The organism is Lysinibacillus sp. NPDC095746 (assembly GCF_044763535.1).
Taxonomy (GTDB): Bacteria; Bacillota; Bacilli; order Bacillales_A; family Planococcaceae; genus Lysinibacillus.
This window is the reverse complement of record NZ_JBIWGL010000009.1, coordinates 1-57671: the sequence shown is the minus strand read 5'-3', so window position 1 is coordinate 57671 and position 57671 is coordinate 1. Positions and strand designations below refer to the sequence as shown.

Sequence of the window (57671 nt, the reverse complement as noted above, 5' to 3'; positions counted from 1 at the left end):
GTAATCAAGATAATAATCCAAAGGATTATATTTTTGTGCGGTATCGTGGCAAACGAAAAGGACAACCATATGGGCAAAATTGGGTTAATACCGCACTAAATATATTGGCAAAAAAAGTGAATATCACTGACGAAAACGGCAATCTCTTTCATTTCGCGATGCATCAGTTTCGACATACTTATGGAGTGAAAATGATAAATAGTGGTGCAGATATTCTAACTGTTCAAGAGCTTTTAGCTCATGCTTCTCCAGAAATGACAATGCGATACGCTAAACTATTAGATGAAACCAAAAGAGAAGCCTTTAAATCCGCTGTGAAGCAAGGAGTATTCAGCTTCGATTTAAATGGTGAAATTCAAGAAATTAAGGAAGGAGAAGATATACCAATAGATATTTTGGATGCTTTATGGCAAGATCATAAACTAAATGCGATGGATAACCCCTATGGAACGTGCCACGCTCGTTTAAACGGTAATTGTCCTTATATGGAAGAACCTCCTTGTCTAACTTGTGGTGACAACAAAACGCCATGTAAAGACTTAGCGGTAGGTTTTTCAGAATACGATATGCAAAAATATGAGCTGCACATTAATACAACGACAAAAGCAATTGAAATAGCAAAACAAAGAGGAAGAGAAGATATAGCCGAGAAGAACCAAAAGAACTTACGACGATACCAAAATATTTTAACTACCCTTCAAGAAGGAAACGTTATATTCGGTAGACATGAACGGATGAAAAGAAAGTTAGGTGTTAAGAATGACTGAATATGACCGTTCTGCTCATTTAAAAGCAGTTCATGCCCTACGCAAGGCAAACACCTATCAAAAAGTAGATGAAGCCATTAAAAGGCTCATACGCACTAACGAGAATATTAATTTTAATAGTGTTTCTAGTGAAGCTGGTGTATCGAAAGCAACACTTTACAACAATAAGGATATTCGTGAACGAATCGAAACATTAAGACAGCAACAAGCACAAGTACCTTCACCAAAACAAGTGAAGCGAGAAATGAATGAAAATAATAAAGACGCCCTTATTGCATCTCTAAAAAGAAAAAATCAAAAGTTAGAAGAAGAAAACAAGCAATTAAGGGAACAACTGAAAGTTGCTTACGCAGAAGTTTATAAGAAGTTATGAGGGAGGATTCTCCCCTTCTTATTCAACTAACGATGCAGTTTAGTGATATAAGGACTTTGATGATAAAATATACTTATCTTAATGTAGAGAGGTATAAGGGAAATGAATATTATGAAATTTGAGGAAACTGATATTGAAGAAATCGTTTCTTTGTTCTACGAAACAGTTCATTCAGTTAATTTAAAAGATTATTCACAAACAGAATTAGACGCTTGGGCACCAAAGGAAGAAAAAAAATCAAAGATAGATGCTTGGAAGATTTCATTAGGTCAGAACATATCTTTTGTCGCAAAAATTAATGATAAAGTAGTAGGCTTTAGTGATATGACTCATAGCGGGTACCTAGATCGACTGTATATTCATAAAGATTATCAAGGTCAAGGTATAGCTAAGGCTTTAGTTGATAAGCTAGAAGACGAAGCGAAAAAATTAAATCTATTTAAAATCGATACAGATGCAAGTATTACAGCTAAACATTTTTTTGAACATAGAGGTTACAATACTATTTGTTCACAAACTGTTGAACGAGAGGGCGTTAAATTGACTAACTTTAAAATGATAAAAAAAATAGAATCTTAATTTTGGGTGCTTCTTTAACTAACGGGTGCTTTAGTAAAAAAAGGAAAGGGTTCTACATATTAGTCATATCTAATATGTAGAACCCTTTAAATTTCCTATCTTTTTTTTAATTAGGTCTTGATAATGAGGATAATGTGCCTCATTTTTTGCATTACTTTTTATTAGACATTAATAAACTAATCTATTTTACAGCAAATGCTCATTCCTTTTGTGATTTCTTATTGAACAAACCTTCCTCGTTAATTTAATATTCTTCACAATACCACCTAAATATTAAAATAAATATCCAATTTTATTTAAAACTTTTATTCCGTTAAATGGCCTTCAACGAAAACGAGCACTGATTCTTGTTACAGAATCGCGCCCTTTTCTTGAATAATTATAATGACTTAGTAAACAATCTTTTCACATTACATATGGTGACCTGAGAATGCAGCTATTCTACTTTGTGGATAATAGGTTCGCCGGTCCTCCTTTATAGAAAAAATTTTTTTTGACTGATTTAACACTTACCTTTATGTAAGTACCTGTAATAAAAGTGCGTACTTATATATTTTTAGCTTGGACTTTACAATAAAAATGAAATCAGCTTAAGGAGGAAAAAACATTGAAAACTCTTGTTATCATAACGCACCCAAGCTTAGAAACATCTGTTGTTAATAAGCGATGGGTAGAAGAATTAAAAAAATATCCAGATAAATATACTGTGCACGAATTGTATAAGGTATATCCTGATGAGAACATAGATGTGGAAAAAGAACAAAAATTGATTGAAACTCACGGGAACCTTGTTTTCCAATTCCCTGTATATTGGTTCAACTGTCCTCCTCTCTTAAAAAAGTGGATGGATGATGTTTTCCTTTATGGATGGGCTTATGGTTCAAAAGGAGATAAATTAAAGAATCGTAAAGTTGCTTTAGGGGTATCTGCCGGGATCAAAAACGTGGATTATAGTGAAGCTGGAAGATACCATTATACACTTGAACAAGTGTTGCGTCCGTTTGAGACTACAACCATCTATTGTGAAGCAGATTATCGTTCGTTCTTTGCGTTTTATGGAGCAGAATTTGAGCCATCTGTAAGTGAAATAGAAAAAAGCACTCAAGATTATTTAAATTTCATTGATAATATGTAATGGGTAACTTTTATAAAAGTTAAAATAAGAAGTACCTCCTAAACAAGAAGGTACTTCCTTTTTACACTATGTGCTTATTTTGTTACATTCTAGTGCTTGAAAATTATTTTTCTCTCCCCAGTCGCACATCATATCTAACAATGGAATAAGTGAACAACCACGTTCAGATAATGAATATTCAACTTTTGGAGGTATTTGGGGAAATTCTTTGCGTATAATAAGACCATCTTCCTCAAGTTCTTTTAACATAACACTTAGTGTTTTAAAGGGAATAGTCTCAATACATCGCTTCAGCTCATTGAACCTCATAACCTTATTTTCAGACAACCAATACAAAATAATCATTTTATACTTACCACCTATTAAGGATAACGTATATCCAAAACCAGTATTTTTTAGTTCTACGCCAGTCGGAACACAGGTTTCTCTCACAATCCTACTCTCCTTTTAATAAGAATATCCTATCAATATGAATACTTTATAGTAAATTACTATGCAATCTTATCACAAGAATATAAAGTAAGATCACTATAAAATTTTGTTATATCTTTAATTCGAATAAAAATTTTAACAAAACACCCCTGTTAAAAAACTTCTTCTTTCTTCCACAATCTGGCCCGATTGTTGAACACAAGTTAAACATCATTGTTTAACTAACCTGCTTCGTTCGTTGAAGAGATTTTTGAGAGAGTAAATAAAATATCTCATTAAAAAATCGTGTGATTCAAATAACTTATATAATAAAAACCTTCTAAATCTGGTCTAAATCCTTTGGTTTTTATCATTTTCACAGCAAACTCTTCTTTGAGGAGTAGTCGTTTAAAACTTTCTATAATAACTACGGCAAACGCGACTTTTTAATTTAATCTATAGCTACAGGGCTTTGAAGCATTTCTCTCATAGTGAAAACTATGGGAGATTTTTGTTTTGGGGAAAAATGAGGAAGCTGTTGGGAGAATTGATATTCTACCGTTTTTCTTTCATAGAAAAAGCTTTATTAGAATTCATCATTAAGTAATCCTTGCATTGTCATTATACTTGCAGCTTTAGCTAACATTTCACCGATTGCTTCGTAGTTCCTAACCCATCCTCTTTTTTTTCATTTGATCCTTCTATCCATTATTACACTTACCCCCCCTATAATAGGAATATTTTCTATGATAAAAAAGGTTATAAAACCTACCTAATAAACAGCAATGAATAACGCTCTGGTTAACTATGGTTGGCACTTATTTCAAGTGGAGAAAAACCTAAAAGAATGATAGAATCTTCAATGGAAATGTAGTTAATTATTACTACATAAAAGAAAGGTGATTGATAAAAATGCAACAACAAACTTCTGAAAAAAACTATATAGTAATGATTTTACTATGTTTCTTTTTAGGTGGCCTAGGAATACATCGCTTCTACGTAGGTAAAATTGGTACTGGTATTTTAATGATTATAACTTTTGGTGGACTAGGTATTTGGGCATTGATCGATTTAATTATGATTATTGTCGGCAAATTCAAAGATAAAGAAGGAAAAGAAATAAAACCTTCTTAACAATAGAAAGGCGTTAGTTAACTTCGGTTAGCTGGCGCTTTTTTGAATAAAGCAATATTGTCAGGGAGGGTTGATATGCACTCTATGATCTATTTCACCTTGCAACTTCAGTTCTAAATAGCGTTTTCTTAATTAAATTTGTTTAGTGAACCCCTCTTATCCTTATATTAGCGTCTTTTTCCCCTAAGACTTCCACGTTTTTATTAATGTCGATATTACGTTATTACTCCCAAAAGTCTAATGAAATGGATAATACCGGTTGTGTACTGTTTTGTTCATTTAATCCGTCTTAAGGCTGAGAAGTGACACCGCCAAAAGTTTGTTTCCAGCAAAGAGGAAAAGTGTTACCATTAAAATACATTAATAGGGGTATTAATATTCATCACCAGAAGTCGGGAATTGCTTTTAGAATGCTTTTAACCGCTCTCGTTCCAACTATGTGATTCCTTCGTGACCACATTCTGTTTCTCCAAAGTGGCACATTGGACATTCGCCCAAAGAGATGTTAAACAAGTTATGGTAGTGAACCATAAACAATTACAAATAGAAGAAGGTGTTTATATTTGAGTATGAAAATATGGTGGGCTTTAAATATTGTATGGCTATTCATTTTTGCTGCTGGGGCTATATTTATTGGCTTACGAGAAGTTGATTTTGCAGGGGTAGTTCAAACTCCGGAAGTTAGAATGGTCTCATTTATTATTTTGGGTATTTTATTTTTATTTGTTGTACTATTTCAACTAATGCTACTCATCTTTATTCATTTTGTTCGAAAAGGTACAACCAATACTTCCACAAAAACAAAAAGGCTATCTTAATCAAGGTCGGCTTGTCGTTTTCTAAGTCACTTTAATAAAGTGGCTTTTTTAATTTGTACAAATGTAAAAGTGCCTGTGTAACTCCCCTTCTACTCTTTAATTAGACTGTACCCTTAGCCATCTATGAAGTGCAAAAATCACGTATTTTGATCATAAAAAAACTGCACTCCAGTAGTTAGAGTGCAGTCAGCTGCTTCTTTTTTCTAAATTAAATAACGAAACCAACAATTGTAGCCGTTAAAATACTAACAAGTGTAGCTCCATACAACAACTTTAAGCCAAAACGAGCAACTACATTCCCTTGCTTTTCATTCAAACCTTTTACTGCTCCGGCAATAATACCGATAGATGAAAAGTTTGCAAAGGATACAAGAAAGACTGAAATAATAGCCAATGTATGAGCACTCATAGACTTAGCTACTTCTCCAAGGCTAATCATTGCAACAAATTCATTCGTTACTAATTTTGTTGCCATAATTCCTCCAGCAGTAATAGCATCTGCCCAAGGGATACCCATTAGGAAAGCAATTGGTGCAAAGATATAACCTAAAATATCTTGGAAGGATATACCGAAAATCATATCAAATAGTGAATTGATTAAATCCATTAATGCTACGAAACCGATCAGCATAGCGCCAACAATGATAGCTACTTTAAATCCATCCATAATATATTCTCCAAGCATTTGGAAGAACGATTGTTTTTGTTCATCTATCTTTAAAATATCTTCGCTTGCTTCTACTGTATACGGATTAATGATTGAAACAATTATAAAACCGCCAAACAAGTTCAAGACAATCGCCGTTACAACATATTTTGGTTCAATCATCGTCATATATGCTCCAACAACTGACATAGAAACAGTCGACATTGCTGATGCGCATAATGTATACATTCGCTGTGGACTGATCTTATCTAATTGTTTTTTAACAGTAATGAATACTTCAGATTGACCTACCATTGCAGAAGCAACAGCATTATAAGATTCCAATTTCCCCATACCACTTACTTTACTTAAAAGGAAACCTATCCCTTTCATGATGAGAGGAAGAATTTTGAAATGCTGTAAGATCCCTATCAATACAGATATAAAAACAATAGGTAATAACACATTTAGGAAGAAGGAATACTCTCCTTCATTCGCTAAACCACCAAAAACAAAAGTTATGCCCGTACTTGCGTAAGCCAATAAATGATCAAATACTTTTGTAAATCCTTTGATTAGAACATAACCAACCTTTGTATTTAGCAGTATAGCTGCAAATACAAATTGGATGATTAGCATAATAATTATGTTTTTATATTTTATTTCTTTTTTGTTTTTACTCATTAACAGAGCTAAACCAAAAACAAGTAACAATCCACAAAAGGATATTAAGTATCTCATGCGTTCCTCCATAAATATATTGAAATTTTTTTTGCGATCGATATCCGAAACTACAAATCCTTCTTTCACTCATTATGTTCCATTATTGAAACTTGAATAACAGCTATAGATCTTATAACTGAAAATATGTAGTTAGTCAGACGTCAGACAAATCACTTCACTATACATTGTTTTCACTAGCAATTCAATAGTTAAAAGAAAAAAACTCGCGAAAAGTGTATACGCTTACATAAAAAAAGACCATCATATATATGATAGTCTCTGGATGCTACAAATTTTTGTAATCTTTATTCAAATTTTACTGATTTTAATGTACTTATAAGAATCTATAGCTGTCCTTAAACACGAAAATACTAATATTCAATAACCTAAGCGACCATTAAACTACCCATCACCTATAGAAATTTTTGATAATTATTCATTAGCATTTCAATTTCTTTATAAATGTTAATGCTTGTTGAGTAGATTCAATAAGCGATACATCACCTTTATTTCCTCTTAACTTTAATGCTTCTTTAAAGCATTTTTCTGCCTCAGCAATTTCCCCTAATTCTAACAAACACTTACCTTTATGCTGTATGGCGAAGTCCAAATATAACAAATTATTTTTTGCCTTACATTTATCTAAAACTTCTTGAAGATCCCTAATGCTTTCATTGGATTACCGTTATATTTTATTGCCTCTCCAAGACGTATTAATGACACGGTTTCTCGATTGCTGTTATGCTGATTGCTAGCAATAGTAACGCATTCAGTTAAAATGTTAACAGCTTTTTGTGGTTCCCCGTAAATTCTATATAAGTTCCCCAGCGTCCCCATTAAAAAATATTTCTCATCTTTATTCGAAATATTCGCTAGTAAATTTTCAGCAATATCTATTATTTCTTTTAATCTACAAGGGTTAGAAGTTTTTTCGCGAAGATACTCGTTGCTATCAAAATAAATTATTTCATTTATTGTCAAAAGACAGTTTTTAAACTCTGGAAACTTCATTTTATCAATACCTCCAATTTATTAAAAAATTAAAGCAGTGACGTAGGGCGAATTTTGATTTTATAACGGCGAAATAAATATCAATTTTTTTATCATATACTTTTACCAGAATCAAACTTAAAATGTAAATATAAGGTTCATCACCAAAAGTTATGGATGACTTTTGTTTAAACGTTTACTATGTAAAAAGTTGATTGGAGTGGAGACTGGGCGACTCCTCGGGGATCAGCGTCACAGATGAGACCCTGCAGCGCAGCGAAGCGGCTCATCGGACGCCCCCAGGAAAGCGCCCAGTCGGAACGGAAATCAACCACACGTTTTGGTGATGATCCAAATATAAAGTTTCGTTACCAAAAGTTATAGAATAGGCACTTTTTGGGGTTTGTGTCACAGACGAGACTCTGCAGCGCAGCGAGGCGGCAACGTTATAGTTTAATTCATTTTTATAGGAATACTTTTAAGCTTTAACAGAACAATTTCAGTTTTAGATTAGCCAAACTGAAATTAGCGTAACTTTCGAAACGCGATTACATAAGAATCAGTAAGGAGTATTTTAAATGACAATAAAGAAGAGTATGTTGTTTTTTATATCACCACTACTTCTTTTAGCTTCTTGTAGTGATGATGATCCAGTTGGTAAAAAGGATGAGAAAATGTATGTATCCTCAATACAACAAAAGGAAATATATGAAATTAAACAACCCGCAAAATCTAATGTTTCAAGAGGGTTGATACTTAGTAATATGAACAATTCATTAAATGTCAGTGAAATTGAAATAGGATTAATGGATTTATCAGTCAATTACTTTCCTACAAAGAAGTTTTATATGCAGGAAGGTCAATATTTAGATAGTAAAATTATAAATAAATGGTTAGATAGAAAATCAAAAGAAGGTTTTGGATTAAACCCACCTATTAAAAAAAGTACTGGAGATGTTTTAGAGGATGAGAAAAGTAATCCTAAAATATTATCTCATGTCTTAGAACAAAATTTCGTTAACAAAGAAAGTGGAAAAGTAGAAGGAATGTCATTAGCCATATCCTTAAATGAATTTTATGACATTAGAGTACATGATGATAAAGGCTTAACTTATACAGATCAAGTTAAAGTCGATACGAACGAAGATAAGGTTAATGACGTAGAAAAATACGGTAAGGAAATAGCCGGAACTATAATAAAAAATATAAGAAATAATAATAAAATACCCAACGTACCTATTTATTTAACCTTATATCAAGAATCCAATAAAAACGATATAATTCCAGGAAGATTTTTAGCTCAAACATTTATTCCTGAAGGCGAGGATAAAATAGATAAATGGGCTGGGATAGATATAAAAAATTATACATTCCCTTCAGATGCACTTTATAGTTTAGACAAAGATACTTATAGTAAATTATTAAGTTTCAAAGAAGATATCCAAGAAGGCTTTAAACATATAAATCCTAAAATAGTTGGTAAACTTCGATATGAAAACGGGAATTTAACCGAGTTAAATATAGAAGTTAATGCGCCTTTAATAAATGATACTGAATTGATAGGTCTTCTACAGTTAATTAGTACCAAATTGAATACTACTTTGTTCGATTACATTCCTATTTCTATTCGTATTATAGATCAAAATCAAGATATCGGGATTGTCCTCTGGGATCCAATTGAAAAACAGATTTATGCAGCTCCATTATAATTTAATCTCTTTCAACGGGTGTACAAAAATCCGCTGAAATAGAGAACTCAGTCTAAAAATGCCACATCCTGTGGCAATTTTTCTGTGCGAAAGCGAAGCGACAGCCACAATGACTGGGTGAACTTCTTGTTGCTACAATATTAGCACTACGCTTTTGCGCAAAAACTTCTGCAAGCCTGAGCCAAAGCCGATTCCCGAAGCTATTTTGTAGGAACATAATTTGGTTTTTTTATTACCTTCCTTCTTTTTGTATAATTCACCTCCATTTTGCGCATATATGGTAGTAACAAGGGAGGTTATTACATTGAAGAAATTATTTTATTTGTTTTTACTAACTACACTACTATTATCCGCTTGCGGGAAAAATACCGCTCCTAAGGAGGTTGCAGTCGATAAAAATACTTCCGTTGAAGATATAGTAGGAGCTATCGTTAAAAACAAATTCACGGTTGAAGAAAAGGATGGTATCGTTTCAATCTCTATACAGGACAATGATGTGAAAAAAGGGATGAAAAATCAAATGCTGAAGGATTCCACTAAAATATTTGCAGAGCTATCTAAGCTTCAAAATGTTAAAACGCCAGCTATTAGTTGGTATGCCCCATTAACAGGATCTAACGGGGGCAAATCTATGACTGAGCTTTTAAATATTTACTTTAGTGAAGAAGATTTTAAAAAGACTAATTGGGCAAACTATACTCAGTTAAATATCGAATCCATTGCTACTCATTATCACCAAGATGCTTCTTTAGGACAATAGAATATTCTAACACCAAGATACCCCTCTGTGTATAACAAAGGGGTATCTTTTTACTATTTACTTATTGCTTCAGAAAAAATTTTTACAGGATGCCCTTTTCCATCTTTTCGATATCACATGCCGCATTCATATACCACACAGGGTATCTACACGTAGGCTCATACAGTTTTAAATACCCTCTGTGTTCATCAATACGAGACGCCAGCCATCGGGATCTTCAATTGTGATACCTTTTTCGGCCCAATATGGATTTTCTGGCTCTACCTCAGGGTAACCCATTTGCAATAACCGTTCAGCAATAAGCTGTATGGTTGAACGATTTGGAATATATAATACGAGCAAATTCTCCGTTGTTGGTGCTGGGCAAGGACTTCCTTCAATATGCTCTATAAACTCTAAATGATAGCTAGCATTCGGAAGACCAATCATGATACCGGTGTAGCCTCGATGTCCTGAAAAAGAGCCGATTTTTTCTAACCCTACGCCTTCACAATAAAATTCTTCAATTTCCTTTAATTTATCAGTTGGCCGTGCAACGCGTACCTGTGCTACCTGTAATTCACCTGACCATTGTTGTCTCATAGTTATTTTTCTCCTTTTCAATCATTGTATAATTGAAAAATAGAGCTAGAGAACCGCCAATAGTCTGAAAAATAACCTTCAACCTTCACGCTCTTCAGAAATACTCGCGAAGAGGTAATATTGCTGAAATGATTGACTCTCCTACTAAAAAACCAGCCCTATGAAAGAACTGGTTACATTCAATCACTTTCCCCGGCATTAAGGAAGCAAACTAGTTATGAGAGGTTAACTGCCCGGAAACGCCCGATTGGAGAAGACTAATAATCAGTCGGGTTGAAGAAAATGCCCACTGATTAATTTCACTTTATACTGTTATGGCGACAGTAAAGGAAGCAGCTGTCTTCTTTTTTACTTCCTCTAAAGTAACACCCTCTGCTAATTCTATAAGCTGCATCCCTTCATCTGTAAAATCAAAAACAGCCATATCTGTAATTAATCTATGCACAACGCCCTTTCCTGTTAACGGTAGCTCACATTGTTTTTTTATTTTTGACTCACCGTTTTTATTGACATGCTCCATTACAACGACTACTCTTTTTGCCCCGACTACAAGGTCCATGGCACCCCCCATGCCTTTTACCATTTTCCCTGGGATCATCCAGTTCGCAAGGTCACCCGTTTCCGATACTTCCATGCCACCTAAAATAGCAAGATCAATATGACCGCCACGAATCATGGCAAATGATTCGGCGCTATCGAAGAAGGAAGCGCCAGGAACAGCTGTTACCGTTTCTTTACCTGCATTAATTAAATCAGGATCGACTGCGTCTTCTACTGGATATGGACCAATACCAAGAAGACCATTTTCCGATTGTAAAAGAACGTCATAATCAGACGGAATTGCATTGGCCACTAGCGTTGGGATACCAATACCTAAATTGACGTTCATGCCGTTTTGTATTTCTTTTACCGCTCTATTTACGATTTTTTGTCTTGTATCAGCCATCACACATCCCCCTTTTTCACCGTCAAACGCTCGATACGCTTCTCATAATTGCCACCTAGTAAAACGCGTTGCACGAACACTCCCGGAGTATGAATATGATCCGGATCTAACTCTCCTACTTCAACAATTTCCTCTACTTCTGCAATCGTAATTTTTCCTGCCATGGCAGCTAGAGGATTAAAGTTACGCGATGTTTTTCTGAAAACTAAATTTCCTAGCTTGTCTGCCTTCCATGCTTTGACAAGGGCAAAATCTGCAACAATTCCTTTTTCTAAAATATATTCCTTGCCATCAAAAACCTTTACATCTTTTCCCTCAGCAATAGGTGTTCCAACACCAGTAGCTGTGTAAAAGCCCGGAATTCCAGCTCCGCCAGCTCGCATACGTTCTGCCAACGTACCTTGTGGTGTCAATTCTACTTCAAGCTCCCCGCTTAAAAACTGCTGTTCAAAAATTTTATTTTCACCTACATAGGATGCAATCATTTTTTTGATTTGTTTATTTGCCAATAAAAGCCCTAAACCCCAATCATCCACACCGCAGTTATTGCTTACAACTGTTAAGTCCTGCGTTCCCCTTTGGACTAGTGCCGCAATTGATTTTTCAGGGATACCACATAGCCCAAAGCCCCCTACAGCTAATGTATCCCCATCTTTAATATCAGCGACGGCTTCCTCAAACGAATTCCATACTTTCCCCTTCCCCATATCTAAACCCCCTAAAATTGCTCAGTTATTAAGAAAAATTCTACCTTAATACTATTTTATAAGTAAAGGAATAAAATAGAATATTATTTATTCTAAAAGTGCATAAATCAATTTTCAGAACGTATTGTATTGAGTAACTGCTTTAAGGCAAAAGATTGATATGTATTCTTCTTCGTAATAACACCTAAACGCCATGGCATATCAAAATGAAGTAACGGAATAATTTTGACATTTTTATTCGTATGTTTTGCGGCTATTGAATATGGTAAAAGTGTCACCCCTAAATTCGAGGAAACTAGTTCCACTATTAAATCCCATTGCGAGCTTTTATAACCGATTATTGGTGTAAACCCTGCGCTTTTACATGATTTAATAACATAATCATGCAATGTGAATTCCTCTGTGAAAATAATGAATGATTCATTTTTTAAATCTTGTAATAGAATATGATCTTGCTGAGCCAATGGATGGGACTCATTAATAAAGACAAAAAATTGGTCCTCCACAAATGATTGGATAGTAAATTTCCTTTCGTCTGCAGGTATGACAACAATCCCCATATCAACATCGCCATTTTCTACTAATGTTCCGATCATTTTAGCTCCACGTTCCACGAGCTCTAAATGCACCTTTGGATATTGCTTATGAAACTTCCGCGCGATTTCAGGGAAAAATAGTGTGCCAATTAATGGTGGTATCCCTAATTTAATCGTACCTGTTTCGATGTTCGATAAATCATCCAATAATATATGTAAATCGTGTACAGAACGTATTATTTTTTGTCCTTGTTTATAGACGATGCTACCAGCGTCTGTTAACTCTATATTGCGTGTAGATCGGTTTAATAACTCTACATGAAGCGCATTCTCCAACTTTCTAATGCTTTTACTTAATGAAGGTTGTGATACAAAGGATTCATTTGCTGCCTTTGTAAAGCTCCCATGTTCAACGACAGTCATAAATGCTTGTAAATCTCGCAACTCCATATACATACCCCCATTTATTCTAATTTGTTATAAAAAATATTCCCAAAACCCCTATGAAGTAATAAATTCTCCTCATATTCTAGCAATCCTTCTTCTTAAAAATAAGTAGATCAAAACAATAGCGCTAAGGCTTTGTTATGATTTCAATAGTATTTAATTCAGCAATAACAACAGCGACTTTATTTCTACATTACGCTAGTTTTATTGTACTTAATACCAATTTTATCTTTCTTAATTCGTATTTCTATGTACAATTAGCAGTAAGGGATGGACGAAAAGGAAGGGGGAATTCTAACATGAAAACGTTAACGAGAATTTCAAATGCTATTATGGAAAAATATTTACCTGATCCATATATATTTGTCACTATACTCACCGTATTGACGTTATTATTAGGGGTTACATTAACAGATTCTCCTCCGCTCGATATGGTGATTTATTGGGGAGATGGTTTTTGGAAACTATTAGAGTTTACAATGCAAATGGTGATTGTCTTGGCTGCAGGTCACATTTTGGCGAATAGCCCAGTATTTAAAAAGGGATTAGCAGCCATTGCAAGTAAAATAAAAACACCAGGTATGGCAATTATCATTATTACATTCGTATCACTATTAGCTTGCTGGATTAACTGGGGATTCGGACTTGTCATTGGTGCCCTTTTTGCAAAGGAAATTGCTCGTCACGTTAAAAAGGTAGATTATCGCTTATTAATTGCTAGTGCCTACTCAGGCTTTGTAATTTGGCATGGGGGATTAGCTGGCTCAATTCCGTTATCCATAGCAACTGAAGGTCATAAGTTCGCTGACATTATGGGGATCATACCAACAAATGTTACACTTTTTTCAACATATAACTTATTTATAGTCATCGTTATCATCTTCACCTTACCGTTGTTTAATCGTTGGATGATGCCAAAGGAAGAAGATACGGTTGTAGTTACCCCTGCTTTATTAGTTGAAGAAAAAACTGAGTTACCTAAGCCCGAAAACAACTTTGCCAGCCGCTCTGAACGTAGTTATATTTTAACGATTTTAATAGCTATTATCGGACTTATTTATTTAGTACATCATTTTATGACGAAAGGCTTTGTTCTTGATTTAAATGTGATTAATACGATTTTTATTGTATTAGGGATCATTTTCCACGGGACACCACAGCGTTTCCTTGCTGCTGCACAAGATGCCATTAAAACGACAACAGGCATCGTTTTTCAATTCCCGTTTTATGCAGGGATTATGGGCATGATGACCGCTTCTGGTTTAGCTGCCGTATTCTCACAATGGTTTGTTCATATTTCCAATGAACATACATTTTATTTGTTTACATTTTTCTCAGCAGGACTTGTTAACTTCTTTGTACCATCAGGCGGTGGACAATGGGCAGTACAAGCTCCTATTATGTTAGACGCTGCAACTACATTAGGTGCAGACTACGCTAAAACTGCTATGGCAATCGCGTGGGGTGATGCTTGGACGAATATGATTCAACCGTTCTGGGCACTACCAGCCCTTGCAATCGCTGGCTTAAAAGCTAGGGATATAATGGGCTTCTGTTTATTCGTTTTAATCTTTACAGGCATTATTATTAGCATCGGCTTCCTTTTCTTCTAACTAAATATAGAGTTTTAAACTTCACGGAATGTTTATCCGTGAAGTTTTTTATTTCCCCTCCGAGCGTAATCGACTCGCACTCGTTAGTTCAAGATGCTGTTAAGTGGTAATGTTACACCAATTAACTCGTCTTCCTAATTGCTTTGGGTATCGATTAACTGGCTAGGACATTCAATGTTCTCCATTAAAAAAAGCGCTAGGTAACCGCAGTTAACCAACGCCTTATTCATTATTGTTAAGAAGGTTTTATTTCCAGTCCTTCTTGATCTTTGAATTTGCCAATAATAATCATAATAAAATCAATCAATGTCCAGATACCTAGTCCACCCAAAGTTATAATCATTAAAATACCAGTACCAATTTTACCTGCGTAGAAGCGATGTATTCCTAGACTGCCTAAAAAGAAACATAGTAAAATCATTGCTATATAGTTTTTTTCCGAAGCTTGTTGTTGCATTTTATCAATCTCCTTTCTTTTATTATGTAAAGAATTTACTCAATTTCCATCCAAAAGTCTACCATTCTTTTACGTTTTTCTCAACACCTTAATCTATCTTTTATGGCTAAAAAAGTGCCTTTTAATCATAGTTGATCAGCCCCTTATGCATTGCTGTTTATTATGTAGATCATATGTGATTTTGCCGATAAAACAATCATAAACAATTTGATTAATGCCCAGATATCCAAGCAATCTAAAGTTATAATCATTATTATCTTTCCAGCATAGAAGTGGTGAACTCCGAAATAACCTAGAAAGAAGCAAAGCAACATCGTTAGTTACTATATAACTTCTATCTGATGTGTAATCCATTTTTCAATCGCATTAGTTATACATAAGAATGGAGGGGGTTTCTCATGAGAACTTCTTGTTCCCTCATAGCACTTCACCCTTTCGGTCTAAAGACCTCACTACGCCTCCTAATTAACAAATCTAATATATAAAAGAAGAGGATATATGCTCTTATATTGAACATAATATCCTCTTATTAGTTTAGTGTATTTAACATTAGTGGGCTTTCTCGAATGCTAGCTTAATGCCAAAACCAATTAGTACTGCACCTGTCAATCCTTCGATAACCGTTTTCGTCGTTGGCTTTTTCATAAATGCGCTAATTTTATCCAACAAGTAAACATAAAACACAAACCAAAATCCTGTTAATGCAGTATAAATAAGCCCCATTATAAGAAATGGCATAAATGTACCGCTTTTGCCATCTACAAACTGAGGTAAAAATGTTAGAAAAAATACAGCCACCTTTGGGTTTGTAACGTTCGTTAAGAAGCCTTGTTTAAAGCATGATTGCTCTGAATATTTATGTTCAATTTGGGTTTCGTCTTGTACAACTGGAGACTGTGTACGTATTAATCGTAATGCCCATAAAGTTTTAATACCTAAATAGCATAAATAAACCGCGCCGACGTATTTTAAAATGGTAAATACATATGCTGACTTTACAATAATCGCGGAAAGTCCAATAACCGCTGCAAAAGTATGGATCAATAATCCACAGCACGAACCGAGTAAAGTCTGTAAGCCCCCCTTTCTGCTTACGGTAAGTGTATTTTTTGTTGCAATGGCGGTATCCGGACCAGGCAAAATAATTAATAAAATGCACATTAATAAAAACACAGATATGTTCACCACTTTAACGCCCCCCACTTAGTCAGAAAATTATAAAAATAATTTTAACATAAATAAGGATTCACAAAAAGACACAGTGAAAATTTATCCAATGTATTTATAATTGACATATAACCTTAAGGTGTTATATATTCATAACACCTTAAGGTTATATTTTTACGAAGGAGTTCATTTTAATGACAGAAAAACTAGAGAATATTGTTAAAACAGTTACACTCAATGCACCGATTGAAAAAGTATGGGAAACAGTTACGGATGCTGAAAAGATTGCTTCTTGGCTTATGCCAAATGATTTTAAGCCTGTTGAAGGTCATGAGTTTACAATACAATCACCATTTGGTCCTTCACCATGTCGAGTAGAACAAGTAGATGCTCCACATTTCGTTCGTTTTGCATGGGATACAGATGGATGGTTTGTCACTTTTGAACTGAAAGAAATTGGTGAGCAAACTGAATTCACATTAACACATGGTGGCTGGAAAGAAGCTTCACATATCATTCCTAAAGCCAACATGCCTGCTGAAGCCATTCGTACAACAATGGAGGGCGGCTGGACAATGCTTATTGGCAAAAAATTAAAAGAAGTTGTGGAATCACAATGACACAACTTGCTGTAAAGTATGATGTTTTTCAAGCAATCGCTGATCCAACAAGACGTCATGTCCTACAGCTACTTGCCGCAAGTGATAAACCGATCTCACTTATTTCTGAGAATTTTTCTATAAGCAGAACTGCTGTTGTAAAGCATTTGAAAATTTTAGAGCAAGCTGAGCTAGTGTCTGCTCAGAAAAAGGGACGAGAAAAAATATACACATTACATGCCGAAAAACTAAAAGAAATTGAAGACTGGCTTCAGTACTTTGATTTATTTTGGGATAATAAATTGGCACAATTACAAAGTATTTTTGAAGAAAATTAAATGTAAAGGAGCTGTCCCTACTATTAGACAGCTCCTCGTTTAATAAAGATAAAATAAACCACCATTAATAATTTCTATTTTAATTTTAGTATCGTATTGTTCCTCTAATGCCTTCTTTTCGATGTCATAGCATTCTGGCTTCTCTTCTTCTTCCTCATAAAAATAATCAAGTACACGTTGATCATGCTGCCATCGTTTTTTTGCTTCCTTAGCCCATGAATGGTCATCCCGTTCAATAATCTTTTCAATAGTAGCATGTAATCTTTCGAGTGCTCTAAGAGGCTTAATAATATATTGAACATGAAAAGCATTGTCTGCTGGGACAGTGTCAAATTCAGATGTACATATCGTCTCTTGAAAATCCTCTTTTATGATCCCTGTTAGCAAGTTTATGCCAAATGAATAAAGTGTTTCTTTCGTTCGATCGCAGCAATACGACACTTTAAAGTTGACACCTAGCCAAGGAGTTAGGATAACTTGCCCTATTTCATTATCCACCTTTTCAAAAAGCTGAACATAAGCTCCTAGCTCCCTTGTTGCTTGAAAAAGCTGGTTCATTCTTGGAGAACCAAAATGAATAGCTTCTCCATAAAGGTTCCCTGCTGATGCTGTTTGATTTGTAATGAAAGTTACTTGAGCTGGATTTGCCTCACTATTTGTAGCTTCTACGTATTGCCAATAAAAAGGGCGATTCATTATTTTTTTATCAATATCAACCGTTAATTGTACAGTAAGATAATGCTGATCTTCTCCTAATATAGGGCAATCAGTTTCATTAAAAAATTGGCGTAAATAACTATGAACTTGCTGTGGATACATGGTCCTTCTCCCTTACACTATACAGATTCTTTAAAGTTAGATAGAATCGCATCTAAATCGCCTACTACCTTTTCGAACACATCAATTTTCGTATGAAGTAATGCTAATATGTTCTCTTCGATGGTATTGACAATAGCCAGATTATAAATATGGACATCATGCTCTTGCCCTAATCGATGGACGCGCCCTATTCGTTGCTCTAGCTTCATAGGATTCCAGGGCAGATCATAGTTAATGACATGATGACAAAATTGAAGGTTAATCCCTTCGCCGCCTGCCTCTGTTGCGATTAGAACCTGTGCCCTTTCCTTAAAAAGATGCTTCATATAATCACGTTTACTTTTATTATATTTACCGTTGAATAGGACACTCGTTATACCGTTGGAATGTAAATACCATTGTAAGTAAATTTGCGTAGCTCTATACTCTGTAAATATAATTACTTTGTCTTTGGCCTGTTCGACTATTTCAAGGGTCTTTTTCGCCTTTGAATTCACTTCTAAAGCCATTAATTTTGCTAGTATTCCTTCAATTTCTTGTGGCTGCGCATTGTCTTCAAGCATTTTAGTTAATGTTAAACCTGTTGCTTCCTTGCTACTACACATTTCCTTTTGCAATGTAATCATTGAAAATGAGCCTGTATTTTGAAGCGTTCCAAGCAGATTATAAACTTCCTCTTCTTCCTTCGTGAATTCGATCGGAATAATTTGAACACGGCGATTTGTCCATTCAATACCCGTGTCTTCTCTCCTATTCCTCACCATCACCTGATTCACTAATTCCTTTAAAAAATCATCATGCTCTAAATCATGCTTACTTGCCGAAAATGCAGCTTGAAATGTATCATAATTGCCAAGATGACCAGGCTTAAGTAAGGAAATAAGATAAAATAATTCAAAGACATCGTTTTGAATCGGTGTAGCCGTTAATAATAAACAGAACTTTTTCTTTAAGCTTTGGACGAATTCATAAATTTGTGTTTTATGATTTTTTAATTTATGAGCCTCGTCGATAATTATCATGTCGTAACCCTGCTCATAAATTCGCTCTTTGTGAGGACTCTTCTTTGCCGTATCCATACTCATAATAAGGACATCATGGCGCTCAATCTGAACATTTTTCTTATAAGCTACTGCCGGAATGTGAAACTTTATATTTAATTCTTCAACCCACTGATTAACAAGAGATGCTGGCGCTAATATTAATGCTTTTTTAACGAGGCCACGAATCAAATATTCCTTTAAAACTAAACCTGCTTCAATCGTTTTACCTAGACCTACTTCGTCAGCTAAAATCGCTTTACCATTCATACGTTCAATGACTGTCTGTGCTGCTTCCAACTGATGCTTAAGCGGCTTTAAATTTGGTAAATACTTCGTTGCCTGTAAACCTGTGAAATCAGGAATTAGCTTCATTTTCACAATGTCATAATTCATCTTGTACAATGTCCAACTATCCCATTTTCCATGTTCATTCAGTTTATTGATAAAGCCTTCTTCCCATTCGGACGACCTTTCTATTTTCATGATCATCACCTCATACCATTATTTCTAAAGTTTAGGTTGTCCAAAAAAGAAAAAGCTATGTTAAACTTTTGTGAAAGAAAAACTTCTTATGAGTTTTTCCATCAGTTCAATCAACAAAGCATAGAACTTTTATCAATTTTATGCATTTCAAAAGGGAGTCAATCGCTTTCGCATAGGAAAACATTGCTGAAGATATATGCTTGGCGAAGTAGTAGCGAACACAGATGAGACCCAGCAGTGAAGCGACAGCATGAACGGAAATCAACCCCACGTTTTGCACAAAAGTACTACGCAAAACAATCCTTTTTAAGCAAATTCATAATATATTGCCTTAATTTCGTACAATTTAAAAGGATAATGGTATTAAGATAGTCTTTTTATTTACTTCTTTTTTTCATACAATTAAAGAAGTTATTACTTTTCCGAAAAATAAATTTTTAAAAAAACTAGACGGCTTACATATACCGAGGAGGTTACTATGTATATTCTTGAAGCATTATCAATGTCAATACCTTATATTCATTTAGCTATGAAAGGTGAGGCCATGATAGCGTTAGTAGATAAAGAGAGTGAGAACATTATTACTTATTTACCTGGGAAACGATTAGATGCGAGGTATAAAAATGGACAAAAAATTCACCCAGATGATGCAATTTTACATCTCCCACTTAAAGGGAAAAGTACTGATGCACCTGTCCCAAAAGAGGTTTACGGCATAGATTTTAACGCATTTTCTTTTCCTGTTCGTGAAAATGGGCAAATCGTAGGCGCGCTAGCCTTTGGAATACCTATTGATCATTCTCTACAAATGGAGAAATATATTGTTACTATGAATGATATTATCCAAAATCTACAGGATAAAGTACATACAATCGCCTCTCATTCGGAGGAGCTAGCTGCAACTAGTGAGGAAATTAATAAGCAGACACAATTTGCTTTAGAGGATGCTGAAAAAACAAATGGTATTACGGATTTGATAAAAAATATTTCTCGTCAAACCAATTTACTCGGATTAAATGCATCAATTGAGGCAGCACGTGCAGGTCAACATGGTGCCGGTTTTAATATAGTTGCACAAGAAGTTCGCAAGCTGTCTACTGAAACAACTACTGCTACCGATAACATTGAAACCTCACTTCGAAGCATCAATCATAATCTTGAAAATTTAAAGCAAAACATGACTCAAATAAATGGTGCCACAAACGAACAGGCACAACTTGTTCAGGACTTTAGTGAAATCATTGATGAGCTTAATACGCTTAGTATGGAAATGAAGGGTTTTATGTCTAACGTAATGAAATAAAGGAATATATTAACGGAAAAATCCGGCTATCTTTCTGTGGTCAATCTAGAACCACATAAGTCTGCCCGGATTTTTTCTTTTAGGCACTGTGCGAAATAATTACCGAAACAACAAAATAAATGACGAAAATTTACAAAATATATTGTATGAGGATCATCTCCAAAACGTGTGGTTGATTTCCGTTCCGACTGGGCGCTTTGTTGCTGCCGCTTCGCTTTCGCACAGAAAACATTTGTTGCTGCCGCTTCGCTTTCGCACAGAAAACATTTGTTGCTGCCGCTTCGCTTTCGCACAGAAAACATCCGCTGCGCTGCAGGGTCTCGGGCCAACACGATGTTGGTCACGAAGGCGTTATCACAGGATGTGATGCTTTTAGCCTTCGTTCCTCTATTGCTGATCCCCGAGGAGTCGCCCAGTCGGAACGAAGGTCAATTATTTACATAGTAGACGTTTTAACAAAAGTCATCCACAACTTTTGGTGATGAACCCTGTATGATTACTTTTTGGTACACTATTGAAAAAAACAAAAAATGAGGTCAACATGGCAAGGAAAATATTCATTCTACATGAGATTTATGGCGTTAACGATTTTATAAAAATGCAAGCTGAAGCATACTGCAATGCTAACACTTCTGTTGAGTGCATTTCTTTATATTCAGACGATAGAATATTTCAATATGAACAAGAGCAGGAAGCCTATGAATATTTCATAAGTGAAGTTGGCTTTGAAGCTCCTCTCGGTAAACTAACCAAAAAAATATTAGAAGCTAGGACACATTTTGATGAAGTACTGTTAATCGGATTTAGTGTAGGTGCAACATTAGCTTGGAGACTATCAACGCTACCATTACAAGGTATCATTTGCGTTTACGGTTCACGCATTCGTCAATACTTGGATACAAGCCCCTCCTGTCCGACGCTCGTTATTTTACCAAGTCATGAGAAAAGTTTTAATGTCCATGAATTAAAAGAAATACTCGATACATTTCCATTTGTTCAAACGAGACAATATATAGGTCAGCACGGTTTTATGGACTTTCATAACGCAAACTATCATCACGGTAGTTTTTTACAATCACAAACTGAAATCTCGCAATTTTTGGAATCAAATGAAGGCAAGGAGGACTAAGTAATGAACCAAAATGAAAGCATAATTATTGACCCTTATATAGAAGGAGGCAATGTAATTTATCCAAACTTTCACCTATCTATGCAGCCAGGTATTATTATCGGCATCCATACGGATGTGTCAAAAATACAAACATTAACACAATGGTTTTCGAAGCAAAGTAATACGTATACACATTTTCGTGAAAATGCCTTGTATGAGCGACTGACGGTTCGAGAATATATTAACTTTTGCTTAAAGCTTTTCAATGCTTCTTCTGAAAAGATGGAGGATCTATTAAAATTATTCGCTTTAATGGAGCAAAAAAGCATTAAAATTAGCAAGCTTTCAAATGGAGAAAAGCAACGTTTAAAATTGATTCATACATATCTCAATCAGGCACACATACATGTTTTAGAAGAGCCATTCCAAAACCTAGATGAATTCTCTAAGCAAAACGTCATTCAGTTATTGGATGCACTTCGAAAAAAGAATAAAACAGTCATTTTATTATCTAACAATCTTGAGGATTTAATTATTTCGAGTACAGAAATACATAGACTGGATATCACGGGCATACATGCATTAGACGTTAAAGAGGATGGAACTGAACCAACTCCCCCCTCTCAAGAAAACGTGCCGATTCGACTTGATAAAATCCCTACAAAGAAAAATGATAAGATCATTTTATTTAATCCCCCGGAAATCGATTATATCGAAAGTGTTGAGGGTATTGTTTCACTATATGTTGCAGGTGAAACCTATCCATGTACATTATCATTAAATGATCTTGAGCAAAAACTGACACCGTTCGGCTTCTTTAGAAGTCATCGCTCTTATATCGTTAACTTACAAAAGGTACGGGAAATCATTACTTGGACTCGCAATAGCTATAGCCTAGCCTTAAACAGCAATGAAAAGACCGTAGTACCTTTGTCGAAAAATAAACTCGCAGATTTAAAGGAAATACTCGGAATTTAGTAGATTTCCCAGGAAATAAACGACTCCTGTCAACTAAAATATTTCTCCACTAAAGGTCCTTTCGCAGCCTTTCACCTGTAATTTAATGTTGAGACCCTTATTGTCCCTTATAGTGTAGATATGAACAACAACACAGGGAGGTTTTCAAATGAACGCAGTAATCGATGTTCAGCATTTGAAAAAAACATTTAATAAGGAAACAGCATTACAGGATGTTTCATTTTCCATTCAAAAAGGTGAAATATTCGGATTTCTCGGACCTAGCGGATCCGGAAAAACTACTACTATAAAAATATTAACAGCACAAACTGAAAAAACTGCTGGCGATGTTTTATTGTTTGGTCGCCCAGCAAATGAGATGAAACAAAGTAACAATCGTAAACGCTTCGGTATTTTAACAGATAATAGCGGACTATATACGCGACTTTCAATCGAGGAGAATTTATTACTATTCAGTAATTTATACCAATTACCTAAATCAGCCATTAAAGAAGCGTTGGATTTTGTTAACTTATACGGTGATCGTAAAAAGAAGATTAGTCAGCTTTCTAAAGGAATGATGCAGCGTGTTACGCTTGCACGTGCTATCATGCATAAACCCGAATTATTATTTTTAGACGAGCCAACTTCTGCTCTCGATCCTGTTAATACACAGCATATTTATAATGGCTTGCGCAAATTAAACGAGATGGGTACGACAATATTTTTAACAACACATGATATGAGTGAAGCCGAAATACTTTGTGATCGTGTAGCCTTCTTACATAAAGGTAAAATTCGAGCAATTGGTGCGCCAAAAGATTTGAAAAAAGAGTTTGGTGATGACTCTATTACAGTTGAACTAAAAAATGGTGCTAGTGAGGTCATTCAAAACGGAAAACAGGATGCAGAAAAACTGTTTCATTGGATGCAATCTAACGAAGTTTCTCGTATTTATACAAACGAGCCTACACTAGGGAATATTTTTATGCAAATAACAGGGAGTGATTTAGTATGAACATTTCAATGTCACGTATTCAGGCTATTTTTATGAAGGATTATAAGGAATTTTCACGTAACTATGCGGTATCGGTTATGGTATTTATGCCACTTGTCTTTGCATTTTTGTATAATAAATCGGGCTCCGCTACTATCGCCATCTATATTCTTTCAATTAATATGGCATTTTCTATGGTGACTACCTACGTACAATGCTGTCTAATTGCAGAAGAGAAAGAAAAAAATACGCTTCGCAGTCTCATGCTTTCCCCTGCTTCACTTGGCGATATTTTAATCGGTAAAAGCTTGTTTGTCTTTATCATTACAATGGTAGTTGTAGCCTTAACTATATTCATCGCTGGCTATAACCCAGCTAACCTTTTCATCTTAGCTATCGCTTTAATACTTTCGACTGTGTTTTATATTGCACTAGGAACATTATGTGGATTATTCTCCAAAACGATTATGGAAGGATCTCTTATCACTCTACCTGTTGTCCTTATTTTCTCATGCGGCCCTCTTGCACTAGCTTTACCCTCTGCTAATCCGATTTCAAAGATTGCTGAATGGTTACCAAGCTCTCAATTAGTACTATTAGCTGAAGCTTTAGAAGGATCATACACAACAATGGATGTCATTATTCCAATAGCTTCAATCATCGTTTGGTCACTAGTAACTTGGATTGTAGCAGGATTTATTTATAAAAAGAGAATGGTCGACTAATTTTTATTAAAAGTTAAGAGTTAGAGTAATACCTTAATTTATCAGTATACTTTATAAAATGTGCAACATTATAAAAAGGTATTTTTAAGCTGAACTAATTCAAACAATTTAGTTCAGCTTTTTTTATAAAAACGTGTTAAAAGATGTGCATTCTGACTGAACCGTAACAAATCAAATCGCTTCAAAGGAGCTTAGTACATCAAGAGTTTAAACTGCCCGTATGCTTGGGGCGGTTTACTTTTTTTGTGCTGAGAAAATATATGTAAGGATGTAGGTTAGTTTGAAGTCTTGATAAAATAGAGCTCAATTTAATGAAAAGTTTAATCCGTTGTTAATTTCATTTTTCTAAAGAAGATTTCGATTGTGTTATTCGTGTTGCTACTAAACAAGTAATTATGATAATTACTGATAAAATCAAAAATTCCTTATGTAATCCAAACGCAATGGCTTCTTTTATGCTTTGTAAATTTGATTTTGAAAGTGAAGTATCATGGTTATTATTGAATATCTGACTAACATCTATATGTGATGAATCTTGCTGTTTACTTAGATATTTTGTTGCTTGTGTCATAGAGATAGCTGTAAATACTGCAATTCCGATTGTTTGACCTAAACTCTGCATAAATCGAAAAGATGCAACTGATATTCCTCTTAATTTCCAGTCAACTTCAGACTGAACCACTACTGTATATGTTGTGGTAGCGAATCCCATTCCTGCACCAATGAACGCTGTATAAATCATAAATAACCATACAGGCGTTTCAATTGAAGCTGATGACAATCCTATACAACCGATAAAAATAATAATCGAACCCAACAAAGTAATAAATCTAAAAGACTTTTTAGAGATAAGCCTGCCAGCTATAATGGAGCATAGAGGCCACATTATTGAGATTGGTATCATAACTAATCCTGATTCGGTTGCTCCACCACCATAAACGCCTTGAATCCATAAAGGAATGTGGAATGAAATAACAATAAACACTGAGCCTAATAAGAAAATAGCTAAGTTAGCTACTGTAATGGGACGAATCGAAAAAAGTTGTAATGGAATAAGTGGCTCTGGGGATTTACGTTCAATAATAATAAAAAGAATGAAGCTTATAATACTTACGGATAAGGTTAGTATAGTAAGCATTGATTCCCATGGCCGATTTAATATGTACAATAAAGAGATAATTGCAATGGTAAAAGTAATAATTCCGCTATAATCAATATATCGTTTTTTCTTTTCAAATGTTTCATGCAGAGAAATAAACAATAAAAACATAGAAACGATAACAAATGGAATGTTTAAATAAAATACCCATCGCCAAGAAACATAATCAACTAAAATTCCTCCAACTAAAGGACCGACAATTCCTGCGATTCCCCATATACTACTGAGCCAACCTTGCACTTTTGCTCGTTGCTCAAAGGGATAAATATCTCCGATGATTGTAAAGGTTATACTGGATAAAGCACCGGCTCCCATGCCTTGAAGTGCTCGAAAAATAATAAGCTGTAACATGTTTTCGGATAAGCCACATAAAATAGACCCGATTAAAAATATTGTTATTCCTATATTAAACATCATTTTGCGACCAAATAAATCCGCTAGCTTTCCGTATATTGGGGTAGTGATTAATAGGGTCATTAGATAGGCAGAAACAACCCAGCTCATCATTTCTAAACCACCTAAATCACCTACCATTTTCGGCATCGCGGTTCCTACGATAGTACCCTCAATTGCAGATAAAAAAGTGGCAATGAAAATGGCCACCGTAACATTTCTTGTATTCGTCTTTCTATTCATTAATACCCTCCTTAATTATTCCTCAAGGTTTAAATGTTGAACAAGTTTGCTTAAGGAGCTGGATAAACTTTCTAATTCCTCGTCGGTTAAAACTGAAAATGAATTTCGGTTACTTTCTTCACATAATGGTTTGATTTGTCTCATAGTATCTTTTCCTTTTGAAGTCAATCTTGTTCTAGTAATCCGTCGATCTTCAGCGTCTGGAAATGTCTCGAGATACTCCCCATTTTGTAAACGTTCAACAAGCCCAGTAATTGTTTGTTTCGTAACTAACGTATCTAAGCGAAGATCTTTTAAGGTTACTTCTTCCTCGCGCAGAATGGTCCCCAAAATCATCCATTGTTGTGCACTTTTTAAACCAACTTGTTGTGCCAATCCGCCTCCAATTCTTCTAAGTAAACTAGATGCACGAAAAACGTCTAACATAATATCCAAATACATTTCATCTCGCTCTTTTTTCATATCGTACCCTCCATAAAGTCAATATATTGACAATTGGATTGTAGCAAAGTCCGGAAAAATAGTCAATATATGAACTATCAATATACGAACTAATAAAAGGTATGATAACCTCTACTACCGGACTTTAACTAATGCTGTACCTATAATCAAAGTGTAAACTTACATATCCAGTTATTAATGCAAAAAATAAAAAAATGTACAACATATTAAACTAGTACGGATGAAATCAATCCTTTTGTACAACTACTTGTCTTTAGCGCTACAGGGTTGACCATTCTTTTTACCCCAATTTCTCTGTAGTATCAACTAGCAACTGCTGCAAAAGGTTTTTCACTTGTGGCCATTCTTGTAGCGTAATGCTGTACATCACAGTATGACGAGTCGTACCATCCTTCCGTACCATATGATTACGTAAGACCCCCTCCTTTGTTGCCCCTAAACGTTCAATCGCCTTTTGAGAACGTAAATTTTCGTGGTCTATTTTAATTTGAACACGCTGTAAGTTGAGTACCTCAAAACAGTATTGTAATAATAAATATTTGCAATTCGTATTAATGGCCGTACGCCAAAAAGCCGGTGTTATCCATGTAGTACCTATTTCAAGTCGTTTATGCGTTTCATCAATGTCCATAAACCGAGTTGAACCAATGATTTGTCCAGATTTTTTATCCACAATTACAAATGGAAACTCGGTTTTTTCACGCTTTGTTGCTAATGCTTTGTCCACAAAGTTATTCACATCGAGCATTTTCTCAATTGTTGTGGACATGTGGGGCCATATCTCTGGATAACTAGCTGCCTCCAATAACCCTTGTGTGTCCTGTTGTTCTAACGGCTTCAGTAATACTACCTCATTTTCTAATGCTTTAAAATTCATGTTGCTTCACTCCTTTTTTTTATTTAACGATATTTTTGATATGATAGGTAGAACCAATTTTTTTAAAATACACCATACCAGGAGGTGCAATATTTTGGAGTTATCGATCTCATTTACTGGAGATGCATCGAAATACGTGCAAATCTACGAGGAATTAAAACAAACCATTTTAAAGAAGAAACTACTGGCCCATGAGCAATTGCCATCTAAACGAACGCTTGCTAAAACGCTTGATGTTAGTGTCCATACGATTAAGGAAGCTTATGAACAATTACTAGCTGAAGGCTATATTTATAGTAAGGAACGCTCTGGTTATTTTATAGCGCCCTTTGAATTTGAATGGGAACAGCAGCAAAATCAGCACATATCCCCAGCTATAACACCAACTACATATACTATAAAATTTGATTTTAATAACGGACATGTGGATAAGGACGCTTTTCCATTTTCAATCTGGCATAAGCTGTTGAAAAAGCACTTTAATGTGGATAATTTAACAACAAGTCCTTGGCCTGGAGAAGCTATATTACGGACGGAAATCGCTCGCTATGTTGAACGATCAAGAGGAGTTACTTGTGAAGCATCACAGGTGTTCGTTTATAGTGGTACACAAAATCAGCTTCAGGCTCTCTGTCACTTTTTTGGCCAAAAAGCGCACGTTGGCTTAGAGGAGCCTGGCTTTAGAAGAGTACGTGCAACATTGCAACAATGTGGATTAATAACTCATGCTATTCCTGTTGATAACTTAGGGATATCAATACCGAAAGAATTCATCCACATGTTATACACAACACCCGCACACCAGTTTCCGCTCGGGATGGTCATGCCGGTTGAACGGCGTGCAGAACTTCTACAATGGGCTAATTCTGCGAAGGCATTTATTATTGAGGATGATTATGACTCGGAATTTCGTTATAAGGGGCTTCCTATTCCCTCTTTAGCAAAGATGGATCAGCTGCAACGTGTTATTTATTTCGGAACCTTTTCTAAAACACTTATCCCATCGCTCCGTATTAGTTATATGATTTTGCCTAAATCGTTAGTCGAAAAATTTATGCTTTTTAATCAGGAGCAAAAATCTGTTGTCTCAAAAATAGATCAGCTTGTATTAGCCGATTTCATTGCCCAAGGCTTATTCGATAAGCATTTAGCCAAAATGCGTACTATTTATCGTAAAAAGCAACAGACGTTACTAGCAGCTATTAACACCCATTTTTCTGAGGAATTCGAAGTAATTGGTGAAAAATCTGGGCTACACATCGTTATGAAGTTACCAAAAAGGCTATCTGAGCATAATGCCATTAGGCTCGCACAGGAGGTAGGAATTAAAGTGTATCCATGCTCAACCTCCTATCAGCAAGGCTCTAAACATGCTATGGTCATTATGGGTTATGGAGGGCTAACCGTTGAGCAAATTAACGACAGCATTGCATTACTTGCAACAGTTTGGTAATCCCCATAAACCTTTTTATAGATAAAAAAAGATGACCCTGACAGTACATATCAGCGTCATCTTTTCATCATTTAGTCAATATTAATATCTACCACTACATTTTTAAGGTACTCATCAAGGTTCCCTTTATTTACAGTCTGCATAATAGTTGATCGTTTTTCCCTGTTCTCTAAAGCTTCAATGATTAAGTTACCAACGTTTGGGTAGTAATGCAACCAGTCGAAAAAGTCGTTCTCATTCGCCGTTACTTCATTCACACCATGGAAGCTGTACACGGTACCAAACACACCTACCATATCATTCATCCATCTACTATAAGCCTCGTAACGATTTTCATTATGCAAAATGGTCTGAAGCCGTTTAGCAGGCATTAATTCTGTAAAGACCACTAGTTCTGTATTCGGGAATGCATCTTTTATAGCTTGAAGCCTTGTTCGATAGTCGGTATCGTACATAAAAGGCTTAGCTGTCTCTGCTTTAAAATTCTTCTGGAATTTTTGCCACCCTTGCTCCATATCATCATTTGGATACGTAGTTTGTGCAATATTATGACGTGTGTAACTGCGCGCACCATCGTAATGATTTGCTTTTGAAATATCATAATTAAAAAGAGCATAATGCATTGTGCTTGCTGAAAATAAGGACTTTATTGCATAAAAAGGTGCCTCCGACGTCTCGATATAAGTTTGCGGCGGATTCGATGTACTAGGTTTGCCAGCATTCGCCGAATCAAAATATAACTCAATAAAAATTCTCTTAAACGGCTTACCATTTTTCTGTTCAGCATATTTCATGTAAGGCAAATATTCTGTAATATGCAGCCCACTCAATGAATAGTTATAAACATTTTCTTTTGTAAAAGCCCTCTCATCAAGATACGTAATCCTGCTCGTTCCCATTAATAAACTATCATAGTTAAAATCATGGCTATTGATATAATTTGTTTTTAATTGTCTTTCATCAAAGCCAAGCTGATAGTCGTTATAGTCATTCGCATGTGTGTAATTCCAAAGAGGGTCAATATAATAATTGAAACCCATAATTCCGAAAACAGGTAATCCTATTACTACGAAAGATGTGGCAAATAATTTTACTAACCATTTTTTCGGATCCAAGTTCATTCACACCTTTATTTAGAAATTAAAATATAAGAATATACTATTTTTTTGCATATAGTAAATGGATACTAGCACTAGTGCAATCATAAATTGCGTATAAATAATTGCTCCCCAATTAAATTTCATCTTATCCATTAATTGAATAGAATTTAATGCCGTAAATGCAATAACAAGTGTGATTAAGAGTCCTACAACAATCACTATTGGATCACTGAATGATAGTCCCAAAATATTAAAAGCTTCCGCTTGCGCAAAATTCGTGTGCGGCTCTGTAAAGAAATTAGTAATAGCTGTCATGTTTGGCGTAAACATTTTGGCTATAATAGTATTTGCTTGCTCAATACTTGTTGCACGGAAATATACCCAAGCGATATTAACAAATTGGAAAGTCATAAACCATGAAAGTAAATACGGAAGCTTAATACGTGTTTTACTAAAAAGTCTCACAACTACAGACGCAAAGCCATGCATCAGTCCCCACAAAATAAAATTCCATCCTGCACCATGCCAAAATCCACTGATGAAGAAAATAATTAATATATTTAGATAGGTTCTATATGCCCCTTTACGACTACCACCTAATGGAAAATAGACATATGTAGTTAAAAACCGGTTCAACGTCATATGCCACTTTTTCCAAAACTCCTGAATATTACGTGCTTTATAAGGAGAGTAGAAATTTACTGGTAGTTTAATATTAAATAATAATGCTAAACCGATCGCCATATCAGAATATCCACTAAAATCATAATAAAGTTGCACTGTATACGATAATGAGGTAATCCAAGCTTCTATAAAACTTAAGTTACTATAATTGGCAAAGCCTTCATTCGCCCATATGCCCACCGTATCAGCAATAACAACCTTCTTAACTAAACCAATTGCAAAAATAAATAAACCTCGTGCAACATGTTCAGGAATAATTTTACGATTTTCCTTCGTATCATACTGCGGAAGCATTTCATCATGCTGAACAATTGGTCCTGCAATTAACTGCGGGAAAAACAAAATGAACAGCGCATAATGACTAAATTTATAATGGGCTGTTCCATCACGATAACTATCAACAATAAAAGCAATTTGTTGAAATGTAATAAAACTAAGTCCTAATGGTAGCAATAAGTGCAACAGTGCAAAATTTGTACCAAATAAACTATTTATATTGCCAATAAAGAAATCGGTATATTTATAGTAGCAGAGAATGATAATATTGAAGATGACTCCAATTATCATATACGTTTTTCTCCAACGACTATTGGTTCTACTAATTACCCGACTTAAAGCAAAGTTCACAACTATGGAGATTGTGATGATTGCTAAATAAGTTAACTTAAAATAGCCGTAAAAAATCAAAGAGCTCAGTACCAACCAATAGATCGCATATTGCTGGTTTCTGAAACGATTTAATAAAAAATAGATAATAAATGTTATAGGTAAAAACAAGAAAATAAATTCAAAGGAATTAAAAAGCATTACACCACTCCCCTAATTGCCATTCCTTTATATTCAAAATTAAGACTCCTCACCACAAACATTTCCGTTCCGCGCTTATCTGAAGGCGTTCGCTTGTGCTTCAGGGATCATATCTTTGCCGCATTTCCAAAGGACCAACAAATCAACCTAAAAACACGACACACGTTAAACAAATATTTAGTGAAGAGCCTATCAAATTTAATGTTTTAATATTATATTTACATCACTTAAATTAGCCATATAACACTTTAACATTGATACACTCGCAAAATCTAAATGAAATAAATACCATTGTTATATTCATTATGTATTTAAAGAGGCCAAATATTATATTATACTAAAAAGTTAAGCTAAAACAAATAACGATTTCAAAATAAGGTAGAGAAAGACAAAAACCTATATAATAATACCTCATTTTAACAATTGTTTAAAGGAAATTCCTGTTTGTTGTCGAAAAATGAAAGTTAGAATTATACCTACAAATAATGTGGTGATTCCTAATAGGGTTTTTACTAGTTTGCTTTCATTCTATTAATGGGGGGGTTTGATTCACAACCATGCTTTTTTAAAGCTAAAAGATCTAAAACAAACATAACCTCTGTATAGCGTGTTGATCACTATACAGAGGTCGGTCATCTATATTTTCATTAAAATCTTTCCTTGATGCTGACGACTTTCCATCAAATCATGTGCTTTCTGCATGTCTTCTAATGCAAAAATATTAGCAATTGGTACTTGGAAACTTTCATCCTTCAACAGTGTAAACATCTCCTGTGCAACTTGTTGTAGCACTTCAGGCTTGGAAGCTCGAGTCGTTCCTAAGCTAAACCCTTTCACATTGCGGCAGCTACTATGCAAGTCAGATGTTTTTATATTCCCAGCTTTACCACCGCTATTTCCAAATTGCACTAGCGTACCATACGGAGCTAAACAGTTAAAACTCTCTTCCGTAATATTCCCGGCAATGGAGTCAAAAATAATGTTAACACCATGACCATCCGTATATTCATTCACTTTCGCACTAAAATTATCGTATGTCAGTACATGATGTGCACCTAGTTCAAGGGCAATTGTCGCTTTCCTCATATCACCAACAGTACCAATAATCTTCTTGGCACCTAGCTTTTTTGCCATTTGAATGAGCATCGTTCCTACCCCACCAGATGCAGCATGAATTAATACGCTATCATCTGAGCTAATTGGAGCGATTTGATGTGCCAAAAGATAGGATAGAAACAAAACCGTTGGCACAGCGGCTGCCTTTTCCAAAGGAACATCATTCGGAACTTTAAAGACTAGCTTCTCATTCGCCACCACATATTCTGCATAGGCTCCATTTTTCGGGAATGCAAGAACCACATCTCCAACTTTAAAAGTGCTACTTTTAGCAAAAACCTCCTCAACTACACCAGCTACATCTAAACCGAGTATCATCGGGAAATTTGCTTTTGCTTTATTACCTGTTCTATTTTTAATATCGGCAAAATTCACACTCGTATATGTCGTACGTATTAATACTTCCCCTGCTGAAATAGTGGGCTTTGGACATTCTACGTACTTTAAAACATCAGAAGTACCAAACTCATTAATGATCACAGCCTTCATAAATTTCCCCCTCCTTGTTATAGTTACATTATAAAATAAAAAGGATCATCACCAAAACGTGTGGTTGATTTCCGTTCCGACTGGGCGCTTTCCTGGGGGCGTCCGATGAGCCGCTTCGCTGCGCTGCAGGGTCTCATCTGTGACGCTGATCCCCGAGGAGTCGCCCAGTCTCCACTCCAATCAACTATTTACATAGTAGACATTTTAACAAAAGTCATCCTCAACTTTTGATGATGAACCAATAAAAAGAAATAAATAGGAGATATCTATAAAAATAAAAATGATGAAAGAACAATACAACGGAATCTCTATACATGCATCTCTTTAATAGAAGGTGCTACTACTTGCTATTGCTTTAGCATTAAACCTTCTTTTCTAGTCATCGAATTCAGAAATATTCCTATAAAATCTGGCTTTTGATGTCTCTTTGATATTTCTGTCGGGGCTATCCACGATTTTGGCTGTTCTATCCATGTTTTTTACCGCTCTATCCACGATTTTGACGATTCTATCTATCTTTGGCTCTTCTTTCCGTAGCTCAGATTTCTTTCCGTACTTCGGTGCTTCTCCCGTCGCTTTGACTGGTCTTTCCATCACTCAACTCTTCTGTCCGCCACTCTGGCTATTCTTACCGTCGCTTTAACTCTTCCTTCCATCGCTCTGGTTTTTCTATCTAGCTACCCTAAAATAAAAAAAGCATGAATCAATATTACTATTGATTCATGCCCATAAAATTAATACGCTAAGCCGAATAATGCTTTAATATGTGTAAGATAGCGAATGTTAGACGCTTCTTTCATAAGTGTTGCAGGAAGACCTTTAAGTTGTGTGTTGCTAGCACCAATCGTCGCAACAGCGTCTTTACGACCTAAGCTTGCAAGTGTACCAGAGTTAATTGCAGAGAAAGGCTTCATCTCTTGCTTTTTGTATTGTGCGAATAAGTTGTAACCAGCGCATTCACCCATTTGCCATGCAACTTGAGCAGTTGGAGCATATAGTGGACGCCCACCATCAGCTGGTAATGCAACAGATGCGTCACCGATTACGAATACATCGTCGTGAGATGTAGATTGTAAGAACTCGTTAATCGTAGCTTTACCGCGGTCAGCAGCAAGGCCAGACTCGCCTACGATTGGAAGTGGCGCTACCCCACCTGTCCAAATAAGTGTATTAGCAACGATTGGTTCGCGATCTTTAAGAGAGATAACATTGCCATCAACGCCTGTTACAGGAGTACCTGTAATGAATTCAACGCCACGTTTTGTTAAGCTTTCAGTTGCACGTTGGATCAGTGTATCCGGAAGTACTGGTAAGATTTTTGGACCAGCTTCAACAAGTTTAATTTTAAGATCAGCAAAGTTAACACCGTGTTTTGCTGCGATTTTCGGGAAGTTGTCCACGATTTCACCAACAAGCTCTACACCTGTTAAACCGCCACCACCGATAACGATTGTTGCATCTGCTTCGTCTTTTGTTTGTGCATATGCTTTAATACGATCTTCGATGTGTTTGTTAATTTTATTTGCTTCGTTCACTGATTTAAGAACCATAGAGTTTTCTTCTAATCCAGGGATACCAAAGAATCCAGTTTGGCTACCTAAAGCTACTACTAAAGTATCGTAATTTAAAGTATATCCAGTATCTAGGTCAACTTTTTTACTGTCTACATTGAATTTTGTAACTTTAGCGATTTGTAAATCGATATCTAAACCTTTAAAGATTTTTTTAAGTGGTAAAGCAACAGCACCTTCAGCAATAGTACCACCAGCTAAACGGTGAAGTTCAGTGATGATTTGGTGTGTTGGGAATTGGTTTACTACAGTAATTTTAGCTTCATCAGCTGATAGATACTTACGTGCTGTTAATGCAGTTAAAACGCCAGCGTAACCAGCACCTAAGATGACGATTTCTTTTGACATGATTAATTAATCCTCCGTCCGTACGTTTTGAATATATCTCAAGTCGAGTCTTATTTAGCTTTACGTTCAGCGCTTACTTGTAAGAAAGCATTAACAAAACGGAAAACACCTTGAACTTGTGGGTCTTTTAACATTTTCATAAGACCGAATAAACCAATTACTTCTTGGCTTTCAGAAGCACGGTCTTTCGCTTCAATTGCAGTAGCTGCAAGGTTTTTAGCTGAGCCTACTACTGGGCCAGCCATTTCTGTTACCGCACCAACAGTATCATTTTTAAGTACTTCGTCAGTTGCAACAGCTTGAGCAAACTCATATGATTTTGTTAATAGCGTCATCATTTCAGTTAACTTAGGTAATTGTTCAACTAAAGTTGTAAGTGATTCCTGAACCTCAGGCTTTAATAATTGATCTAGCACATCCAGTTGTTCTTGACTCACAGTTAATTGTTCAGACTGTGTTTGGTTTTTCGTTTCTGACATTTTGAACTCTCCTTTGCCATCACTATCACTATTTTAATTTTATTGCTTCCATGTAAAAAAGACCATTAAGGCACTTCTTAACAGTCGTTACAGCGCTTATATCTTACAAATCACCAGTCTCAAGAGCTGGATAGCAATTCGTATAATTTGTTATTACAATGTTAACTTTATTTTGCAAAAAGCGCATCATAATTCATCCTATCTTGTCTTGGTGACGTTACAACCTCCATTATAAGGTTGTTTGTATATTATTTCAATGAGCTAAATCACAATTTCGACAATCTTTTCAAAATTCATTGATTTGTAACTAAATATTTGTAATTATGTTTGCTTTGTAGCCCAAATACAATATTTTTAATCTCAATTTTATTAAAATACCTTTGATCTAAGCTTCCCCTAAATCGATTGCGTAATACTTATTTTATTTTCAGGATTAATATTACATAAAATGGAGGTGATCATTTTTCAACAGATTTCCAGAAAAAGTCTATAATTTCTCTCGCAGCCATAGCTTCTGATTGAAATATCCTTTTCCCTTCCACATCTTTAACGTATCCTACCGACATCAAAGCCATAAACGAATGGGCAAAAAAAGTAGGATTCCCTTTCCGAATCGTGCCTAGTTCCATCTCTAACTGCATCGCCTGCTCTATCGTTTTATACATATTATTTTCTGATGCTTGCACTTCTTTTAATTGAGATTCCGATAAATTAATCGTCGCTTCTCTCATAAAATTTTTCATATCAATATCTACAGTGGCCGATAAATGAATTTCAACAAGCTTCTCCAACCGATCTTTAAATGATATTGACTCCTTCAATATCTGTAAAATGGACAGTTTAATTTGATTCATCATTTCCAGCAACGCTGATGTATATAAATCCCCTTTAGTCGGGTAATAGTAATAGATAGTAGCCTTTGTAACGTTACAAGCTTTTGCTACGTCAGCCATCGAAATATTTTTATAGCCTTCTTTGATAAAAAGCCTAGTTGCCGTTTCAAGAACAATATCTTTTTTTGGTTTCGCATTCTCATCATGGCGAGGTCTTCCGAGAACACGTGGTGACTGCTTCAACAATTCCGCCCCCTTATAAAGGATTAATTTTAGACATAGTATAGCATATAATTTTTTTACAATTGATTAATTAACCTTCTGGTATATATAATTAAAATTACTTACATGAAACGGAGGTCTTTAAATGAAAAAGCACCCACTAGAGCAATGGGGCTCAATGGTAACAAGTAAAAAAGGGCGCTTTTTAGCCCTCACCTTTTGGATTGCACTTGTTGTTGTACTGTCATTTGCCTGGCCACAGATTAATAGTATTAAGAGTGAATCTGGTAAAAACTTACCCGAAGGTGAAATGTCTCAGCAGGCAGCAGCTATTATTGCAGAACAATTTCCGAATGATGCAGGTACACCATTATTACTCGTCTGGCATCGAGATAGCGGGCTAACTACTGATGATTTTATTGCTATCCAAAAAGTTTACGGAGAGCTTAAAGCTAAACCTTTAGCAAATCAAACTATTATTCCACCATATGATAAAATGCCACCTCAAGCCTTTTTAGCGTCAGCATCTGACAATGGCACAACAATTGTCACTCCTGTTTTCTTTGAAAAGGGTGTGGCTACGGATGCGTTACGAGAGAGTTTAAAGACATTAACAAAAACAATGGATAAGTATAATATCCAACTAGATAAAGACTTAGTTAGTGACAATCTTCATGTGCGTTATTCTGGACCGGTTGGTATCGCTACGGATGCTGTCAGTTTATTCTCCCAAGCTGATGTTAAATTACTAATTGCAACAGTGCTCCTTGTTTTAGTATTACTAATTATTATTTACCGTTCACCGTTATTAGCCATTATTCCATTATTGGTTGTTGCTCTTGCCTACGTCGTTATAAGTCCAACGCTCGGCTTTTTCGCCGATCATGGATGGATCGATAAGGACTCACAGGCTGTCTCTATTATGACTGTATTACTCTTTGGAGCAGGTACAGACTATTGTTTATTTTTAATATCAAAGTATCGAGAAGTATTATTTCATATCGAAGATAAGACTACTGCCATGAAGCTTACTATAAAGGAGTCTGGCGGTGCGATTATGATGAGTGCATTAACGGTTGTTATTGGTTTAGCTACTCTTAGCCTTGCCCATTATGGTGCATTCCAACGTTTTGCAATTCCGTTTAGCTTTGGTGTACTGGTGATGGGTGTTGCAGCATTAGTTGTACTTCCAGCAATTCTTGTTATTATAGGTCGCGTTGTCTTCTTTCCATTCATACCACGAACAGAGGATATGGCTTATAAAAAAGGAAGAAAACAGCACAAACCAACACATAAAATAAGTCGTGCAATCGGGCGCATTGTAACGCATAAACCATGGGTGATCATTGTTGTTACTTTACTGTTCCTCGGTGGGTTAGCAGCTTTCGTACCACGTATTCAGTATACTTTTGATTTATTATCGTCATTTCCTGAGAATATACCATCCCGAGAAGGCTTTAATTTAATAGAAGAAAATTTTTCACCTGGCGAATTAGCTCCAGTTCAGCTCATCATTGATACTGAGGGTAGAGATATCCACTTGCAGCAGCGATTAGCTGAAATCTCTTATATTGATAGTGTTGCAGATAGCCGAATTGGAGAGAAAAATAATGCTATCCAATTGTACGAGATTTCTTTTAACGCTAATCCTTATGCTAAGGAATCGTTAGCTCATATTCCAGAGCTTAAAGCAGCGGTTATAAAAATGCTTGAGGATGAAGGTATAAAAGATGCACATAAACATATTTGGATTGGCGGCGAAACAGCTAGTCAATATGATACACAGCAATTAACTGTACGCGATGAAACTGTTATTATGCCAACAATGATTGCTTTAATTGCTTTATTATTATTCATTTATCTACGTTCTATAACAGCTACTGTTTACTTATTAGCAACAGTTATTATTTCTTATTTCGGGGCACTTGGTGCAGGTTGGCTAATTTTACACTATGTAATGGGGACAGATGCCATTTCAGGAGCAATTCCACTCTATGCATTTGTGTTTTTAGTGGCTCTCGGTGAGGATTATAATATCTTTATGATTTCGGAAATTTGGAAAAAGCGCAGAACAGTAGATCATATAACAGCTATTGAGGAAGGTGTCGTACGAACAGGAAGCGTTATTACATCTGCTGGTCTAATTTTAGCTGGAACATTCGCTGTCCTTGCTACCTTACCTATTCAAGTACTAGTTCAGTTCGGTGTCGTTACGGCAATTGGCGTGTTGCTTGATACATTCATTGTACGTCCATTGCTAGTACCTGCTATTACTACTGTTCTCGGTAAATATGCGTTTTGGCCAGGAGCATTATTTAAAAAGAATGATTAAAATTACTGCACGGACATTTGCGTAAAAGGTTAGGATGATTTTAAAATACTCATCCATCCTTTAGCTGTCGCTAATATCCGTGCTTTTTTAGTGCCGATACAACAATACGTTGCTAGAATGCATCTAAAAAACTCCCCTTCGATAAACAGAAATATAATTTTCATCCATTTATCTATAGGGGAGCATATCAACTCATAATTATTTTGTTGGTTTTTTCAAATCCATTGAAGCAGCTGCGCTTTCAACTTTAACACGTTTTAAGAAGAATGCGAGCACAAGTGCAACAACTGTAATACATGCCGCTATGAAGAATGAGTGTGTAATACCATCTAATAAAGCATTTTGCATAATGTGATCTTGCATTTGCTGCATTTGTTCTGGTGTCGGTGCAACACCTGATTGTGCTGCATTCGCTTTTGCATCTGCAATTAATTCTTCGGCTTTTGCTTTTGTACGGTTATTCATGAACGTTACCATCACGGCACTACCAATTGCCCCTGCCACTTGCTGTACAGTATTATTAATAGCTGTACCGTGTGGGTTCATCATTTGTGGTAATTGGTTTAAGCCGTTTGTCATAATCGGCATCATAACCATTGACAGACCAAACATACGAATTGTGTACAATGACACAATAAATGTATAACTTGAATCTATTTCTAACTTTGTTAAACCGAATGATGCAATAGTTGTAATCGTTAAACCGATAATTGCTAGTACACGTGGTCCAAATTTATCGAACAGTTTCCCTGTAATCGGCGACATAATCCCCATTGCAAGTGCCCCAGGAAGCATCATTAAACCTGCTTTAAATGGATCAATTCCACGAATCGATTGTACATATGCAGGCGTTAAAATCATCCCAGAGAACATAGCCATTGACACGATAACCGAAATAGCTGAACCCAACGCGAACATTGGGTATTTATAAATACGTAATTCCAGCAAAGGCTGATCCATACGTAGTTGTTTAAATATGAAGATGATTAAAGCAAGAAGGCCAGCTGAAATTGTGCCATATACCCAAGGACTTGACCAGCCCTTATCCCCTGCCGTACTGAAACCATATAGAATACCACCGAATGCAATTGTTGATAATAGTACTGATGGGACATCTAAATGAACTTTACGTGTCTCCATTACATTATCTAATTTCCAAATACCAAACAATAAACTAATGACAGCAAACGGAATGATCATTTGGAATAGCATACGCCAATCATGGTGCTCAACAATATATCCAGATAATGTAGGACCGATCGCTGGTGCCGAAATCATAACTAGACCGAAAATACCCATTGCTGCCCCGCGTTTTTCTTTCGGGAAACTAATCAGCATTACGTTCATTAGAAGTGGTGACATACTTGCTGCACCTGCTGCCTGCACCATACGACCTGCTAAAAGTGTACCGAAGTTAGGCGCAAAGCCCGCCATTACCGTACCGATTGTAAAGACTGACATTGCTGCAATAAATAAATGTCTATTTTTAAAGCGTGTTACAAAGAATGCTGAAGCAGGTACTAAAATACCACTTACAAGCATATAACCTGTTGCGAGCCATTGTACAGATGAATACGTTATACCAAAATCTTTCATAATTGTTGGTAATGCAACATTCAACAATGTGTTATTTAGAAAAGCAACAAAAGCACCCACAAATAAAATACTAATCATCCCATAGGGGGGCTTTTTCAATGTTTGCTCACTATTCATTTATATCCCTCAATTCTTTCTTTGTTTTTTCGATAAAACTTATTTTATACTCGCAGTCTATTTTTTTCAACAGTTAAGACTATAAAATTTAAAAACATTGATATATAAGCGTTTTCAATATAGAATAAGAGTATAATATTTTAAAAAAGGTGAGGTTATGAACAAAAGAAAACGACAAATCATTACTGCTGCCCGCGCTCTTTTTATTGAAAAAGGATTCGTGGATGCATCGATGAACGACATCATTAGTGCAGCAAAAATTTCAAAGGGCACATTTTATAATCACTTTTCTTCTAAAAATGAATGTTTAATCGCCATATTAGATGAAGGTCGCGAAGAAGCAAGTAATCGCCGCCACGAACTTCTTTATGGTAAGGATCCTACTGATTTGGAAGTATTAACACAGCAAGTTGCAGTACTCATGTATGTCAATCGAGAACATAATTTAATTCAAATTTTTGAATCGATTTTCCATTCTAAGGATATTGAATTAAAAAAAATAATTTTAAACTATTATTTACAAGAGCTGGAGTGGCTAGCTAATCGACTTGTACAAGTTTTTGGAGAAGAAATTAGTCCAATTAGTTATGAATGCGCGGTACAGACACTTGGTATGATTAACCTTACATTACGCGCAGTCTTAATTGCTGACTATAAATATATAAATCGAGAAGCCATTGTACGTGTAGCATTACGCAATATTAGCGTAATTATACCCGTTATGCTTGAATCAAAAGAAATCATCATTAGTACAGAAATGATCAATACGATCCAAAACGTCGCGAATTTTAAAACGGTTAATAAGGAAACGGTCATCGAGCAATTAACAGGCTTTAAAAAAGGACTAGCTAAGAACGAAACAGTTGAAGGGTTAGAATACGTGGAATTCTTATTAGAGGAATTAAAGCGTGAGAAACCAAAGCTCTTCATTATCGAATCACTTCTTACACCTTTCCGTAAAGCATTCGTTGGAACCGAACACGCAGAAGAGGCACGTGATATCGCTAATAGCTTATGGCGCTATGTAAAAATTGAACGACCATCAGAGCGGTGCATCAAGTAAAATAACCACATAAATAAAAGAAGCTAAATAGAAAGTCAAACACCATGACTTTCCATCTAGCTTCTTTTTTTATTTATTTTATTATGCGCATTTGATAAACCTGTAGTTGATTGGAGTGCAGGCTGAGCGATTCCATAGAGATTAGCGATAGAGGTACGAAAGCTAAAAGCATCGCTTCCTGTGATAACACCTTTGTGACCAACATCCTGTTGTTGCTGTCGCTTCGCTTTCGCACAGACAAAACACGTTGTTGCTGTCGCTTCGCTTTCGCACAGACAAAACACGTTGTTGCTAACGCTTCGCTTTCGTGCAAAAAACATCTGTTGCCCCGACGCCCCTAGGAAAGCACCTAGTTAGAACACTCATTACAGTGATGAATGCATTTATTACTTAACTTGACGATCTTTCGGCCCTAGCCAAAAGCCAATCCCAATGCTAATAGCTACTATAAGAAAAGGTGCATACAAAATAATAAATTGATTCATTATAGTTCCCCCTATGCATGATGATCATGTTTACCGCAAGCATAATCACGATCAAACACAAACCATTTCATTACTAAATATAGTGAAGGTATGAGTAGAACTAACCCTCCGACAAACGCTATCACTAATGCTATCGCCATTGTTTCATTTGTAAAACTATCATAGACCGACAAATACGGATACAGTAAATACGGATAATGTGAAATACCATAGCCGAAAAATGCAAAGCCAAACTGAGCGACCATTAAAAAGACGGCTATACCATAGTTTTCCTTTTTACATAAAAGAATTAATGTTATAAGAAATAGCACACCCGAAATGGCGAAAAGCCACCACAGATTTAACATATTTTCATAATGCTCAGGCACATGTCCCTTTAACTCCACCATAATCCCTATTACACTTATTACGAGCGGCAAAGACCAACCGAGCGCATATTTTCTCATTAAATCTGAAGCATGTTCATCTCGTGCTCTTTTCCCATACCATGTTAAGAAAACAGCCGAAATATACAAAACTGCCACTATACTTAATAGCACAATAGACCAAGTTAACGGATTCGTGAAAAGTTTAGCAATTTCCAAATGTGGTTCTTTATTTACCATTTTCACGAACCCTCCCTCAGAAATCGTTAACACAATAGAAAGGGATGCTGGTATAAATAAACCAGTAATTCCGTACATCATTGTATAACCAATGTGTCCGCCTTTTACACTGTAGGATTCAAATGCATAATAGCTCCCTCTAATTGCTATCAATATTAATGAGATACTGACTGGCACTAGCAAAATTGTGCCGTAATAATAAGCTGTTTGAGGAAAGAAACCTACCATTCCAACAAAGAAAAATACAAGGAAGACATTGGTGATTTCCCATACCGGAGATAAATAGCGCTTAATAATATTGGCTAGTATTTGATCTTTTCCAATCAAGACACTATAAGCATTAAAGAAGCCCGCTCCAAAGTCTATGGACGCAACAATGACATAGCCAAAAAGAAATAACCATAGTACTGAAATTCCTAATATCTCTAAGCTCATTGCCCTGCACATCCTTCCACTTGTTTATGTTCTTCAATTTCAAGTTCAATCGGATTGTTACGGAACATACGATTAAGTACGACGATACTTCCTATCGCTAATACAATGTACAGCCCTGCAAATAGTATTAGCATAGTATCGACTTGACCACTTATTGTGGCAGCTTCCGCCGTTTTCATATAACCACGAAGTATCCATGGCTGGCGTCCTACTTCCGCAAACCACCAGCCTGCCTCTACAGCAATAAGCGATAATGGACCACTTGCTACTACTAATCTCTTGAAGCTTTTTGAAGAAATAAACTTCCATCTCCGCCACTTACCTAGCACATAACTAACTGCTACGACTATTAATAAAGTTCCGATTACTACCATGATGTCAAACAAATAATGGATATAAAGTGGTGGCTGTTCATCGTTCGAAAATTGGTCTAAACCTTTTACTTCAGCAAAAGGATTATTATGCGCCAATACACTTAATGCGTATGGTACTTTAATGGCGTATTTCACTTCTTCTCCATCCAGCATGCCGAATAGCACAAGTGAAGCATCCTCTTTTGTTTCAAAATGCCATTCAGCAGCAGCTAATTTTTCTGGTTGATATTCAGCTAAATACTTCCCTGAAAAGTCACCTACAACGAGTGCCGCTAGCGAAAATACTAGTCCAAGTTTCAATAAAAGATGGAAGGCTTTTTTATGATACACATGCTTCGATCCTCGCAGCATACGGTATGCCGCAATAGAAGCTAATAAAAATGCTGCTGTCATATAAGATGTTACTAATACATGCGCTACCTTCGTTGGCATTGCGGGATTTAACATAGCCAATACCGGTTGAATATTTACAAGCTCTCCATCTACAAGGTCAAAGCCCTGTGGCGCGTTCATAAATGCATTCACAATCGTAATAAAAACAGCGGACATAGATGCACCAATAGCTACCGGGATCAATAATAAAAGATGTCTCTTTGGATTTTTGAATCGATCCCATGTATATAAATAAAGCCCTAAGAAAATTGCTTCAACAAAGAACGCGAACGTTTCCATAAACAATGGTAATGCGATTACCTGACCAGCCAATTCCATAAAGTTTGGCCATAGTAGTGATAGCTGCAATCCAATCGCAGTACCAGTGACAACTCCAATTGCCACAGTAATCACAAATCCTCTTGCCCATCTTCTTGCGAGTAATAAATAGTGTTCGTCATTATTTTTCAATCCAACCCATTGAGCAATCATGATCATTAAAGGTATACCGACGCCAATTGTTGCGTAAATGATATGGAATGACAATGTTAACTCTGTTAAGGCTCGACTCCACATTACAGCTGAATCATTCATTTTATTTCATCTCCTAGGTACTAAAAATTCTCCCAATTATCGAAAGAAACATTATTCCAGCTACTAAAAAACTTATAAGTATCAGCTTTTTCTCATGTGATTTATACGTAGCAACCTTTTGTTTTTTCATCATAGTAAATCAACCCAAATTTTAATTGCTGTCGCTAAGATGAGTACTGCTAAAATACTTTGCAAAATTTTCGTATTCATTTTTTTACCTATTTTTGCGCCAAGTGGAGCCGCCAGTAAACTTGCCACTATCATGATGACTGCAGGATAGTAATCGACTTGCCCTGTCATTAACTTTCCGATTGTCCCTCCGATCGATGAGATAAACGTAATTGCTAGGCTAGTGGCAATCGTCATACGCGTTGGAATACCGAGCACTACAAGCATTATCGGAACAAGCAAGAAACCACCTGCAGCACCAACAATCCCTGAACCAATCCCGACAATAAATGCTAAAATTGCCGCTAGTGGCTTGTTGAATGTTACTTCATTCATCGGCTTATCATCGATTTGTTTCTTAGGAACAAACATCATCACAGCTGCAATCAATGCTAAAACGCCGTATACGATATTCACACTGTTTTCAGATAAAAACTGTGATCCGTAGCTCCCAACAAAGCTACCAGCTAAAATTGCTCCACCCATATAAATAATGAGAGGCTTATTAAGATAGCCACCCTTTCGATATGCCCAAACACCTGCTATCGACGCAAAAAACACTTGTACCGCACTGATGCCTGAAACTTCATGTGCTGAAAATGCGACTAAGCCAAAAAGTGGCGGTATATAGAGTAGCATTGGGTATTTAATGATTGAACCGCCTATTCCCAACATACCGGACACAAAAGATCCAACGAATCCAATCAAGAAAATGACAATTATAAATGTTATATCCACTGTGCTTGCATCTCCTTTTATTTATGTGCTTTCAGTATAGTCCTGCTGTAATTTCAGACATATAGGGGTTTTCCACTATTAGCTTTACTCACTGTGACAATATTGCAAATTATTTTGGATAGAATCAATTGGCATAATTACGTCTAGAGTCGGTTTTTGTGGCAGCGACAGATGTGTTTTTTGCGCGAAAGCGTAGTGGCAGCGACAGATGTTTTTTTGCGCGAAAGCGTAGCGGCAGCAGCAACATAAGGGCTGACACGATGTCGGTCATTTCGGTATTGCCACAGTACGTGGCGTTCTTAGACTGAGTTTCTCTATTCCAGCAGATGTTTGGATATTTACTGAACGGAGATAAAAAAAAGACCACCCACGTCCGAGCGATCTTCTGTAACCAGTTTAATACTTTTGATATTTATTTTTTCATTGGACATAGCACACAGCTTCTAACAACAAGACGTTGTTACATATAGTTATTTGCAAGCCCATACTGAATAAGCTCAGCTTTATTACTTAAATCGAGCTTTTGCATAATATTTGATTTATGATTTTCAACCGTTTTACTACTAATATATAGCTGCCCAGCAATTTGGATATTCGTATACCCTAAAACCGTTAACCTCACTATCTCCTGCTCACGCACAGTTAAAATACATTGATCTTCATGCCCTTTATGTTCAAATAATTTATCCAACTGCTCCTGTGGAAGACCAACGTTGTAATATATGCGACCACTATATACAGCATGGATAGCCTCATAGAGAATTCCTCCTTGACTATTTTTCAAAATATAGCCATGGGCTTCAACAGCAATCGCTTTTTGAATATAAGCAACTTCATTGTGCATTGTTAACATAATAATTTTCACGTTAGGCATTTGCTTATGAATTTCTTGAGTAGCCGTAAATCCATCTAACCCATTCGGAATGGATACGTCCATCAAAATGACATCCGGGTTTAATGATATTGCCTGAGTGATCGCCTCCGCTCCATCACCCGCTTCACCTACAACTTCTATATCCATATAATTTTCCAATAAAAGAACAATTCCTTTACGGATTAGCACATGATCATCTACTACTAAAACACGAATCATCTAAAGTCATCCTTCCAATTAGGTACTTGGATACTAATTTGTGTACCTTTATTGTGAGCTGAAGTAATATTAAAAAATCCGCCTAACAATGTAATTCGCTCCTCCATATGCTTTAAGCCAAGCCCTTCTTTCTTCACTTGCTGTAAATTAAATCCTACGCCATCATCTTCTATATGGAGCGTTAAATTTGTAGCTTTCTTTTCGAGCCGAATGACAACTTTAGAAGCTTTGGCATATTTAGTAATATTGTGCAAAGCCTCCTGTACGACACGATAAATATTTATTTCCACAGATGGATGACAACGTTCTTCAAAATTTGTTTCTAACGATATAGTAATATCAGGATGTACCTTTTGCACTGAATCGACAAGAGTGCCTAATGTAGGTGTAATCCCTAACTGATCAATGCTATGAGGGCGAAGTTGATAGGAGTACAATTTAATATCATTCATTACTTGCTCTAGCTCATTGCGTACTTCTTCAATATACGTATTTAGCTTTTCATTGTCTTTGACATAAGATTCAATCGCTTGTAGTGCAACAGATACTGTATATAATGATTGGCCAACGCCATCATGTAATTCCTGCGCAAGCCTTTTATGTTCTTCTTCTTTTGCCTCAATCAGCTTTTTAATAATAAGCTTTGATATCCGGGCCTCTTCTTCCTTTAACTGAAGAGTCTGATCTCTCAATACAAGCAGAAACTCTTGCTCGTTTGTTTTACCGTCTGTATACATCAATGCCGTGCTCATTTCAACATCTATCTTACTACCATGATACGTCGGCATTTTCGATAAAAAATAGGGAATTTCATTATGCTCAATTAAATAACATGTATGTTCGCTTGGAGACTTTTGACGGTTTTCACAAAATGAACAAAAGGGCACTCGATCTCCTAATTTCCACCCTGTTAACCGCTCCGCAGAGGGATTCATCATTAAAATCTCACGTTTGTGATTCATAATCATAATTCCATCTTGAATATATTGAAATATTTGCTGTAAATATAGCTGTTCTTTCTCCAATTTAAACACACTCCAGACTTAAAATTGAAAGTACAACAAGAATCAATGCATTCCTTTAAGTTTCCTTGTTACCAGCCAACATACTTTGCCCTATACTTTTTCTTCTATCAAGCTATAACTCTTAACTTCATGCCCTGCTTTGCGAATGATACGAACACTCATATTTTTTTCTAACTGTGTTGATGCAATAATATGAAGGGGCTTTTTTGGTAGTTCATGTATGTGACGGACCAAATAGGAAATCGGTAAATTTAATGCATTTGGTGTAAGTGATTTGTAAGAATCATTGTAATCACGTACATCCACTATCACCGTTCCCGCATTTAACTCTCGCGGTAAACACTCCTGTATTTGACGCACTGGGACATGGCGTTTATAAATAATTCTACCAATAATAAGAAGGAATATACTCAAACTTACAATAATCATTTTTTAACCCCTTTTAACGAGAAAAAGGTTGTCTAAATTCGTTTAGCTTTGCCAGACGAGGTCTCATCATTCATTTTTATTAAACATAAAGATTTCTACTTCTCATCTTCCAAAGTGCTAAGCAAAGAAAAATAGCAAACTAGTATTACTAGTATGCTATTTTTCTTTTAGAACAACCTCTTTAAATTAAACTTTCTTTTTTAGCCATTACCTCTTGTTGCCAGGCCATGTAGCCGCCCGTTAAATTTACAATGTTATGAATGCCATTTGCTTTCAGTACACTTACAGCAATTGCAGAACGAGCGCCGCCTTGGCATTGTACAACAATTTTTTTATCTGTTTGCAATTCATCTAAACGTTTCGATAATGTACCAACCATAATATGCTGAGCGTTTTCAATATGCCCCGCATCATATTCTGTTTGATTGCGCACATCCAACACATGAACTTTTTCTCTTTCAATTAATGGCTTCGCTTCTAAAGGCGTTATATTTTCATAACTTTCTAGAGCATTAGCCTCTTCCAAAACTTTCGTCACATCCCCATAACCAACAACATTGTCGATACCAATAGAACGTAAAGCTATTAAAATATCATCCAGTTGCGAAGGATTAATTAGTAAATATAATGGTTTTGTATAATCTACTAGCCAACCAGCCCAATTTGTCAAAGAATTATTGTAAGGAATGTTTAGTGTACCTGCGATAAATCCTTGTGCAAAGTCTTCCGCTGGACGTGTATCAATAACCTGCTTTCCATCCTCAAGAAGTTGAGCAACCTCTTCATAGCTTGACACGACCTTCACTGGTGGTAGATTTTTAAGAAGTTCTATCCCTACTTTATTGACACGCTTCATAACAGCGAAATAATAAGGAGGTTCCGGTTGCCCATCTAATAATGCGTCAATAAATTTTTGTTCATCATCAAATTGCATAGCCCAGTTGAATTGTTTCTCATACCCAACTGTTGAAGACGGCACAGCTCCTAATGCTTTACCGCAAGCACTACCTGCTCCATGAGCCGGCCAAAGCTGCATGTAATCTGGTAAAGCCTTAAAGCGTTCTAATGATTTAAACATTGCTTTGGCGCCAGATAGTGATGTACCCTGAATCCCAGCAGCTTTTTCTAGTAAATCAGGTCGTCCAATATCACCTACAAAGACAAAGTCCCCCGTAAAAATCCCCATTGGTTTATCTGCTACGCCGCCACGATCCGTTAATAGGAAGGAGATACTTTCAGGCGTATGCCCAGGTGTGTGCATAACTTTAAAAATAAGATTTCCTATACTAAATTCATCACCATCTTTTAATAATTGATGAGGAATACCTTCCAGATTTTGATATTTCCAATCAGCATCCCCTTCATCGGAAATATACATCTTTGTTCCAACACGGTCTGCTAACTCACGAGACCCCGCTACAAAATCAGCATGAATATGCGTTTCTAATGCGCCAACAATTTGCATCTTCTCTTTTTCTGCTAATGCAAGATAGGGTTCAATATTACGCATCGGATCAACAATAACCATTTCTCCCTTCGCCTGACATCCCACAACATAAGAAGCATGTGCTAATTTTTCATCGTAAAAATATCGTAATAACATGTTAAAACTCCCCTTTATACTCAATTTTTTTCTTTTAAAATATCTAATGCCGATTGGACATAATTCAGTGTTTTTTGAACAGCAGGATCTTTCAGCCATTTAACAATTGAAAAAACATTAATATGCTGAGGCTTTTCTTCTGCTCTTTGCTGTACCATTTTTAAGAAATCCAAACCTGTCTTTCCTTTTTCAACATACGGATCGATATAGCTCTTAAAATTATTCATTGTATAGTCCGTCGTTTGTTTATCCTGAAGTACTGCTTTTCCAAAATCAACGATGTTTTCTAACTGATGAATGTTTTGAACAAGCTTTGGCAATTTCTCTATAAGCTGTACAATAGCTGTTATCGTTTCTGAGCCTACATTATAAGTAGTGACAAATTGTTCGTATCGATCTATTGTCTTTTCATCCATCAATACCGCTTTTCCAAAATCCACAACATTTTCAGCTGAATCTATCGTTTGCTCTACATTCGGTAATTTATCCAACAATCGCTGTAGAGAGTGTCGAACTTCTGGTTTCTCAAGCGTTTCGATTATTCGATATAATTCTTCGCTCATACTTACCGTAGCATTAGCCATGCTTGTCGCCTCCCTTCAATTGTAATTACATTGTGCCTTTCAACATGCCATCCCAGTACATGACAGGGAGTAAATCCTTTTTCATGAAATACATACTGGATCTTTCCACTGCCTGGTTGAAAGGCATAGATTCGACAGGCTCTTTATTGTAATCAAACTCAGCTAGTATCAGTTTGTTGTAGCCTGTTACAATCGGGCAAGAAGAGTAGCCATTATACATTTGTGTCATTGGCTGTTGTCGCATTAATGCAATAAGATTTTGTGCCACAACAGGCGCTTGCTTACGTATAGCTGCACCCGTTTTGGAGGTTGGGAGATTGGCATTGTCACCTATTCCAAACACATTGCTATACTTTTTATGTTGCAAAGTAAATTTGTCGACATCTACCCAGCCACATTCGTCTGCTAATGCACTTGTTCGAATAAATTCAGGTGAACACATATAAGGTGTTACATGAATCATGTCGTATTTAATTTCTTCTAATATGCCCGTATCTAAATTTTCAAAGATAGCTATTTTTTCATCAGCCTTAATTTCAATCAAATTACGACGGAATCGAGCATCAATATTTTTCCGCTCAATTACCTTTTCAAGTGCTTCACGGTATTTTAAAACATCGAAAATTGCTGGATTGGCCGAACCAAAAATAACGTTAATATTGTCACGAACATTGACGTTATTAAAATGGTCCTCTGCTAAATGCATAATTTTCTGTGGAGCACCACCACATTTTACTGGCGTGTTTGGATGTGTAAATAATGCTGTTCCCTCTTTAAAATTACGGATCGTTTCCCACGTATAATCCACATGCTTAAAAGAGTAATTACTGCATACACTTTTAGTCCCAAGTGCTTCCTTCAGCCCTTTAATAGCACCCCAGTTAATCTCTATCCCACCAGCGACGACTAAAAAATCATACGTGTACGTTGTACCATTTTGTGTTAGCACCTGGTTTTGATTGGGATCAAAACTACTAACAGCTTCTTTTAACCAAACAGCTCCTTTAGGAATAACGGACCTCATTTCACGTTCAGAGTCCCATTTATTTGCTGCACCACCTCCCACCAATGTCCAGAGTGGTTGATAATAATGTTTTTCTGCAGGATCTATGATGGCAATCTCCCCTTGAAGCGAATGAGATTGACGAAGTAAACGTGCAGCTACTGAAATGCCAGCAGTTCCTCCCCCAACGATGACTACTTTAAAAGAAGTCTTCATGTGTACATCCTCCTTATCATGCTGTCTTTCGTATACAACTTTTACACCTTAATAATAGGTATAAGAGAGAGCTGTTCATATAGGGGTAATCCCCTAAAAGATTACACACCAATACCCAAATAGCACAAAAAGGCAGTACAAGGTGAATGTTTCATCACTTGTACTGCCCAAATTAACAGTGTTTTCTTTACTTTATCAATCAACAACGCGCTGTTGATTCTTCGAGGCCAAAAAACTCCTATTTACATTTAAACTTTATGATAAACACTGTACCTTCCGCTCCCGATTGGACACTAATAGTACTATTGTGTAAATCAATTAATTGCTTAGTAATAGCCAATCCCAGGCCTGTACCCGTTGTATCATCCGTAGTATTCGTACCTCGATAATATCGCTCAAAGAGGTTATCGAGCTCCTCCTGAGGAATTCCTGGACCTTGGTCGGCGATTGTCAGCATAATCTCCTGTCCTATATTTTGCGCCTCTACGTTTACCTTTGTACCGTCAGGCGTATATTTTTTAGCATTCGTTATGAGATTATCTAAAATGCGCTTTAATAAAAGCTCGTCCGCTTCCAACATAACATCCCCATATACGTTTACAGTCACTTGCTCATCTGCAAATTGAGGTAACCACACATTAAGTGGTATCAATACTTTTTCAAGCTTGATCGCTCTATTTTTTAATTGGTACGTATATGTTAAGTCTTTTATAAGGGCATCCATGTACGTTGCTTTCTCCTGCATCGTAGTTGCAAAGACACGCATTTCTTCCTTCGACCACTCATAATCCTCAGAAGCTAGCATTGTTGAATACCCATAAATAGAGCTTAACGGTGTCTTTAAATCATGGGATAAGCCTGTTATCCATTCCTCACGTAATTGCTCTGCATGCTTAATTTGCCTTTCGTTGGAGGAGAGGCGTCTTGATAAGTTATTAATCGATTCATCGACGGGCTGAAATAATTTAAATTTCCTCTTTAGCTTCCCTGTCTTCCGATGATGGATATTTTTATCTCTTACTTTACTGTAGTCAAACTGCGTCAGTCGCTCGATACGAGATAATACATAAACGAGTGGACGGACAAATTGACGAGAAATGCTAATCGATAAAAAGATGATCCCTATTAACAAGATAATATGTCCACCAAAGAAGACGGAAACAAATAATACCATCGCTTTATTAAAAGGCTCGTCAAATGGTTTGTACGCTGGATTCGGCATACGTACAACTAGTGTCGAGCCATCCTCTAAAGCAGTATTTCTCGACAGCTCTTTAAACTCAAAAATATCGTAGTTCTCTTCCAACAATTGAGGCTTATGGAGCTTCTTATGACGTTCACCAATGACTTCTACCCGATCCCACTGCCCATTATAGATTTCAACGGATGCCTTCTTATCCTGCAAACGTTGGAGCAGTTCAGAAGAAATCTCCCCTTTATCCTTCCAATCTCGAACTACTTCCTCAAAAAGCGGTTGGACAGGTAAAGCCGGAAGGAATAACAAATGGTATTTAGGAATCTCCCACGTGTGCATCCCTGGCCGTTTAAGAGTCATTATTTCGTTATCTGTCATACTACATAGTTCACATGTGTCTCCTGTATAATCAACAATGTCCATCGATTGATTGAACAAATATAATTGCCCCAAATTCTCCTCAGCTCGCTTCGCTAAGTAATCAGCAATCTTAATAGATGTTCCTTTTTCTACGACAGCATCATCTTTAATTTCAGAGACACTCATTATATGAATATCGTCACCGACATGATGATTAATAAAGTATGCAAAAGACACCAAACTTATAATAAAGCCAGTAATGATTAGTAAATAAAAAATGATGAAATAAGATACAAAACGAAGCGTTAATCTTCTAGCTGGCTTCATGAATGAACATCTCCAACAAGTTTATAACCAATCCCCCTTACAGTAATAATGCAAGTTGGTTTACCCGGATTCTTTTCTATTTTTTCTCGCAGTTTTCGAATATGAACCATCACAGTATTATCATCAAACAAACAGTCACCCCATACACGCTCATAAATTTGCTCCTTCGATAATACTTGCCCTGCATTTTCACATAAATATTTCAATAAGTAAAATAATCGTCCGCTAATAATTTCTTTTGTACCATTTACAGTTACCTCAGCTGCATCGATATCGAATGTAAATCGACTATAGGAAAATAAATGACTACCCGGAGCATCTTTTTTCTTCATATATCTGGTAAGCTGAACCTTCACCCTCGCAACAAGCTCAAGTGGATTAAATGGCTTCGTAATATAATCGTCTGCCCCGTTCATAAAACCACGAAGCTTATCTGCATCACTACCTTTTGCCGTTAAAAAGAATATTGGCGCTTCACTTTGCTCTCGAATCATATTCGCCATATCAAGTCCGCTACCATCCGGGAGCATAATATCTAATAGATAGAAATCAAAAACCTTCGTTTCAATTTTCCTTTTTGCTTCTTGAACAGTGCCGCAAAGTGTAATGTTTAAAAATCCTTCTTTTCTTAATATAATTTCAATCATTTCTGCAATTGCACGTTCGTCCTCTAATACTAAAATTGATGCGTCTTGCATGCTATCACCTTCTTTTAAGAATACTTTAAGGTAGCCATCATTTCACGATAAGCTTTCTCCACTACACTATGTATAAGATAACCAATTAAGGAGATAAAACGCAATGACAACTAACCGTGTTACTTTTATTGATACAATGCGTGGTTTTAGCTTATTCGGCATCTTAATGGCGAATTTATTGATTTTCCAGTTTGGCATGTATGGTAAAGATGAACCAAAAGATCTATCCATCCTCGATAATGGAGCGTGGTATTTTGTAAAAATCTTTATAGAGGGATCATTTATGCCGATCTTCACCATTTTATTTGGCTTCTCTCTTATTAAGCTTATAGAGTCTATTCGTAGAAAAAAAGATAAGAGTCGATGGTCCATTTTACGCCGCGCAACAGGGCTAATTGCTTTAGGTTTACTACATAAAACATTTTTATGGGATGGCGATATTTTATTTTCCTACGGGATGATGATATTGTTTTTAATTCCATTTATTAATCGTAAACCGAAAACTTTATTCATTTGGGCTGGTATCTTCTTAGTACTTATTACTAGCTTATCATTTGGTTCCACAGAAGAAACGAAAAAAGAACAGCAAGAGTTAGCAACCTATGTAGAAAAAGCCGACAATGTATACGCTAACGGGAGCTACTTAGACATTTTTGATTTCCGTGCAAATGATATACCTCCGGGTATGGATGATGCAGGATTAGTCTTTGTCTTATTGGTGTTCCTTGCACCAATGTATACTTCTGCATTGACCCTTTTCGGCATGGGGCTTGCTAAAAAGCAAGCTTTTGTGAATATGGAAGATGAAAAGAAATGGTATAAGCTCGGTGCTCTGCTTGTTCCAATAGGGCTAGCTTTAAAGAGTTTGAGTTTTATTATAGAAAGCAATTTTTCCGGTATGCTGTTAATAGGTGGATCTGAATTATTAGCAGTTGGCTATGTCTGCCTTGCAGCTTTAATATATAAAACTCGCCTAGTACAACGTCTCGCTCCTGCCTTTGAGAGTGTTGGTAAACTATCATTAACTAATTATCTAATGCAAACTATTATTTGTACAACAGTATTTTATGGATATGGTCTAGGCTTATACGGCAAGCTAGGCGTGTTTGGCGGTATTTTATTCGGAATCGTCGTGTACAGCTTGCAATGTGTTTTCAGCCTTGCCTATTTCAAGAAATTTAAACGTGGACCATTTGAATCTGTACTGCGTGTATGGACGAATTGGTCTTGGAACGGACAGATTAAAATAAAACAGAAAGGAAGTACTTTACATGAATAGTGACTCCAAAGAGGACTTTACAGATACATGGTGGTTCTTAGGAATCTGTACTGCTGTAGCTGCCGTTTTAACACTATTTGCTTTTTAATATAACAATCAACTTTACACTTGGGAACAACTATACAACAATATCTTGCAATTCGTTTTCGTTCGCCCCCTACTGTATACTATGACTACACATACTATACAGCTTAGGGGGCGTTTTTTTGCTACAGCGAATTATTATTACTGGCTATAGACCACATGAATTGGGCATTTTTAATGACAAGCACCCCGGCATTGCCATTATAAAAAAAGCACTCGAAAACCGTCTGCGTATATTGATCGATGAAGGTTTAGAATGGGTGATTATTAGCGGCCAGCAAGGTGTAGAAACATGGGCAGCTGAGGTAGTTCTTATGTTAAGAAAGGAATTTCCTCATCTAAAATATTCTGTTATCACTCCTTTTTTAGAGCAAGAAAAAAATTGGCAGGAACATAAAAAAGAGAAATATCAAGCATTAATAGCTCAAGCAGACTTCGTAACGAGTGTAACGAAAAAACCATACGAGGCTCCGTGGCAATTTATCGAAAAAGACAAATTCATTATTCAAAATACAGATGGTCTGCTGCTTATTTATGATGAAGAAAATGAAGGCTCACCGAAATATATGAAACGCCTAGCAGAAAAATATATGGAAACACATGACTATATACTTTTGATGATTACCGCTTATGATTTACAAATAGTAGCAGAAGAAACGCAGCAACAAGATTGGTAGGGAAAATATTGCTATAATTTTCCGATAATTATATACTTGAACTATTAATAGCGCGTGGTTGATCACCGTTCCGACTGGGCTCTTTCCAGGGGACGTCCGATGAGCCGCTTCAATCCACTTATATAAACAAATATCATCTCTAACTTTAGATGATAAGTATTAGCAATAGTTACTTCTTTTTTAAAAATTCACGTCTTTTTCTACCCTTTAGTGCTAATTTCCGAAAAGGAGCTGCTAACATTTGAGTAAAAAAATCGAAATGGTTCTTGAGTCGTCGCCGGTGAATGTTTCTCATGATACGTACCGCAGGGAGTGCAAATATACACGCGGAATTCATATTGAAGAACAAGAGTTTAAAGCAATTTTAAATGCAATGTGCCACGATTCTCGCTTGTATTTTGACTTCCATAATCCACGCAGAGAGATTAAAAAGGGAACATATTTAAATGGACACTCTGGGTTAGCCCGTAGTATTTATAATTATTATAAAACAAATCATAACATTGAGCTGACCGAGATTATAAACGGTAAAGATTTTTATGTAAAAATAATCTAAAAATTTCATATTATTAAAGTGGGTTGTTTCTTACATAGCAACCCACTTTTAAAAAAAGAGCTACCCTATAAATGAGAGGGCACTGAAAAAGTCCATATCTTCTCACATTGCGAGGTATTCAGCGGTTAATCGTCGAATACCTCGCTTTTTTCATTTGGCACTGTGATTCTACTGTTGTTTTCCGAAGCATTCCGCTCGCTTTCCGCGGGCGAGCGCCGAGCCTCCTCCTACGCTTCGCTTCGTGCGGGGTCTCGTCTGTCTCGCTTTCCCGCAGGAGTCGAGCGATGCTTCTCCAAACAACGCAATGTATCAACCTATTATTTTAGTCACGCTTGCCCTTATAATAAAAGCATTAATGTGCAGGTGGTGCCCCTGATGATTTCAATCAAGAAAACATGGCAATCTACGATATTATTGTGGATGCCACACATACAAAAGCACGTTATAATCAAAAATCACCGCAAGAATTTTTACAAGAGAAATCAAAAAACGTTCGAAAAGCTGTCTATAAAATAGATGAATCGATGAAAAACAAATTTCCCGCAAAGACCA

58 protein-coding genes (1 of these 58 running past the window's edge) are annotated in these 57671 nt (G+C 36.1%); 22 read left to right on the top strand and 36 right to left on the bottom strand.

All coding sequences use genetic code 11. The features are described 5' to 3' along the window. From ACIQ7N_RS08855 to ACIQ7N_RS08840, 4 genes are all read left to right on the top strand, one after another. A protein-coding gene (locus ACIQ7N_RS08855) for a tyrosine-type recombinase/integrase (protein WP_402931442.1) crosses the window boundary here: on the top strand, nt 1-767 show its 3' end. The gene continues 1345 nt to the left of window position 1, outside the view; only the last 767 of its 2112 coding nucleotides appear in the window; the start codon falls outside the window, past its left edge; it ends in the stop codon at nt 765-767. After that, nucleotides 760-1140 (top strand): DUF6262 family protein, encoded by a 381-nt coding sequence (locus ACIQ7N_RS08850; protein WP_402931441.1) that lies wholly within the window; start codon nt 760-762, stop codon nt 1138-1140. The genes ACIQ7N_RS08855 and ACIQ7N_RS08850 overlap by 8 nt, the downstream gene beginning before the upstream one ends. A gap of 102 nt (nt 1141-1242) precedes the next feature. After that, nucleotides 1243-1719 carry a GNAT family N-acetyltransferase gene (locus tag ACIQ7N_RS08845; RefSeq protein ID WP_402931440.1) on the top strand — a complete coding sequence of 159 codons (477 nt, stop codon included), beginning with the start codon at nt 1243-1245 and terminating at the stop codon, nt 1717-1719. Nucleotides 1720-2326: 607 nt separating this feature from the next. Then, nucleotides 2327-2854 (top strand): NAD(P)H-dependent oxidoreductase, encoded by a 528-nt coding sequence (locus tag ACIQ7N_RS08840; protein ID WP_402931439.1) that lies wholly within the window; start codon nt 2327-2329, stop codon nt 2852-2854. Between the two features lie 66 nt (nt 2855-2920). Here the strand turns inward: ACIQ7N_RS08840 and ACIQ7N_RS08835 are convergent, their stop codons facing one another. Then, nucleotides 2921-3286 carry a winged helix-turn-helix transcriptional regulator gene (locus ACIQ7N_RS08835; protein WP_402931438.1) on the bottom strand — a complete coding sequence of 122 codons (366 nt, stop codon included), beginning with the start codon at nt 3284-3286 and terminating at the stop codon, nt 2921-2923. An 891-nt stretch (nt 3287-4177) separates the two neighbouring features. Here ACIQ7N_RS08835 and ACIQ7N_RS08830 point away from each other — a divergent pair. Together ACIQ7N_RS08830 and ACIQ7N_RS08825 are read left to right on the top strand one after the other, a co-directional pair. Further along, on the top strand, nt 4178-4399 hold the full coding sequence (locus ACIQ7N_RS08830; protein WP_132363744.1) for a TM2 domain-containing protein: 222 nt from the start codon (nt 4178-4180) through the stop codon (nt 4397-4399). Nucleotides 4400-4968: 569 nt separating this feature from the next. Next, nucleotides 4969-5217, top strand: coding sequence for a DUF3923 family protein (locus tag ACIQ7N_RS08825; protein WP_274067771.1), 249 nt, complete (start codon nt 4969-4971; stop codon nt 5215-5217). Nucleotides 5218-5425: 208 nt separating this feature from the next. On the opposite strand, the gene ACIQ7N_RS08820 is transcribed toward ACIQ7N_RS08825, so the two are convergent. The 3 genes from ACIQ7N_RS08820 to ACIQ7N_RS08810 all read right to left on the bottom strand — a co-directional run bounded on the left by ACIQ7N_RS08820 (nt 5426) and on the right by ACIQ7N_RS08810 (nt 7597). Beyond that, nucleotides 5426-6604, bottom strand: coding sequence for a NupC/NupG family nucleoside CNT transporter (locus ACIQ7N_RS08820; protein WP_132363748.1), 1179 nt, complete (start codon nt 6602-6604; stop codon nt 5426-5428). A gap of 421 nt (nt 6605-7025) precedes the next feature. Next, nucleotides 7026-7196, bottom strand: coding sequence for a tetratricopeptide repeat protein (locus ACIQ7N_RS08815; RefSeq protein WP_402931510.1), 171 nt, complete (start codon nt 7194-7196; stop codon nt 7026-7028). Between the two features lie 32 nt (nt 7197-7228). Beyond that, on the bottom strand, nt 7229-7597 hold the full coding sequence (locus ACIQ7N_RS08810; protein WP_402931436.1) for a hypothetical protein: 369 nt from the start codon (nt 7595-7597) through the stop codon (nt 7229-7231). Between the two features lie 557 nt (nt 7598-8154). On the opposite strand from ACIQ7N_RS08810, the gene ACIQ7N_RS08805 reads away from it, so the two are divergent. Together ACIQ7N_RS08805 and ACIQ7N_RS08800 are read left to right on the top strand one after the other, a co-directional pair. Further along, nucleotides 8155-9285 (top strand): CamS family sex pheromone protein, encoded by a 1131-nt coding sequence (locus tag ACIQ7N_RS08805; RefSeq protein ID WP_402931434.1) that lies wholly within the window; start codon nt 8155-8157, stop codon nt 9283-9285. Between the two features lie 304 nt (nt 9286-9589). After that, nucleotides 9590-10045 carry a hypothetical protein gene (locus ACIQ7N_RS08800; protein ID WP_402931433.1) on the top strand — a complete coding sequence of 152 codons (456 nt, stop codon included), beginning with the start codon at nt 9590-9592 and terminating at the stop codon, nt 10043-10045. 168 nt (nt 10046-10213) lie between these two features. Here the strand turns inward: ACIQ7N_RS08800 and ACIQ7N_RS08795 are convergent, their stop codons facing one another. The 4 genes from ACIQ7N_RS08795 to ACIQ7N_RS08780 all read right to left on the bottom strand — a co-directional run bounded on the left by ACIQ7N_RS08795 (nt 10214) and on the right by ACIQ7N_RS08780 (nt 13266). After that, nucleotides 10214-10627 carry a VOC family protein gene (locus tag ACIQ7N_RS08795; protein ID WP_402931432.1) on the bottom strand — a complete coding sequence of 138 codons (414 nt, stop codon included), beginning with the start codon at nt 10625-10627 and terminating at the stop codon, nt 10214-10216. A gap of 304 nt (nt 10628-10931) precedes the next feature. Then, a complete protein-coding gene (locus ACIQ7N_RS08790; protein WP_402931430.1) occupies nt 10932-11573 on the bottom strand; it encodes a 3-oxoacid CoA-transferase subunit B in 642 nt (213 codons plus the stop codon). Next, entirely contained in the window at nt 11573-12280 is a 708-nt protein-coding gene (locus tag ACIQ7N_RS08785) for a CoA transferase subunit A (RefSeq protein ID WP_132363759.1), read from the bottom strand. The genes ACIQ7N_RS08790 and ACIQ7N_RS08785 overlap by 1 nt, the downstream gene beginning before the upstream one ends. Nucleotides 12281-12387: 107 nt before the next feature. Continuing rightward, nucleotides 12388-13266 (bottom strand): LysR family transcriptional regulator, encoded by an 879-nt coding sequence (locus tag ACIQ7N_RS08780; RefSeq protein ID WP_248718687.1) that lies wholly within the window; start codon nt 13264-13266, stop codon nt 12388-12390. 296 nt (nt 13267-13562) lie between these two features. On the opposite strand from ACIQ7N_RS08780, the gene ACIQ7N_RS08775 reads away from it, so the two are divergent. Next, entirely contained in the window at nt 13563-14876 is a 1314-nt protein-coding gene (locus ACIQ7N_RS08775; protein ID WP_402931429.1) for a short-chain fatty acid transporter, read from the top strand. 235 nt (nt 14877-15111) lie between these two features. Here ACIQ7N_RS08775 and ACIQ7N_RS08770 read toward each other — a convergent pair whose 3' ends face one another. The 3 genes from ACIQ7N_RS08770 to ACIQ7N_RS08760 all read right to left on the bottom strand — a co-directional run bounded on the left by ACIQ7N_RS08770 (nt 15112) and on the right by ACIQ7N_RS08760 (nt 16521). Beyond that, the gene (locus tag ACIQ7N_RS08770; protein ID WP_402931428.1) at nt 15112-15333 is read right to left on the bottom strand and encodes a TM2 domain-containing protein; all 222 of its coding nucleotides are present in this window, start codon (nt 15331-15333) and stop codon (nt 15112-15114) included. Nucleotides 15334-15476: 143 nt separating this feature from the next. Continuing rightward, complete coding sequence (locus tag ACIQ7N_RS08765; RefSeq protein ID WP_402931426.1) at nt 15477-15647, bottom strand: NINE protein; 171 nt, start codon at nt 15645-15647, stop codon at nt 15477-15479. A 235-nt stretch (nt 15648-15882) separates the two neighbouring features. Beyond that, entirely contained in the window at nt 15883-16521 is a 639-nt protein-coding gene (locus tag ACIQ7N_RS08760; protein ID WP_132363767.1) for a LysE family translocator, read from the bottom strand. Nucleotides 16522-16694: 173 nt separating this feature from the next. Here ACIQ7N_RS08760 and ACIQ7N_RS08755 point away from each other — a divergent pair, with 173 nt between their 5' ends. Continuing rightward, nucleotides 16695-17120 carry an SRPBCC family protein gene (locus ACIQ7N_RS08755; protein ID WP_323656728.1) on the top strand — a complete coding sequence of 142 codons (426 nt, stop codon included), beginning with the start codon at nt 16695-16697 and terminating at the stop codon, nt 17118-17120. Further along, the gene (locus tag ACIQ7N_RS08750; RefSeq protein ID WP_132363771.1) at nt 17117-17437 is read left to right on the top strand and encodes an ArsR/SmtB family transcription factor; all 321 of its coding nucleotides are present in this window, start codon (nt 17117-17119) and stop codon (nt 17435-17437) included. The genes ACIQ7N_RS08755 and ACIQ7N_RS08750 overlap by 4 nt, the downstream gene beginning before the upstream one ends. 39 nt (nt 17438-17476) lie before the next feature. Here ACIQ7N_RS08750 and ACIQ7N_RS08745 read toward each other — a convergent pair whose 3' ends face one another. Both ACIQ7N_RS08745 and ACIQ7N_RS08740 read right to left on the bottom strand, forming a co-directional pair. Then, nucleotides 17477-18256, bottom strand: coding sequence for a YqhG family protein (locus ACIQ7N_RS08745; RefSeq protein WP_402931425.1), 780 nt, complete (start codon nt 18254-18256; stop codon nt 17477-17479). Between the two features lie 17 nt (nt 18257-18273). After that, complete coding sequence (locus tag ACIQ7N_RS08740; protein WP_402931424.1) at nt 18274-19788, bottom strand: DEAD/DEAH box helicase; 1515 nt, start codon at nt 19786-19788, stop codon at nt 18274-18276. 472 nt (nt 19789-20260) lie between these two features. Between ACIQ7N_RS08740 and ACIQ7N_RS08735 the strand changes: the two genes are divergently transcribed. The 5 genes from ACIQ7N_RS08735 (at nt 20261) to ACIQ7N_RS08715 (ending at nt 24875) form a co-directional block, all read left to right on the top strand. After that, the gene (locus ACIQ7N_RS08735) at nt 20261-21085 is read left to right on the top strand and encodes a methyl-accepting chemotaxis protein (RefSeq protein ID WP_402931423.1); all 825 of its coding nucleotides are present in this window, start codon (nt 20261-20263) and stop codon (nt 21083-21085) included. A 541-nt stretch (nt 21086-21626) separates the two neighbouring features. Continuing rightward, nucleotides 21627-22214, top strand: a complete 588-nt coding sequence (locus ACIQ7N_RS08730; RefSeq protein WP_402931421.1) for a dienelactone hydrolase family protein — start codon at nt 21627-21629, stop codon at nt 22212-22214. Between the two features lie 3 nt (nt 22215-22217). Beyond that, nucleotides 22218-23174: a LytTR family transcriptional regulator DNA-binding domain-containing protein gene (locus ACIQ7N_RS08725; protein ID WP_402931420.1), complete on the top strand. Its 957-nt coding sequence runs from the start codon at nt 22218-22220 to the stop codon at nt 23172-23174. Between the two features lie 148 nt (nt 23175-23322). Continuing rightward, nucleotides 23323-24171 carry an ABC transporter ATP-binding protein gene (locus tag ACIQ7N_RS08720; protein ID WP_132363781.1) on the top strand — a complete coding sequence of 283 codons (849 nt, stop codon included), beginning with the start codon at nt 23323-23325 and terminating at the stop codon, nt 24169-24171. Further along, nucleotides 24168-24875 (top strand): ABC transporter permease, encoded by a 708-nt coding sequence (locus ACIQ7N_RS08715; protein WP_402931419.1) that lies wholly within the window; start codon nt 24168-24170, stop codon nt 24873-24875. Before ACIQ7N_RS08720 ends, ACIQ7N_RS08715 begins: the two co-directional genes overlap by 4 nt. Before the next feature lie 337 nt (nt 24876-25212). Here ACIQ7N_RS08715 and ACIQ7N_RS08710 read toward each other — a convergent pair whose 3' ends face one another. The 3 genes from ACIQ7N_RS08710 to ACIQ7N_RS08700 all read right to left on the bottom strand — a co-directional run bounded on the left by ACIQ7N_RS08710 (nt 25213) and on the right by ACIQ7N_RS08700 (nt 28009). Then, nucleotides 25213-26670 carry an MDR family MFS transporter gene (locus ACIQ7N_RS08710; protein WP_402931418.1) on the bottom strand — a complete coding sequence of 486 codons (1458 nt, stop codon included), beginning with the start codon at nt 26668-26670 and terminating at the stop codon, nt 25213-25215. 15 nt (nt 26671-26685) lie between these two features. Then, a complete protein-coding gene (locus tag ACIQ7N_RS08705) occupies nt 26686-27132 on the bottom strand; it encodes a MarR family winged helix-turn-helix transcriptional regulator (RefSeq protein ID WP_274067738.1) in 447 nt (148 codons plus the stop codon). 280 nt (nt 27133-27412) lie between these two features. After that, a complete protein-coding gene (locus ACIQ7N_RS08700) occupies nt 27413-28009 on the bottom strand; it encodes a GNAT family N-acetyltransferase (protein ID WP_402931417.1) in 597 nt (198 codons plus the stop codon). Nucleotides 28010-28103: 94 nt separating this feature from the next. Between ACIQ7N_RS08700 and pdxR the strand changes: the two genes are divergently transcribed. Next, entirely contained in the window at nt 28104-29462 is a 1359-nt protein-coding gene (gene pdxR, locus ACIQ7N_RS08695) for a MocR-like pyridoxine biosynthesis transcription factor PdxR (protein ID WP_402931416.1), read from the top strand. 71 nt (nt 29463-29533) lie between these two features. Here the strand turns inward: pdxR and ACIQ7N_RS08690 are convergent, their stop codons facing one another. The 7 genes from ACIQ7N_RS08690 to ACIQ7N_RS08660 form a co-directional block, all read right to left on the bottom strand. Next, nucleotides 29534-30577 (bottom strand): hypothetical protein, encoded by a 1044-nt coding sequence (locus ACIQ7N_RS08690; RefSeq protein ID WP_402931415.1) that lies wholly within the window; start codon nt 30575-30577, stop codon nt 29534-29536. Nucleotides 30578-30595: 18 nt separating this feature from the next. Beyond that, on the bottom strand, nt 30596-32053 hold the full coding sequence (locus ACIQ7N_RS08685) for an MBOAT family O-acyltransferase (RefSeq protein ID WP_402931414.1): 1458 nt from the start codon (nt 32051-32053) through the stop codon (nt 30596-30598). Nucleotides 32054-32689: 636 nt separating this feature from the next. Next, a complete protein-coding gene (locus ACIQ7N_RS08680) occupies nt 32690-33658 on the bottom strand; it encodes a quinone oxidoreductase family protein (RefSeq protein ID WP_402931413.1) in 969 nt (322 codons plus the stop codon). A 375-nt stretch (nt 33659-34033) separates the two neighbouring features. Next, complete coding sequence (locus tag ACIQ7N_RS08675) at nt 34034-34252, bottom strand: hypothetical protein (RefSeq protein ID WP_402931412.1); 219 nt, start codon at nt 34250-34252, stop codon at nt 34034-34036. 140 nt (nt 34253-34392) lie between these two features. Further along, nucleotides 34393-35577: an NAD(P)/FAD-dependent oxidoreductase gene (locus ACIQ7N_RS08670; protein WP_402931411.1), complete on the bottom strand. Its 1185-nt coding sequence runs from the start codon at nt 35575-35577 to the stop codon at nt 34393-34395. Nucleotides 35578-35627: 50 nt separating this feature from the next. Continuing rightward, nucleotides 35628-36056 carry a helical membrane plugin domain-containing protein gene (locus ACIQ7N_RS08665; protein WP_049667242.1) on the bottom strand — a complete coding sequence of 143 codons (429 nt, stop codon included), beginning with the start codon at nt 36054-36056 and terminating at the stop codon, nt 35628-35630. 458 nt (nt 36057-36514) lie between these two features. Further along, nucleotides 36515-37132, bottom strand: coding sequence for a TetR/AcrR family transcriptional regulator (locus tag ACIQ7N_RS08660; RefSeq protein ID WP_402931410.1), 618 nt, complete (start codon nt 37130-37132; stop codon nt 36515-36517). 124 nt (nt 37133-37256) lie between these two features. On the opposite strand from ACIQ7N_RS08660, the gene ACIQ7N_RS08655 reads away from it, so the two are divergent. After that, nucleotides 37257-39443, top strand: coding sequence for an MMPL family transporter (locus ACIQ7N_RS08655; RefSeq protein ID WP_402931409.1), 2187 nt, complete (start codon nt 37257-37259; stop codon nt 39441-39443). A gap of 198 nt (nt 39444-39641) precedes the next feature. On the opposite strand, the gene ACIQ7N_RS08650 is transcribed toward ACIQ7N_RS08655, so the two are convergent. Further along, on the bottom strand, nt 39642-41156 hold the full coding sequence (locus ACIQ7N_RS08650; protein ID WP_132363800.1) for a DHA2 family efflux MFS transporter permease subunit: 1515 nt from the start codon (nt 41154-41156) through the stop codon (nt 39642-39644). 157 nt (nt 41157-41313) lie between these two features. Between ACIQ7N_RS08650 and ACIQ7N_RS08645 the strand changes: the two genes are divergently transcribed. After that, nucleotides 41314-42219 carry a TetR/AcrR family transcriptional regulator gene (locus ACIQ7N_RS08645; protein ID WP_402931407.1) on the top strand — a complete coding sequence of 302 codons (906 nt, stop codon included), beginning with the start codon at nt 41314-41316 and terminating at the stop codon, nt 42217-42219. A gap of 386 nt (nt 42220-42605) precedes the next feature. Here the strand turns inward: ACIQ7N_RS08645 and cydS are convergent, their stop codons facing one another. The 12 genes from cydS to ACIQ7N_RS08585 all read right to left on the bottom strand — a co-directional run bounded on the left by cydS (nt 42606) and on the right by ACIQ7N_RS08585 (nt 54523). Beyond that, nucleotides 42606-42704: a cytochrome bd oxidase small subunit CydS family protein gene (gene cydS, locus ACIQ7N_RS08640; protein ID WP_402931406.1), complete on the bottom strand. Its 99-nt coding sequence runs from the start codon at nt 42702-42704 to the stop codon at nt 42606-42608. A gap of 11 nt (nt 42705-42715) precedes the next feature. Next, complete coding sequence (locus tag ACIQ7N_RS08635; protein WP_402931405.1) at nt 42716-43744, bottom strand: cytochrome d ubiquinol oxidase subunit II; 1029 nt, start codon at nt 43742-43744, stop codon at nt 42716-42718. Continuing rightward, on the bottom strand, nt 43741-45084 hold the full coding sequence (locus ACIQ7N_RS08630) for a cytochrome ubiquinol oxidase subunit I (RefSeq protein WP_402931403.1): 1344 nt from the start codon (nt 45082-45084) through the stop codon (nt 43741-43743). The genes ACIQ7N_RS08635 and ACIQ7N_RS08630 overlap by 4 nt, the downstream gene beginning before the upstream one ends. A gap of 129 nt (nt 45085-45213) precedes the next feature. Beyond that, complete coding sequence (locus ACIQ7N_RS08625; RefSeq protein WP_402931402.1) at nt 45214-45990, bottom strand: sulfite exporter TauE/SafE family protein; 777 nt, start codon at nt 45988-45990, stop codon at nt 45214-45216. A gap of 460 nt (nt 45991-46450) precedes the next feature. Continuing rightward, the gene (locus ACIQ7N_RS08620) at nt 46451-47083 is read right to left on the bottom strand and encodes a response regulator (RefSeq protein ID WP_402931400.1); all 633 of its coding nucleotides are present in this window, start codon (nt 47081-47083) and stop codon (nt 46451-46453) included. Continuing rightward, the gene (locus tag ACIQ7N_RS08615; RefSeq protein WP_402931399.1) at nt 47080-48117 is read right to left on the bottom strand and encodes a PAS domain-containing sensor histidine kinase; all 1038 of its coding nucleotides are present in this window, start codon (nt 48115-48117) and stop codon (nt 47080-47082) included. The genes ACIQ7N_RS08620 and ACIQ7N_RS08615 overlap by 4 nt, the downstream gene beginning before the upstream one ends. An 81-nt stretch (nt 48118-48198) precedes the next feature. Continuing rightward, entirely contained in the window at nt 48199-48537 is a 339-nt protein-coding gene (locus ACIQ7N_RS08610) for a rhodanese-like domain-containing protein (RefSeq protein ID WP_132363812.1), read from the bottom strand. 181 nt (nt 48538-48718) lie between these two features. Continuing rightward, nucleotides 48719-50140: an MBL fold metallo-hydrolase gene (locus tag ACIQ7N_RS08605; RefSeq protein ID WP_402931397.1), complete on the bottom strand. Its 1422-nt coding sequence runs from the start codon at nt 50138-50140 to the stop codon at nt 48719-48721. 20 nt (nt 50141-50160) lie between these two features. Then, nucleotides 50161-50724 carry a hypothetical protein gene (locus tag ACIQ7N_RS08600; RefSeq protein ID WP_402931396.1) on the bottom strand — a complete coding sequence of 188 codons (564 nt, stop codon included), beginning with the start codon at nt 50722-50724 and terminating at the stop codon, nt 50161-50163. Nucleotides 50725-50749: 25 nt separating this feature from the next. Next, a complete protein-coding gene (locus ACIQ7N_RS08595) occupies nt 50750-51943 on the bottom strand; it encodes an NAD(P)/FAD-dependent oxidoreductase (RefSeq protein ID WP_402931394.1) in 1194 nt (397 codons plus the stop codon). A gap of 238 nt (nt 51944-52181) precedes the next feature. Then, nucleotides 52182-53825 carry a sensor histidine kinase gene (locus ACIQ7N_RS08590; RefSeq protein WP_402931392.1) on the bottom strand — a complete coding sequence of 548 codons (1644 nt, stop codon included), beginning with the start codon at nt 53823-53825 and terminating at the stop codon, nt 52182-52184. Beyond that, on the bottom strand, nt 53822-54523 hold the full coding sequence (locus ACIQ7N_RS08585) for a response regulator transcription factor (RefSeq protein WP_402931391.1): 702 nt from the start codon (nt 54521-54523) through the stop codon (nt 53822-53824). The genes ACIQ7N_RS08590 and ACIQ7N_RS08585 overlap by 4 nt, the downstream gene beginning before the upstream one ends. 103 nt (nt 54524-54626) lie before the next feature. Between ACIQ7N_RS08585 and ACIQ7N_RS08580 the strand changes: the two genes are divergently transcribed. From ACIQ7N_RS08580 to ACIQ7N_RS08570, 3 genes are all read left to right on the top strand, one after another. Further along, nucleotides 54627-55802, top strand: coding sequence for a DUF418 domain-containing protein (locus ACIQ7N_RS08580; RefSeq protein WP_402931390.1), 1176 nt, complete (start codon nt 54627-54629; stop codon nt 55800-55802). A gap of 206 nt (nt 55803-56008) precedes the next feature. After that, on the top strand, nt 56009-56563 hold the full coding sequence (locus ACIQ7N_RS08575) for an SLOG family protein (protein WP_402931389.1): 555 nt from the start codon (nt 56009-56011) through the stop codon (nt 56561-56563). Nucleotides 56564-56804: 241 nt separating this feature from the next. Continuing rightward, nucleotides 56805-57119, top strand: a complete 315-nt coding sequence (locus ACIQ7N_RS08570; protein ID WP_402931388.1) for a hypothetical protein — start codon at nt 56805-56807, stop codon at nt 57117-57119. Nucleotides 57120-57671 lie beyond the last annotated feature (552 nt).

Bases quoted from the DNA above. Each gene is read 5' to 3' on its own strand.
- ACIQ7N_RS08790 (WP_402931430.1), bottom strand. From the start codon at position 11,573: ATGGCTGATACAAGACAAAAAATCGTAAATAGAGCGGTAAAAGAAATA.
- ACIQ7N_RS08740 (WP_402931424.1), bottom strand. From the start codon at position 19,788: ATGATCATGAAAATAGAAAGGTCGTCCGAATGGGAAGAAGGCTTTATC.
- ACIQ7N_RS08755 (WP_323656728.1), top strand. From the start codon at position 16,695: ATGACAGAAAAACTAGAGAATATTGTTAAAACAGTTACACTCAATGCA.
- ACIQ7N_RS08735 (WP_402931423.1), top strand. From the start codon at position 20,261: ATGTATATTCTTGAAGCATTATCAATGTCAATACCTTATATTCATTTA.
- ACIQ7N_RS08645 (WP_402931407.1), top strand. From the start codon at position 41,314: ATGAACAAAAGAAAACGACAAATCATTACTGCTGCCCGCGCTCTTTTT.
- ACIQ7N_RS08590 (WP_402931392.1), bottom strand. From the start codon at position 53,825: ATGAAGCCAGCTAGAAGATTAACGCTTCGTTTTGTATCTTATTTCATC.
- ACIQ7N_RS08700 (WP_402931417.1), bottom strand. From the start codon at position 28,009: ATGAATTTTAAAGCATTAGAAAATGAGGTAGTATTACTGAAGCCGTTA.
- ACIQ7N_RS08745 (WP_402931425.1), bottom strand. From the start codon at position 18,256: ATGTATCCACAGCAAGTTCATAGTTATTTACGCCAATTTTTTAATGAA.
- ACIQ7N_RS08725 (WP_402931420.1), top strand. From the start codon at position 22,218: ATGAACCAAAATGAAAGCATAATTATTGACCCTTATATAGAAGGAGGC.
- ACIQ7N_RS08665 (WP_049667242.1), bottom strand. From the start codon at position 36,056: ATGTCAGAAACGAAAAACCAAACACAGTCTGAACAATTAACTGTGAGT.
- ACIQ7N_RS08775 (WP_402931429.1), top strand. From the start codon at position 13,563: ATGAAAACGTTAACGAGAATTTCAAATGCTATTATGGAAAAATATTTA.
- ACIQ7N_RS08630 (WP_402931403.1), bottom strand. From the start codon at position 45,084: ATGAATGATTCAGCTGTAATGTGGAGTCGAGCCTTAACAGAGTTAACA.
- ACIQ7N_RS08605 (WP_402931397.1), bottom strand. From the start codon at position 50,140: ATGTTATTACGATATTTTTACGATGAAAAATTAGCACATGCTTCTTAT.
- ACIQ7N_RS08655 (WP_402931409.1), top strand. From the start codon at position 37,257: ATGAAAAAGCACCCACTAGAGCAATGGGGCTCAATGGTAACAAGTAAA.
- ACIQ7N_RS08685 (WP_402931414.1), bottom strand. From the start codon at position 32,053: ATGCTTTTTAATTCCTTTGAATTTATTTTCTTGTTTTTACCTATAACA.
- ACIQ7N_RS08795 (WP_402931432.1), bottom strand. From the start codon at position 10,627: ATGAGACAACAATGGTCAGGTGAATTACAGGTAGCACAGGTACGCGTT.
- ACIQ7N_RS08680 (WP_402931413.1), bottom strand. From the start codon at position 33,658: ATGAAGGCTGTGATCATTAATGAGTTTGGTACTTCTGATGTTTTAAAG.
- ACIQ7N_RS08635 (WP_402931405.1), bottom strand. From the start codon at position 43,744: ATGAGCTTAGAGATATTAGGAATTTCAGTACTATGGTTATTTCTTTTT.
- ACIQ7N_RS08810 (WP_402931436.1), bottom strand. From the start codon at position 7,597: ATGAAGTTTCCAGAGTTTAAAAACTGTCTTTTGACAATAAATGAAATA.
- ACIQ7N_RS08720 (WP_132363781.1), top strand. From the start codon at position 23,323: ATGAACGCAGTAATCGATGTTCAGCATTTGAAAAAAACATTTAATAAG.
- ACIQ7N_RS08610 (WP_132363812.1), bottom strand. From the start codon at position 48,537: ATGATTATTGTAAGTTTGAGTATATTCCTTCTTATTATTGGTAGAATT.
- ACIQ7N_RS08785 (WP_132363759.1), bottom strand. From the start codon at position 12,280: ATGGGGAAGGGGAAAGTATGGAATTCGTTTGAGGAAGCCGTCGCTGAT.
- ACIQ7N_RS08650 (WP_132363800.1), bottom strand. From the start codon at position 41,156: ATGAATAGTGAGCAAACATTGAAAAAGCCCCCCTATGGGATGATTAGT.
- ACIQ7N_RS08715 (WP_402931419.1), top strand. From the start codon at position 24,168: ATGAACATTTCAATGTCACGTATTCAGGCTATTTTTATGAAGGATTAT.
- ACIQ7N_RS08710 (WP_402931418.1), bottom strand. From the start codon at position 26,670: ATGAATAGAAAGACGAATACAAGAAATGTTACGGTGGCCATTTTCATT.
- ACIQ7N_RS08765 (WP_402931426.1), bottom strand. From the start codon at position 15,647: ATGTTGCTTTGCTTCTTTCTAGGTTATTTCGGAGTTCACCACTTCTAT.
- ACIQ7N_RS08595 (WP_402931394.1), bottom strand. From the start codon at position 51,943: ATGAAGACTTCTTTTAAAGTAGTCATCGTTGGGGGAGGAACTGCTGGC.
- ACIQ7N_RS08675 (WP_402931412.1), bottom strand. From the start codon at position 34,252: ATGGAAAGACCAGTCAAAGCGACGGGAGAAGCACCGAAGTACGGAAAG.
- ACIQ7N_RS08750 (WP_132363771.1), top strand. From the start codon at position 17,117: ATGACACAACTTGCTGTAAAGTATGATGTTTTTCAAGCAATCGCTGAT.
- ACIQ7N_RS08580 (WP_402931390.1), top strand. From the start codon at position 54,627: ATGACAACTAACCGTGTTACTTTTATTGATACAATGCGTGGTTTTAGC.
- ACIQ7N_RS08770 (WP_402931428.1), bottom strand. From the start codon at position 15,333: ATGCAACAACAAGCTTCGGAAAAAAACTATATAGCAATGATTTTACTA.
- ACIQ7N_RS08805 (WP_402931434.1), top strand. From the start codon at position 8,155: ATGACAATAAAGAAGAGTATGTTGTTTTTTATATCACCACTACTTCTT.
- ACIQ7N_RS08825 (WP_274067771.1), top strand. From the start codon at position 4,969: ATGAAAATATGGTGGGCTTTAAATATTGTATGGCTATTCATTTTTGCT.
- ACIQ7N_RS08830 (WP_132363744.1), top strand. From the start codon at position 4,178: ATGCAACAACAAACTTCTGAAAAAAACTATATAGTAATGATTTTACTA.
- ACIQ7N_RS08820 (WP_132363748.1), bottom strand. From the start codon at position 6,604: ATGAGATACTTAATATCCTTTTGTGGATTGTTACTTGTTTTTGGTTTA.
- ACIQ7N_RS08780 (WP_248718687.1), bottom strand. From the start codon at position 13,266: ATGGAGTTGCGAGATTTACAAGCATTTATGACTGTCGTTGAACATGGG.
- ACIQ7N_RS08620 (WP_402931400.1), bottom strand. From the start codon at position 47,083: ATGATTCGTGTTTTAGTAGTAGATGATCATGTGCTAATCCGTAAAGGA.
- ACIQ7N_RS08670 (WP_402931411.1), bottom strand. From the start codon at position 35,577: ATGTCAAAAGAAATCGTCATCTTAGGTGCTGGTTACGCTGGCGTTTTA.
- ACIQ7N_RS08600 (WP_402931396.1), bottom strand. From the start codon at position 50,724: ATGGCTAATGCTACGGTAAGTATGAGCGAAGAATTATATCGAATAATC.
- ACIQ7N_RS08585 (WP_402931391.1), bottom strand. From the start codon at position 54,523: ATGCAAGACGCATCAATTTTAGTATTAGAGGACGAACGTGCAATTGCA.
- ACIQ7N_RS08850 (WP_402931441.1), top strand. From the start codon at position 760: ATGACTGAATATGACCGTTCTGCTCATTTAAAAGCAGTTCATGCCCTA.
- ACIQ7N_RS08705 (WP_274067738.1), bottom strand. From the start codon at position 27,132: ATGAAAAAAGAGCGAGATGAAATGTATTTGGATATTATGTTAGACGTT.
- ACIQ7N_RS08845 (WP_402931440.1), top strand. From the start codon at position 1,243: ATGAATATTATGAAATTTGAGGAAACTGATATTGAAGAAATCGTTTCT.
- cydS (WP_402931406.1), bottom strand. From the start codon at position 42,704: ATGAATCAATTTATTATTTTGTATGCACCTTTTCTTATAGTAGCTATT.
- ACIQ7N_RS08730 (WP_402931421.1), top strand. From the start codon at position 21,627: ATGGCAAGGAAAATATTCATTCTACATGAGATTTATGGCGTTAACGAT.